58 protein-coding genes are annotated in these 56,839 nt (G+C 46.9%); 26 read left to right on the top strand and 32 right to left on the bottom strand.

Annotated elements, in window-relative coordinates; genetic code table 11:
* The first annotated feature begins 419 nt into the window (after positions 1-419).
* The 3 genes from BLS44_RS08700 to BLS44_RS08690 are packed head-to-tail and all read left to right on the top strand — an operon-like array spanning position 420 to position 1,478.
* Positions 420-692 (top strand): RNA recognition motif domain-containing protein, encoded by a 273-nt coding sequence (locus tag BLS44_RS08700; protein ID WP_090389689.1) that lies wholly within the window; start codon positions 420-422, stop codon positions 690-692.
* Between the two features lie 45 nt (positions 693-737).
* The gene (locus BLS44_RS08695) at positions 738-995 is read left to right on the top strand and encodes a short-chain dehydrogenase (protein WP_090389688.1); all 258 of its coding nucleotides are present in this window, start codon (positions 738-740) and stop codon (positions 993-995) included.
* A 48-nt stretch (positions 996-1,043) separates the two neighbouring features.
* Positions 1,044-1,478, top strand: a complete 435-nt coding sequence (locus BLS44_RS08690; RefSeq protein ID WP_090389687.1) for a cold-shock protein — start codon at positions 1,044-1,046, stop codon at positions 1,476-1,478.
* A 247-nt stretch (positions 1,479-1,725) separates the two neighbouring features.
* Here the strand turns inward: BLS44_RS08690 and BLS44_RS08685 are convergent, their stop codons facing one another.
* The 9 genes from BLS44_RS08685 to BLS44_RS08645 all read right to left on the bottom strand — a co-directional run bounded on the left by BLS44_RS08685 (position 1,726) and on the right by BLS44_RS08645 (position 10,827).
* A complete protein-coding gene (locus BLS44_RS08685; protein ID WP_090389686.1) occupies positions 1,726-2,232 on the bottom strand; it encodes a hypothetical protein in 507 nt (168 codons plus the stop codon).
* Between the two features lies 1 nt (position 2,233).
* Positions 2,234-3,898, bottom strand: coding sequence for an ABC transporter permease (locus tag BLS44_RS08680; protein ID WP_143019705.1), 1,665 nt, complete (start codon positions 3,896-3,898; stop codon positions 2,234-2,236).
* A gap of 6 nt (positions 3,899-3,904) precedes the next feature.
* On the bottom strand, positions 3,905-4,984 hold the full coding sequence (locus BLS44_RS08675; protein WP_090389684.1) for a DUF4407 domain-containing protein: 1,080 nt from the start codon (positions 4,982-4,984) through the stop codon (positions 3,905-3,907).
* Positions 4,965-6,215, bottom strand: coding sequence for a DUF4407 domain-containing protein (locus tag BLS44_RS08670; protein WP_218127717.1), 1,251 nt, complete (start codon positions 6,213-6,215; stop codon positions 4,965-4,967). Before BLS44_RS08670 ends, BLS44_RS08675 begins: the two co-directional genes overlap by 20 nt.
* Entirely contained in the window at positions 6,212-6,748 is a 537-nt protein-coding gene (locus BLS44_RS08665; RefSeq protein WP_143019704.1) for a hypothetical protein, read from the bottom strand. Before BLS44_RS08665 ends, BLS44_RS08670 begins: the two co-directional genes overlap by 4 nt.
* Positions 6,749-7,121: 373 nt before the next feature.
* On the bottom strand, positions 7,122-8,234 hold the full coding sequence (locus BLS44_RS08660; protein ID WP_090389682.1) for a type I restriction endonuclease: 1,113 nt from the start codon (positions 8,232-8,234) through the stop codon (positions 7,122-7,124).
* 221 nt (positions 8,235-8,455) lie between these two features.
* Complete coding sequence (locus BLS44_RS08655; protein ID WP_090389681.1) at positions 8,456-8,953, bottom strand: thermonuclease family protein; 498 nt, start codon at positions 8,951-8,953, stop codon at positions 8,456-8,458.
* Positions 8,954-9,044: 91 nt separating this feature from the next.
* Entirely contained in the window at positions 9,045-9,995 is a 951-nt protein-coding gene (locus tag BLS44_RS08650; protein ID WP_090389680.1) for a hypothetical protein, read from the bottom strand.
* 163 nt (positions 9,996-10,158) lie between these two features.
* A complete protein-coding gene (locus BLS44_RS08645; protein ID WP_090389679.1) occupies positions 10,159-10,827 on the bottom strand; it encodes an NAD-dependent epimerase/dehydratase family protein in 669 nt (222 codons plus the stop codon).
* A 309-nt stretch (positions 10,828-11,136) separates the two neighbouring features.
* On the opposite strand from BLS44_RS08645, the gene BLS44_RS27130 reads away from it, so the two are divergent.
* On the top strand, positions 11,137-11,415 hold the full coding sequence (locus BLS44_RS27130; protein ID WP_394332467.1) for a ferritin family protein: 279 nt from the start codon (positions 11,137-11,139) through the stop codon (positions 11,413-11,415).
* 106 nt (positions 11,416-11,521) lie between these two features.
* Here BLS44_RS27130 and lptC read toward each other — a convergent pair whose 3' ends face one another.
* From lptC to BLS44_RS08620, 4 genes are all read right to left on the bottom strand, one after another.
* On the bottom strand, positions 11,522-12,175 hold the full coding sequence (gene lptC, locus BLS44_RS08635) for an LPS export ABC transporter periplasmic protein LptC (RefSeq protein ID WP_245729152.1): 654 nt from the start codon (positions 12,173-12,175) through the stop codon (positions 11,522-11,524).
* Positions 12,176-12,334: 159 nt separating this feature from the next.
* Positions 12,335-13,693, bottom strand: a complete 1,359-nt coding sequence (locus tag BLS44_RS08630) for a hypothetical protein (protein ID WP_245729151.1) — start codon at positions 13,691-13,693, stop codon at positions 12,335-12,337.
* A gap of 19 nt (positions 13,694-13,712) precedes the next feature.
* Entirely contained in the window at positions 13,713-14,441 is a 729-nt protein-coding gene (locus BLS44_RS08625; protein WP_090389676.1) for a type III pantothenate kinase, read from the bottom strand.
* Between the two features lie 102 nt (positions 14,442-14,543).
* On the bottom strand, positions 14,544-15,182 hold the full coding sequence (locus BLS44_RS08620) for an LON peptidase substrate-binding domain-containing protein (protein ID WP_090389675.1): 639 nt from the start codon (positions 15,180-15,182) through the stop codon (positions 14,544-14,546).
* Positions 15,183-15,282: 100 nt separating this feature from the next.
* On the opposite strand from BLS44_RS08620, the gene meaB reads away from it, so the two are divergent.
* Genes meaB through BLS44_RS08605 form a run of 3 tightly spaced genes read left to right on the top strand, consistent with a single transcriptional unit; the run spans position 15,283 to position 18,320 of the window.
* Positions 15,283-16,200, top strand: coding sequence for a methylmalonyl Co-A mutase-associated GTPase MeaB (gene meaB / locus BLS44_RS08615; RefSeq protein WP_090389674.1), 918 nt, complete (start codon positions 15,283-15,285; stop codon positions 16,198-16,200).
* 22 nt (positions 16,201-16,222) lie between these two features.
* Positions 16,223-17,245, top strand: coding sequence for a glycosyltransferase family 4 protein (locus BLS44_RS08610; protein ID WP_176954355.1), 1,023 nt, complete (start codon positions 16,223-16,225; stop codon positions 17,243-17,245).
* A gap of 7 nt (positions 17,246-17,252) precedes the next feature.
* The gene (locus BLS44_RS08605) at positions 17,253-18,320 is read left to right on the top strand and encodes a glycosyltransferase family protein (protein ID WP_090389672.1); all 1,068 of its coding nucleotides are present in this window, start codon (positions 17,253-17,255) and stop codon (positions 18,318-18,320) included.
* On the opposite strand, the gene BLS44_RS08600 is transcribed toward BLS44_RS08605, so the two are convergent.
* The 8 genes from BLS44_RS08600 to BLS44_RS08560 form a co-directional block, all read right to left on the bottom strand.
* Positions 18,321-19,040, bottom strand: a complete 720-nt coding sequence (locus BLS44_RS08600) for an RluA family pseudouridine synthase (RefSeq protein ID WP_090389671.1) — start codon at positions 19,038-19,040, stop codon at positions 18,321-18,323.
* 18 nt (positions 19,041-19,058) lie between these two features.
* Positions 19,059-19,982, bottom strand: coding sequence for a pseudouridine synthase (locus BLS44_RS08595; RefSeq protein ID WP_090389986.1), 924 nt, complete (start codon positions 19,980-19,982; stop codon positions 19,059-19,061).
* Between the two features lie 86 nt (positions 19,983-20,068).
* Positions 20,069-20,506, bottom strand: a complete 438-nt coding sequence (locus tag BLS44_RS08590) for a DUF6520 family protein (RefSeq protein ID WP_090389670.1) — start codon at positions 20,504-20,506, stop codon at positions 20,069-20,071.
* Positions 20,507-20,892: 386 nt separating this feature from the next.
* Complete coding sequence (locus BLS44_RS08585) at positions 20,893-21,876, bottom strand: helix-turn-helix domain-containing protein (protein ID WP_090389669.1); 984 nt, start codon at positions 21,874-21,876, stop codon at positions 20,893-20,895.
* 50 nt (positions 21,877-21,926) lie between these two features.
* A complete protein-coding gene (locus BLS44_RS08580) occupies positions 21,927-22,598 on the bottom strand; it encodes a response regulator transcription factor (protein ID WP_090389668.1) in 672 nt (223 codons plus the stop codon).
* Positions 22,585-23,343 (bottom strand): sensor histidine kinase, encoded by a 759-nt coding sequence (locus tag BLS44_RS08575; RefSeq protein ID WP_090389667.1) that lies wholly within the window; start codon positions 23,341-23,343, stop codon positions 22,585-22,587. Before BLS44_RS08575 ends, BLS44_RS08580 begins: the two co-directional genes overlap by 14 nt.
* Before the next feature lie 659 nt (positions 23,344-24,002).
* Positions 24,003-24,359 (bottom strand): hypothetical protein, encoded by a 357-nt coding sequence (locus BLS44_RS08565; protein ID WP_090389665.1) that lies wholly within the window; start codon positions 24,357-24,359, stop codon positions 24,003-24,005.
* A 153-nt stretch (positions 24,360-24,512) separates the two neighbouring features.
* Positions 24,513-25,670 carry a peptidase associated/transthyretin-like domain-containing protein gene (locus BLS44_RS08560; RefSeq protein ID WP_090389664.1) on the bottom strand — a complete coding sequence of 386 codons (1,158 nt, stop codon included), beginning with the start codon at positions 25,668-25,670 and terminating at the stop codon, positions 24,513-24,515.
* A 189-nt stretch (positions 25,671-25,859) separates the two neighbouring features.
* Between BLS44_RS08560 and metF the strand changes: the two genes are divergently transcribed.
* The 6 genes from metF (at position 25,860) to BLS44_RS08530 (ending at position 31,501) form a co-directional block, all read left to right on the top strand.
* Positions 25,860-26,810 (top strand): methylenetetrahydrofolate reductase [NAD(P)H], encoded by a 951-nt coding sequence (gene metF, locus BLS44_RS08555; protein ID WP_090389663.1) that lies wholly within the window; start codon positions 25,860-25,862, stop codon positions 26,808-26,810.
* A 57-nt stretch (positions 26,811-26,867) separates the two neighbouring features.
* A complete protein-coding gene (locus BLS44_RS08550) occupies positions 26,868-27,170 on the top strand; it encodes a DUF1330 domain-containing protein (protein WP_090389662.1) in 303 nt (100 codons plus the stop codon).
* Position 27,171: 1 nt separating this feature from the next.
* Positions 27,172-28,605 (top strand): 23S rRNA (uracil(1939)-C(5))-methyltransferase RlmD, encoded by a 1,434-nt coding sequence (gene rlmD, locus BLS44_RS08545; RefSeq protein WP_090389661.1) that lies wholly within the window; start codon positions 27,172-27,174, stop codon positions 28,603-28,605.
* Between the two features lie 21 nt (positions 28,606-28,626).
* Positions 28,627-29,310 carry a rhomboid family intramembrane serine protease gene (locus BLS44_RS08540; protein ID WP_090389660.1) on the top strand — a complete coding sequence of 228 codons (684 nt, stop codon included), beginning with the start codon at positions 28,627-28,629 and terminating at the stop codon, positions 29,308-29,310.
* A gap of 56 nt (positions 29,311-29,366) precedes the next feature.
* Positions 29,367-30,305, top strand: a complete 939-nt coding sequence (locus tag BLS44_RS08535; RefSeq protein WP_090389659.1) for a rhomboid family intramembrane serine protease — start codon at positions 29,367-29,369, stop codon at positions 30,303-30,305.
* A 71-nt stretch (positions 30,306-30,376) separates the two neighbouring features.
* A complete protein-coding gene (locus tag BLS44_RS08530) occupies positions 30,377-31,501 on the top strand; it encodes an endonuclease/exonuclease/phosphatase family protein (RefSeq protein ID WP_090389658.1) in 1,125 nt (374 codons plus the stop codon).
* A 6-nt stretch (positions 31,502-31,507) separates the two neighbouring features.
* On the opposite strand, the gene BLS44_RS08525 is transcribed toward BLS44_RS08530, so the two are convergent.
* The gene (locus BLS44_RS08525) at positions 31,508-32,068 is read right to left on the bottom strand and encodes a hypothetical protein (protein ID WP_090389657.1); all 561 of its coding nucleotides are present in this window, start codon (positions 32,066-32,068) and stop codon (positions 31,508-31,510) included.
* Positions 32,069-32,245: 177 nt separating this feature from the next.
* Between BLS44_RS08525 and cysS the strand changes: the two genes are divergently transcribed.
* Positions 32,246-33,748: a cysteine--tRNA ligase gene (cysS, locus tag BLS44_RS08520; protein ID WP_090389656.1), complete on the top strand. Its 1,503-nt coding sequence runs from the start codon at positions 32,246-32,248 to the stop codon at positions 33,746-33,748.
* 9 nt (positions 33,749-33,757) lie between these two features.
* On the opposite strand, the gene BLS44_RS08515 is transcribed toward cysS, so the two are convergent.
* Complete coding sequence (locus BLS44_RS08515; RefSeq protein ID WP_218127716.1) at positions 33,758-34,195, bottom strand: aspartyl protease family protein; 438 nt, start codon at positions 34,193-34,195, stop codon at positions 33,758-33,760.
* A gap of 62 nt (positions 34,196-34,257) precedes the next feature.
* On the opposite strand from BLS44_RS08515, the gene BLS44_RS08510 reads away from it, so the two are divergent.
* The 8 genes from BLS44_RS08510 (at position 34,258) to BLS44_RS08475 (ending at position 42,105) form a co-directional block, all read left to right on the top strand.
* Positions 34,258-35,544 carry an ABC transporter permease gene (locus tag BLS44_RS08510; RefSeq protein WP_090389655.1) on the top strand — a complete coding sequence of 429 codons (1,287 nt, stop codon included), beginning with the start codon at positions 34,258-34,260 and terminating at the stop codon, positions 35,542-35,544.
* A gap of 60 nt (positions 35,545-35,604) precedes the next feature.
* Positions 35,605-37,692, top strand: a complete 2,088-nt coding sequence (locus BLS44_RS08505; protein ID WP_090389654.1) for a RagB/SusD family nutrient uptake outer membrane protein — start codon at positions 35,605-35,607, stop codon at positions 37,690-37,692.
* A 91-nt stretch (positions 37,693-37,783) separates the two neighbouring features.
* On the top strand, positions 37,784-38,320 hold the full coding sequence (locus tag BLS44_RS08500; protein ID WP_143019703.1) for a hypothetical protein: 537 nt from the start codon (positions 37,784-37,786) through the stop codon (positions 38,318-38,320).
* A 19-nt stretch (positions 38,321-38,339) separates the two neighbouring features.
* Entirely contained in the window at positions 38,340-38,861 is a 522-nt protein-coding gene (locus BLS44_RS08495; RefSeq protein WP_176954354.1) for a DUF2975 domain-containing protein, read from the top strand.
* 22 nt (positions 38,862-38,883) lie between these two features.
* Positions 38,884-39,417, top strand: a complete 534-nt coding sequence (locus tag BLS44_RS08490) for a hypothetical protein (RefSeq protein ID WP_090389651.1) — start codon at positions 38,884-38,886, stop codon at positions 39,415-39,417.
* Positions 39,418-39,419: 2 nt separating this feature from the next.
* Positions 39,420-39,629: a helix-turn-helix domain-containing protein gene (locus tag BLS44_RS08485; protein WP_090389650.1), complete on the top strand. Its 210-nt coding sequence runs from the start codon at positions 39,420-39,422 to the stop codon at positions 39,627-39,629.
* Position 39,630: 1 nt separating this feature from the next.
* Positions 39,631-41,073 (top strand): S41 family peptidase, encoded by a 1,443-nt coding sequence (locus BLS44_RS08480; RefSeq protein ID WP_090389649.1) that lies wholly within the window; start codon positions 39,631-39,633, stop codon positions 41,071-41,073.
* A 78-nt stretch (positions 41,074-41,151) separates the two neighbouring features.
* Positions 41,152-42,105 (top strand): NAD-dependent epimerase/dehydratase family protein, encoded by a 954-nt coding sequence (locus BLS44_RS08475; protein WP_245729150.1) that lies wholly within the window; start codon positions 41,152-41,154, stop codon positions 42,103-42,105.
* 13 nt (positions 42,106-42,118) lie between these two features.
* Here the strand turns inward: BLS44_RS08475 and BLS44_RS08470 are convergent, their stop codons facing one another.
* Positions 42,119-44,077, bottom strand: coding sequence for a TonB-dependent receptor plug domain-containing protein (locus BLS44_RS08470; protein ID WP_090389647.1), 1,959 nt, complete (start codon positions 44,075-44,077; stop codon positions 42,119-42,121).
* Positions 44,078-44,202: 125 nt separating this feature from the next.
* Here BLS44_RS08470 and BLS44_RS08465 point away from each other — a divergent pair, with 125 nt between their 5' ends.
* The gene (locus tag BLS44_RS08465) at positions 44,203-45,702 is read left to right on the top strand and encodes an aminotransferase-like domain-containing protein (protein WP_090389646.1); all 1,500 of its coding nucleotides are present in this window, start codon (positions 44,203-44,205) and stop codon (positions 45,700-45,702) included.
* A 32-nt stretch (positions 45,703-45,734) separates the two neighbouring features.
* Here the strand turns inward: BLS44_RS08465 and BLS44_RS08460 are convergent, their stop codons facing one another.
* The 7 genes from BLS44_RS08460 to BLS44_RS08425 form a co-directional block, all read right to left on the bottom strand.
* Complete coding sequence (locus BLS44_RS08460) at positions 45,735-46,058, bottom strand: hypothetical protein (protein ID WP_090389645.1); 324 nt, start codon at positions 46,056-46,058, stop codon at positions 45,735-45,737.
* 107 nt (positions 46,059-46,165) lie between these two features.
* Positions 46,166-47,590 carry a Gfo/Idh/MocA family oxidoreductase gene (locus BLS44_RS08455; RefSeq protein WP_090389644.1) on the bottom strand — a complete coding sequence of 475 codons (1,425 nt, stop codon included), beginning with the start codon at positions 47,588-47,590 and terminating at the stop codon, positions 46,166-46,168.
* A 168-nt stretch (positions 47,591-47,758) separates the two neighbouring features.
* Positions 47,759-48,244 carry an aspartyl protease family protein gene (locus BLS44_RS08450; RefSeq protein WP_090389643.1) on the bottom strand — a complete coding sequence of 162 codons (486 nt, stop codon included), beginning with the start codon at positions 48,242-48,244 and terminating at the stop codon, positions 47,759-47,761.
* Between the two features lie 491 nt (positions 48,245-48,735).
* The gene (locus BLS44_RS08440) at positions 48,736-49,125 is read right to left on the bottom strand and encodes an MGMT family protein (RefSeq protein WP_090389642.1); all 390 of its coding nucleotides are present in this window, start codon (positions 49,123-49,125) and stop codon (positions 48,736-48,738) included.
* Entirely contained in the window at positions 49,088-49,240 is a 153-nt protein-coding gene (locus BLS44_RS08435; RefSeq protein ID WP_245729176.1) for a DUF5522 domain-containing protein, read from the bottom strand. The genes BLS44_RS08440 and BLS44_RS08435 overlap by 38 nt, the downstream gene beginning before the upstream one ends.
* A 34-nt stretch (positions 49,241-49,274) precedes the next feature.
* Positions 49,275-49,979: a tRNA (guanosine(46)-N7)-methyltransferase TrmB gene (gene trmB, locus BLS44_RS08430; RefSeq protein WP_090389640.1), complete on the bottom strand. Its 705-nt coding sequence runs from the start codon at positions 49,977-49,979 to the stop codon at positions 49,275-49,277.
* Positions 49,979-50,920: a DUF3078 domain-containing protein gene (locus tag BLS44_RS08425; RefSeq protein ID WP_090389639.1), complete on the bottom strand. Its 942-nt coding sequence runs from the start codon at positions 50,918-50,920 to the stop codon at positions 49,979-49,981. The genes trmB and BLS44_RS08425 overlap by 1 nt, the downstream gene beginning before the upstream one ends.
* 148 nt (positions 50,921-51,068) lie before the next feature.
* Between BLS44_RS08425 and BLS44_RS08420 the strand changes: the two genes are divergently transcribed.
* From BLS44_RS08420 to BLS44_RS08410, 3 genes are all read left to right on the top strand, one after another.
* Positions 51,069-52,190, top strand: coding sequence for an arginase family protein (locus tag BLS44_RS08420; RefSeq protein ID WP_245729149.1), 1,122 nt, complete (start codon positions 51,069-51,071; stop codon positions 52,188-52,190).
* A 63-nt stretch (positions 52,191-52,253) separates the two neighbouring features.
* Positions 52,254-53,345 carry a WG repeat-containing protein gene (locus tag BLS44_RS08415; protein ID WP_090389637.1) on the top strand — a complete coding sequence of 364 codons (1,092 nt, stop codon included), beginning with the start codon at positions 52,254-52,256 and terminating at the stop codon, positions 53,343-53,345.
* A 24-nt stretch (positions 53,346-53,369) separates the two neighbouring features.
* Positions 53,370-54,425, top strand: coding sequence for a Gfo/Idh/MocA family oxidoreductase (locus tag BLS44_RS08410; RefSeq protein ID WP_090389636.1), 1,056 nt, complete (start codon positions 53,370-53,372; stop codon positions 54,423-54,425).
* Positions 54,426-54,731: 306 nt separating this feature from the next.
* Here BLS44_RS08410 and BLS44_RS08405 read toward each other — a convergent pair whose 3' ends face one another.
* A complete protein-coding gene (locus tag BLS44_RS08405) occupies positions 54,732-56,309 on the bottom strand; it encodes a hypothetical protein (protein ID WP_090389635.1) in 1,578 nt (525 codons plus the stop codon).
* Between the last annotated feature and the right edge of the window lie 530 nt (positions 56,310-56,839).

The raw sequence follows: 56,839 nt of genomic DNA, 5'->3' as shown, positions 1-56,839 counted from the left end.
CCCATCCTTTCACCAGCAGGCCTCCCGGGCAAAGCCCTGTCATTTTGTATATATTGATGCGTAAATACGAAGAACAGAAAACATCCTAAAAGGGAAACAGATGGACGTCCCCGCTTCCAGTGAAGATAATTTTTTTATTTCATATTTCCGTAAATTATTTCCAGGTAAGTGCTGCATCGGCCAGGAACCTTTTGCGCACCTGTTGTTACGGCAACAGGGCAGCGCATCCTCCTAACACACTGTTACTAATGGCATTGGGGGGTCTATAGAAAACAAAACCGGCTATATGGGCTATTATACGTACCTTCGCACCGTTAATTTGAGTCACTGCTCTATTGTAAGCACTTGCTTTTTCAGCTTTTCCGCTTTATATATTTGCCTTATCTCGAATCATTCATTACACTTTTAAAATTAAAACAATGAACATTTTTGTGTCCAATCTTGGGTACAGCTTCAGCACGGAAGATCTTACAGAATTATTTGCGGCCTACGGGTCCGTTGATTCTGCACGCGTGATCACCGATAAATTTACTAAGCAAAGCCGGGGGTTTGGTTTTGTTGAAATGCCGGATGAGGCTGCCGCTATCAAAGCTATTAAAGACCTCAATGGTACCATGCAGGAAGGCCGTCCCATTAAGGTAATGGAAGCCCGGCCCAAAGAAGAAAAAAGCAGTTACTCCAGCAGATGGTAGACGAGGTGCCGGTTACGTATTAAATGATATTAAAAAGAAGCAATCATGGATGTACATGCAATAGAAAAATTCCTGGCCTCTACTACTAAAAATACCGGGGCGGTTAATATCCACTTCAAGGACCGTTCTACTGTAACCGGCATTTTTATCAGCTCACGCGATTACGAGGAACTAAAGGCAAAGAACTTCTGGCGGGTGGTCAGCTCCAAAAACCTGCAACAGTGGGAACGTACCGGAGATGTAAACCTATCCCGTTTATTCAGCGGGTCTGGTTTTACCCGCCTTAGCGCTGCAAGAAAATAGTGCATCAGCACCACATTAAAACAATTTTATTCAATTTAAAACAATCGAATGGGAGAAACCTGGAACAAACGGGAACGAGAACAAAGAAAAAGAAACGCAAAAAAGCAAAAGGAAGAAAAAAAACAGGAGCGGAAGGAAAACTCCGGCAAAGTTAAAAGCCTGGATGATATGCTGGCTTACGTGGACGAATACGGCAACCTTTCGGAAACACCGCCCGATCGCCGGTCCACCGCTTCCGATTACATACCCCCGGTAGTAGCCAACACCCGGGAACTGAATGCTGGTGACCCCACCCGAACCGGTGTGATCACGTTTTATGACAGCAATAAAGGCTACGGGTTCATCAAGGACAGTGTTTCCGGAGAAAGTGTTTTTGTACACATCAACTCCGCGTCGGTACAACTAAAAGAACAACTAAAAGTAGCTTTTGAACTCCAAAAGGGACCTAAGGGAATGGTGGCGGTAAATGTAACGGCCGCGTAAGGATACATCCAATACATCCAGCGCCCGTGCCATATACCTGTCAGGCGAATTCGAAGGTTTTACAACATAAACGTCCGCTCAACATTTTCAAATGAAGATAATGCCCCTAAACCAGGGCATATGGGCGTTTTTTGCCTGGTAACACCCCCAGGTCAAACTTTTACCAGTTTAATTCACCTTAAAATTTCACGACACTCATTTCCAAAAATATGCCGGAGTATCAACACGTCAAGCCGGCTTGCAATTGTTAGTGATAAAACAGAACCTGAACTCCCGGAAGAAATGCCCTCAGAATAATTTCGAAAACCGGCAAAAGGCAAATTGAGAGCCCTATTAATACCATTCCTCTTATAAGAAAGAACACATAGTTATCGGCCGCAACCTCATTTGCTTCATTCCTTTTTCCTGTATTTAATACGGATAGTATATTTGCAATAAAGTACCAAAGCAGCAGCCATACAATGCTTAATCCCGTAAATAATGCCCCTGTTTTAAAACTTTCAAGTACAGCCCCGGATGGATTTATTTTGTAGATATTGTCCACCGCTTCGGAAAATACAGCAACCATCTTTGCAATTATGAACGTGCCGGATAAGAGCAAGGTTACAAACCAGATGCAGAAGGACCGTTGTATTTTTCCATCTTCATCAATTTTGCTTTTTGCCTTGCGTAAAATTAATTGTATGATCATTAAAACAATTGCAAAGGCCACTACTATTGCCGTGCTCAGGGTGATTGTTTTTACTGTTTCCATATTATTCTGATTTAAGTGCTATGCTCCAATAATTTAAGTTGGTTATTTTGTTGGGGATTATTCCCGGCTCTATACCTGGTGCTGTTGTTTCCCACAATACATACCGCCGGCTATTGTAGGTATATGCAATGCCGCTGTACGGCAGGTTTATGCCGATCAGCGAATGATTGTAATAATTGCTGTTGATTATTGCTACGTCATAGCCATAATGCGAAAGCATGGTATAGAGCAATAAAGTCCGTGTATCGCAATCGCCATTTAACGTAGCCATAAATTCTACCGGTGTATTAATACCAAACCGTTCGTATCCATCGCACCGGGCATTATTACCGGATAAATAACTTTTGATAAAATGATCCGCGTACAAAGAGCCATCGCAGGCATCCGGCAATACAACGGTATAGGGGATGTCCTGAACAAAAGAAACAATGAGTTCAGCAAACTGATCCGCAGGCAAACACTTTGCCGCTTTAATGCTGTCAAACAATTGATAAACGCCGGGTAAATTATTTTTATCGTTCTCCTTTAAATGATACACCATTTCCCTGTAGCTATCTTCTGTATTACCAATGTTCTTTAAGTTGTTTTTAAATGAAGAAGCATTTATGAAAGCAGACTTTTTGACCCAGAATTTCCCCGCATATTCGTTACCCTTATAATCCTTCCAGCTCCGGTAATGTGTAATCAATGTATCCGTTACCGGTTTTTGGTTAACGGTATCCGTTACCGGGTAGTATTGTGGCTTTCTCTCCTTTGGTTCATCCCGAACAATGGGCCTGGGAATAGAACTGCGCACGAAACGTTGACTTTTATTAACGATTGAAATAACCATGCCGGCCAGTAGTATTAGAGCAATCAGTCGGAAGATCCATCTCCAAAATGGCTCAGGGAGCAGATGGAAAATAACTGGTAATAGCAGAAACGGCAGCATGATGGCAATCTTTGGCAGCAATAAAATCAGAAATACGACGCCAATAACTCCGCTTAAAATACTCACCATGGAAGAAAGGCAGCCTTCACCAACTGGCGTTGTTCCTGATCTTTTGTATCTCCAATCACTCCAGTATTTTGTTTTATAATCGGAATAATAATATTCTGCTCTTTGATAGTCTTTTTTAAACTCAACATTGCCTGTTGGCGTAGCTGTTTTTGCAAGTGTCGTAGTATTTTTTGAGGGTTGGGCAGTTGCATTTTCCGCATCCTGTAAATATTCCCTTTCCTGGCAATCTTCTGTGCAAAAGTCAAGCAAATAACCGGTTATCTGAGCTACAATTGTTCCAAAAACTTCTTTGCCCTCCGTTTGGTGCAACGCCGCTATAAATTGAACATTGGCTATTTGGGGTTCATGGATATTCAGTTCATATTCATTCCCATCCTTTTTTGAAATAACGGGCAGCAGTTTTGGTAATCTTTCTCTTGGAAATTGAGCATCGGGTGTAAAGGCAAATGGCATCCTGCTGATCTCAGCATTGTGTACTTCTGCTTCGTAAATATGGAAATCATAAAATTGAACCTGTTTATATTCTGATTCTTTCCTGCCATCCATTTCGCCCCAATACTTTCCGTACAGTGTACCCAACAGGTACGTGTTCCTGGGCACTTCTTTTGTTTTGTTTACCAGCCTGTATTTCCGGCCCTCTTCATCAAGAAATAGTTGCTCTTCCATCATTGCTTATTTTTCCTGATAAAAAGTCTGCAACAGCTCAGCTTCAGCAGTCAGCTTCCTTGCCGCCATCTTATATTTTGTCCGAAACGGATGATCGGCCCAGTATTCATATTTTTCAAAGGCACATTCCTGCAAATCATTTTCTAATTGAGCATACAGCAACCGGTATTCTTCCGGATTTACGTTCTCCAGTCTGTTGAGGTAGGGCATTAAATTTTCCCAACAGGTTCGATTATAGTGCCGGTTCCTTTCAACCAGCCGAATCGTATAGTCTTTTTTAAATTGTTCATATTCTTCAAGAATGATCCGGTGCTCAATCAGCGATTTTTGAAAATAAAAATCAGCGGTCCGGATGGAATTGATGTTAACAGAAAGGATCTGTTTTGATAAATGCTCAAAGTCCGTAATATTGCCCAACTGTTCCCTCAAATGCCGCAGGCCCTTTTCTGTATCCTTACTTTCAAAATCTTCTTTAAAACTTTTCTCTGAAATTTTCCTAACAGCGTACTTAAGATAAACAGGAAGCAACATAATACTGCAAATAAAAACGGTGAGCACCCATGATAGCGGATGGCTGTTAAGAATGGCTTTTAGCGTTTCCGCAAACCGGTCGCCTTCTTCGTAATTATGGGCGAACACCCACACATTAATGGGCTGTGCCACCACCACGGCTAAAAAAATGATTAACCCAACCCGGAACAAAAAGGAAAATCCCAGCAATGCTTTTTTCCCGTTTTTCTTTTCTTCTATAATAACCGTCTTCTTTTTCCCGTTATAAATGGTTGTTTTCTTTTGCGCCACCGGCAACAACGCCGGTGAAATGGTATATAATAACAACAGGTAAAGAAGGGTAACTAAACATGCCCATATAATGCCCACCGGAATGCTTACCCACCGGGCATTGTCAAAAATATGCGATACAAAAAGAGCCGCGCTTAACCAGCATAATACAAACACAACTTGCACAAGCAGTCCAATCAAGGCAAAGAATAGCTGGATACGGGTATTACATTTCCTTATGATAAAATCATCTTCCCCCGAAAAAAAGCAGAAAAATAATCTCAATTTATGAATTGCCTGGTTCATCCGGGTTAATGCTTTTTATATAATCATCCAGGTTTTCATCTATTCGCCTCTTTTCCCTGTTTTTATACTGTTCCACTGCATATCCTGTAAGCTCCTTTTGTATATCGGTCAGTTTTATTTTTTCATACACCATTTTATCCGCTTCATGGTTAATGATCAGATGTCGCTCCTGCCCTACTTTGTCTTTATAGTAATCATACCGCACCTCAATACCATTTTCCGCTTTTATCAGCTCATCCCGGTTTTCTGCTAAATAATCATAAGGCGTTTTTATAAGCATCAGCTTAAAGAAAACCGGCGTTAATTCTATTGCCATAAAAAGCAGCGTAATAAAAAGAGAAATGACCCAGCCTGCTATTTCATGGGCTAATTTTATTCTTTCTAATAAGCCGTCTAGTCCGTTCGCAACTTTTACATTTTTAGATAATGCGACTTCTTTTTCTGCTAATATTTGTTTCCGCTTATTTTGAGCTTCATTTAGTTTATCGGCATTAATTTGGTCAAATCTGCCAAGTTCATCTTTTAGGGCATCTATTTGAGATTGTATTGCTTTTGTCAGGTTTCCATTACCTGGAGGAATCCCTTCAACCTTTCCCATTAAATTGTCCTGCATATTATGTTCTGCAGATTTTATACGTTCAATTAAATCCTGTCTTTGTTTGCCAAGTTCACCCAAATCATCCTCAACAATTTTCAATCTTTCTTCGAAATTTGCAGTTGTTCGTTTTTCATATTCTTTTTGTAGTTCTAATTGTTTCTCATAAAGCTTTGCGTCTATCTCGGTTTTGAACATCCTAATTTCAATAGGTTTTGAAATCGTTAATGCAATGATCGCTCCCATCAGGATGCGGGGGATGGCTCCTTTAAATTCACCCCATGTTATGGCTTCTGTACCATCACCCTTACCTGTACTGGTTACTATAAACCGGTCAATATTGAAAATGATTAATCCCCAAACTATTCCAAAAAAGATAGAGAGGATGGTTATAAGGTAGCTATGCATATCATCCAATGCCGAACCTCGTGGAGAAAAAATGGTGTAAAAGGCGTACCCACCTGCAAGGCCGGCCATTGCCCCGGTTGCAAATACAATGCCCCCCAGGCACATATATTTTACCTGGTCGCTATAGGTTGCCCGTTCTAACAGGTATCGGTCACCGCCCGCGGCTTTCCATAAAAACCGCATTACCCCATTTGAGCGTGGGGTTACATAATAGTCTCTTACTTTCATATAAAATCAGTTTGGCTAAATGAGGAATGATTGAATTGTACGTTCGGATGATTGAGTTTTACCCGGGAATGTTTCAATTTAATGTCTGAAATCGTAACCGTTAATTTTGAATAGTTGGATAGTTGCGCCTTAATACCTTTTTCTGTAATATTCAATTCTCTCAATTCTATGCTAAACGATTTGCTTCCTATCGTTTTCTCAGCAATTGCAGAAATAAGAATTTTTCTCTTCCTAAAAAAGCCCTGTACCACCAGTTCAACCGGTATTGCAGGCACATTCTTCAGGTTCAGAATCAGGATCTCTTTTTCCGTTGTTCTCTTAATATTTTTAAAGTTGTACCAAAGCGCATTCCTGAACCGGTAACGGATAACCAGGTAGCTGTTGTCAAACAGGTACTTTTCTGCATAAAAAAGTTGTAAAAGCTCAATATCTTTTCGCCGCCTGAAAACGATCCTGAAAAACCGCCCGATAATGATGAACAGGAATCTTATCTTCTTTCCTACAGGCTTAATATAGTTGGAGAAATAAAGCACCTGCGCACATTTACTCAATTACACAAACTCCTGTCCACATACACTTTGCTGCCACCGGCAGTATAATAATAACATCCACCCCTGGGGCCTCGCTGGTAAGTTCTGCCCGAACCGGTCTTCCTGGTAGTGCCCTTTTTAGAAGAACTGCTTTTCCTGCTGCTACCCATATCAGCATTAGAAGAATATAAACCGGTAGAACCCGTACGGTTCTTATTTAGGCCTGAAGATGTGGACGAACGGGAATATGCCCAGGTGTAATCATCATATAGATGTACAATGGTTCCATCCGGGGTTTTTACAATATGCTTTACTGCTTTTTGAGCGCAGGAACTCTGTGTAATTAGAGATAATAGTATGAATAGAATTATCCGACTCATGAAGCAGTATTTAGTTGTTCCTTCTCACCGTTTTTCTGATAATTATCTACCGTATCCAAAAGCGCTTTCCGGTATTGATAAATATCATCCAGCGAATCCAGCAGCTTTTTCTCCCCGTTATCTTTCCCGTTATGAAAAAGCTCCAGGTATTTTTTAGAAAAGTTAAAATGCAGCCGCGCCAGCGGCTTCCGGTTATTGTCGTCCAGTAAAATACCAAAATAAGACTGGGTATCCCTGAATGCGATCCTGCCGGCAGGAATCACTTCCCTTAAAATGGCTTTAATGATCTGTGATCCTTCCACTTCTTCTGCAGTAGTAATATATTTAGGGCCCTCTGTATTGTTATCAACCGGCGTTACCTCCGGTTGGTCCGATTTTGAGGGATTTTTTTCATTGATATTTAATGCACTCTTCAACCGGAGATTGATGGACTCATTGATCGAATTAGACAGGGCCCTCCGGGTATATTCCTTGAAACTGGTGAGCCGGGCTGCGGTTAACGATTTTTCAAAAAAGCGGCCTACCAGCAACTTCACTAATTCATCAGACGGGTCTTTAAGCTCCTTCTCAAATTCGTTGCGGATGGCCTTGATATATTTAAGATCCTCCGCCGAATCCAGGATACCGGTGAGATTATAGCCCTGCTTGGTGAACTTTTCAAGGATCTTTATACTGGCATCCTTCAGGTTGGCAAGCTCCAGGGTAAAAAAGGGCTTGTCATCCATAATGTTCGGACGCTCCAGGTCTGCATAAAAATTATAGACCAGCCCATTCGTCAACACCCCAAAGCGGGATTTGGAAACATGGTAGTACCGGTGCAGCTGGGAGTTATGCGCATCTGCATTTTCCTTCCAGTGCTTACACTCGATGATCAGCACCGGCTCCCCGTCTTTCTTGATCACATAGTCAATCTTTTCTCCTTTCTTTGTTCCTATGTCGCAAATGTATTCCGGGATCACTTCGGTTGGATTAAAAATGTCGTAACCGATGGCCTGGATAAAGGGCATCACAAAAGCATTTTTTGTTGCTTCTTCGGTATTGATCTGGTCTTTTAATGCATCCACTCTCTGATGTAGCTGCTCCAGCTTCAATTTTAAATCGTTCTCCATTTCAGAACAGTTGTTTTATGAGTAAAAAGTAACCCTATAAAGACGCGTCTGTACTACTGCGTGTTTATACGGCTGCTAAGGTAGCGTGAGCGTACCCTCTTAAATTATGGGAAACCGTAAACAGCAGGATTTTTAAAAAAGAAAAACAATGCGGAGCAGTAGCAGCAGATAAATTCTGGTTAGACCACCTGGCAGGTTGGATACTGCTTCAACAGCCGTCTTTACCGGCGACGCCAGTTCCAGGGTGCCCCGGGGTGTTCATCCGCCCAAAGCCCTTTGCGCTGTTGCCGGGCTATTGCTTCCAGCGCCGCATATTCCTCATCATTGGAGTATCTTTTAAAGTGCCAGGCCAGGCCATTTTGTACCAGCTCTTTATTAAGATTACATCCATCTTCCAAAATCACCTCCGCAATCAGGCGTCTGTTCCGGTCGTATTGGTAATGATGCACGAGGCTGACACGCTTCCCCCAACACCGGTCCGAAACAAATTGTTGGGCCTGGTTCCCAAAGGGCTGTTTCTTTTCCGGGCAGTCGATATGCGCCAACCGCACCACCTGTTCCCTGTTATTCATCAGCAATACAAAAGTATCACCGTCTTTTACGCTGATTACCTTATAAGTTGCCGCAGCAGCGGATGGTACGGCTTTGTATCGCAGATCTGCCGAGCCATTGCAGCCGGCTAAAAACAGTAATAAAAGGGTTAAATACTGATACACCATAAGTTAAGGATACAACCCAAGGCAGGAACGGACCGGAGTGCTGCACAAAGCACTGTTAAAGAAGGCAAAGCTTTTTTTCCCGGAAAGCCGGCTACTGTTTCAGCGGGAGAATATGTGCCTGGTACATATGCTCCGTTAGTGGCTTAAGCGTTCGCTCTGTATGAACAGGATGATCTCCCTTTCTTGTATAATACTCAATATTGCCATTGAGCCGTATATAAGAGATCCGGTTAATATCGGCTTCGGTAATGGTATCCGGCCGGGTTATTTTTTTAAAATGAACCAGCTTCTCCGTATCCAGCGGAATAACCAACGATCCATATACTTTTTGATCACAGGAAATGGATTGGTAGTGATCACCGGTCCAGTACATACATTCTCCCTCATTTGGGAAATACTCTTTCACATATTTATAAACAGGTAGGCTGGCTGATGCCAGTACCACGGTAGCTATCGGTATGGTTATGGCGTTAAAATGGAACTTTGTTGTAGTGAGGGCCTGCAGTATCCTTAAAAATCTATTCGGCTTATCCGTCTCAACTACAGGGCCTGCGATGGTTACTCCCTGTCCTTCCCCTTCCGGTTCCTGCCTGCCGGTATTTTCCGGCAACACCGGGTTTGCAGCTACTGTTTCACCCGGATCTTTGGGATCCTCTCTGCCCTCACCAACCGGAGCGTGAGGGCCGTTTTTCTTCCATTGATCAAAAGGCCGGGGCTCAAAACCGATCAGCCAGGCCAGGAGTTCAATATTTTTTTGTTTGGTATCAATCATTGAGTTATTTAGTACCTTAATCAGCTGCTTGTACTTATTGATGTCGAAGTTCTCAATAATATGCCGGTATGTTTTTTGATCAACCGTCTTTCCATAAAACATCCGCAGGGTTTGCTCATCTTTCCGTTCCCATCTTTCCGTACATACGATCAGACATTCATCTCTCAGCTGGGCGGGGGAAGGGCCATTCAGGTTCGGCTGTAGTTCGCCGGAAGTCTTTTTCCGGTTGTATTCCTGTAATACCTGGTCAATGTAGTCCTTATAACACATGTTACAAAGATGATAAAGAAGGGGCCGGTATCTTTACGGGAACCCGTATTGTGGACCCCGGGCGGGGGTCATTGCCAAAGCCGGAATACTTGCAGATGCAACCGATTTTAACTGCCCGGACAGGGGATCCCAAAAGCATTGGCCCGGGAAGACAGGGAATGCATTAACAGTTCAATTCAGAAAGCCGGGCAATATCTTTTACCTCTACAGCAGGGGTGGGGTTGCCATGAATAACAATGCTGATCATGGCCTTGCCTACTTCTTCCAGGGTTAAAAAATAGGTGCGGTTAAAGACCCTGAATAATGGAAACAGCAGGAGGATGACCCTGTAAATGCCTTTTACATTCCGTGCCCCTTTTGTGGGCTTCATAACCGCGGGCCGGAAGTTATACACTGCCTTGAAAGGCAGCTTCAACAGGTCGTTTTCGGTTTTCCCTTTAACCCTCGCCCACATCAACCGGCCCTGTTCCGTGCTGTCGGTACCTGCACCAGACACATAGCAAAAAGTCATCAGCGGATTTTGTCCGGCCAGAACCTTTGCAAAATTGAGGGTGAGGGTATAGGTGACCGCATAATAATCCGGTTCCTTCATACCTACTGATGAAACGCCCAGGCAAAAATAACAGGCATCATACCCTTGCACCCGGTCGGCGATCGGGCTGATATCATTGAAATCGCTGTGCAGGAGCTCTTCGATCTTCGGATGGGAATACCCGGTTGCCTTCCGGTTGATGAGCAGGATCTTTTCTACCGCCGCGTTCTTTATACATTCCTGCAGTACCCCCTCGCCTACCATACCGGTGGCCCCTGTTATGATAACCTTTAATTTCATTTTTGTAAAATGCTAACCCCGTGCTCCCGTCCGTTGGCCCAACCGGAATTATTTCTGTAAAAGTAACACATCTTTGCGGCTGTTTTCACGTTTTCGGATTTATGGAATCTTACCCGATAAAACCCGTTTAATCACAAAATTAGTAGATTGTAAAGGAGCTGTTTGAAACAAATAACAGGAAGATGAGCCTTTTTACAGATCGGCCGGCTTCCGCTGCGCAAATCCTCCTTGATAGTCGTTGAAGGCTAGATGCATGCGGTATTTCCTTTTAGTTTTGCACTATATATCCTTATTCACCAATGAAAGACCATCGGATGTCATTTCAGGCATATATCGATACTATTAAAAAGAAGCCCGGAAGAAGCCATCGGCTGGTATGAACAGCGGATCTATGTTGAGAAGGACCGCGATGCTAAAAAGATCATGAAGCATGCCCAGCAGGAGGAGTTCATCCATTTTGCTATGGACCTGGAGTTCTTACTGCGCAAGAAAAAGGACTGGCGCCTTGTTGTAAAGAATATATTATTCAAAGAAGGCGATATCATTGAGAATGCAGAAAAAGCAGAAGATAAAGCAGAGGTTGAATGACGGAGTTCCTGCCGGTCCTTTTCCGGCCCCGGCGGCTCTTTGATTTGCCTGGCGTCCATGATCTTTTTTAAAATAAGGGGCCTTAAAATGTTTCCGCGGCTACCGGTTATTTAGCGGGTGGCGGGGCAGCCGGCGCCGGAGCACGGCCTGTAGTATCTGCCGGAGCAGCAGTGCCTGCTGCAGCCGGGGCTACAGCTCCTGCCTTACCTGGCAGGCCCGTCTCGCCGGGAGAAAACTGTCCGTGTGAATTGATGAACGTCTTTTCTTTCAAATCCTGGGTGGCAATTAACCCTCCATCTCCCTGCAGGGGCTCACCCGTAGAAGATACAAATCGTGCAGGCTTATGCGTGTAAAAGATCTGTTTATTCTGATCCCACCAAAGGTCCTGGCAATAAAGTGTGTCGCCTTTTACTGTGGTAACCCGCACACTGTCCCGGAGATAGATCATGTTAACGGACTCCATGTACTTACCATACTTACTGTCCAGCCGGCTCTCTACCCGGGCACTATCGTTATAAAAGTCCACATGTAATGTTTTGGGAAACTCTGTATAAACCGTATCGGCCTGTACCCGGAGCATTACGGGGGCTGTCAGCTTTGCCTTTACCTTGCCGCCCTGCGATAAATAGCTTTCCACTTTGATCGCCTGGTCCGACATCGAAACCCTTTTATTAAGTGCGTTGATCTCTTCCTCTGTATTTTCACAGGCCGCCAGCAGCAGTACTGCGGCAAATAAAACATATCGTGTACGCAACTTCAAAAAATCGGTTTATTGCAAAAGTAATGTAAATGAGCAGATAACATCCTGGTCGCTGTTAGCGGTATACAATATATTGCGGCTCCTGTACCTTTAACGGGTTGCGCTGAAAAGCCTGGCAATGCGGATTATGAGTATATCCGCGGAACACAGGCCCCACTGTTAGCGGTCTCCGTTTCTGCGCTTGCCAAACCACATATCAGTTAAAGAAAACCCTACCGTTATCCGGTACATATTTTCCTGCAGGGGGCTGTCATTGTTGCCCCGTTTCATGTATTCCAGTCCAAGATTGATGATGGTTGCCTGGCCTCTTGCCTGCTGGTTATAATTAGCCAGGGGTAATCCAACACCGGCAGTAATCCCGTAAAGAGGCAGTTGCTTTCCACGGAGTTTAATATAATCCGGCCCGGTAAAAAAGCCCACCCGGTAGTACATCTGGCTGAGGTAATTTTTTTTATTTACAGGACTGAACTCTGCGCCTACTTTCAATTTCCAGTTACTGGCCACAGCCGTATCAGGCAGGTTATTTTCCCGGTAGTTTTGCCAGTTCGTAGTGGTAAAATCCGCTCCAAAAAGCCAGCCGGCCTCTGTTTGCGACTGCGCCTTCTGCAGGATAAAGCCGGCCGTAAGATTAGTGGGATAAATGATATTGCCGGTCTGCTCGCCACTGGTATAGGCAGTATCCGGAACTCCTGTCGAATTGTCGATAGAGCTTGAGGTTAATGTCGTATGTGTATTGATCTTTTGCTGCCAGTTACCAAATACACCAATGCCCAGGTAAAGCTTATCGCTCATCTTTCCCTGGTATTGCAGGCCTGCATCTGCATACAGCCCTCCCATAGACGTTTTGGTATCCCAGGTTCCGGTGCGGTAAAGGGTGGTATCATTAAAAAAGCTCCGGTGCCGGGCATAATCTTTAGAACCAAACAGGTAGCCGCCGTTAACACCCAGGCTAAGGTAATGGCTTTTAGCCAGGGCAAATTTCACCCCGGTTCCCAGGGATGCAAGGTATGCCCCCCCGGATCCCTCAAACACCGTAATGGCAGAATCGATATCCACTCCGGTATTTTCATCCTTAAGACGGCCACTCTGCTGCATCTTATAGCTGATCCGGTTCAGCGGTCTCAGTCCAAAAGCCATTCCCCAGTTGCGCCGCAGCGGAACACCTAAGGAGATCCTGTTAAAAATAAGGTTGCTGGAGGTAAAACGCGACTGTTTGCTCTGATCGATCAAAGTGTGTCCGGTCCCTTCGATCCCGATATCCAGGATGGCGCGCCCCTGAAGCTGTTTGCGGGTGCCGGGCTCGGGAATAGATAAAAAGAAAGAATAAGAAGCGGGGTTGGCATAGTTAACAGACGAATAGCTGTTATATGCTGCGGAAACACCGCCCATTCCCCTGCTGGTAGCGCTGGAAGAAGAGATCTCATCTCCCAGGCCATATCTTGAATAAGGCGAATTATCCTGGGCATTTGTAATGAAACAGGCACCGGTTAAACATATTGCAGCGGCAATACGTTTCATCACAGACGCGTCTAATTTTCTAAGCGTTGTTAACTTCACTAATAGCATATAGGCCTTTAAATATTAATTCAGGGTCGGCAAATATCCTGCTTTTCAGGTGTGATGCCAAATGTTGCATATCTCCGCCGGTTAATACCACGTTAAAGTTGTCGAATTTCTCCTCGTAAGCAGCAATAAAACCATCCAGCTCATAGGCCATTCCCAGGATCACCCCGGAAAGAATATTGGTTTCCGTATCATAACCCAACAGGGGCACGTCCGATTTGGGTGCAATAAGGGGCAATTTGGCCGTGTAATATTGCATCGATTTAAGGCGCATTTCCAGTCCCGGGGAAATGGATCCGCCCACCAGCTCGCTGTATTTATTTACAAAATTGAGCGTAATGCAGGTACCCAAACCTATCAAAAGCAGGTTTTTACCGGGGTAAAAATGCACGCCGCCGGAAGCAATGGCCAGCCGGTCGGATCCGATCGTTTCGGGCTTGCCAACGGGAGTAGTGATCGGCAGCCGCGACAGGTGATTTAATAAGTGAAAGCGGGTGGTATCCTTTAAAACCGTCTCTATTTCGGCATTGTGACTGATAACAGATGATAAGATCGACTTTGCCGGTTTGTAAGCTTCAACCAGGGACCGGATGGTTGCCGTGGTGTCGTCCTGTAATACAAGCGTTTTGACGATCTCTTTTTCCTGAAATACAGCAACTTTTTTCCTGGTATTCCCAAAATCGAAACAAAGTGTGGTAGACATATGATGCAAGTAAATAAAAAATCGGCAACTTTTTCCCGCTTTCTTGTAAATCCAGGTTTCCGGGCCCGCTATTCGCCGGGGCCGCTTTCCACCTTACGATCATTATTTTATATCAAATCCGTCGAGGGCCCTGAAATGGCCATTCATCCTTATCCGCTGCTTTAAATGGTCCATTTTTTCGAAAACCGGCAACGTTTTTTCAAAATGCCGTTTTAAATACTCCTGGCGCTGCCGCTCCCGGGTCAGCTGCAGGAATTCGTACTCTTCATAAATTGTCAGGCCGGAGTGATGGGCAATATCGTAGGCGGTTAACAGGTGGTCATCCTTCCGGAATGCTTTTTTCACCTCAAGATAGTCGTGCAGGGTGCGCATCTGTTGTACAAGTTGCCGCATTATTCCGGGGTCTCCGTTCCGGTCGTTCTCCGGATAATTGACAATAGCCCCAGAGTACAGTTTTTCCGGAATATCGCGGATCACTTCCAGGATGCGGAACAGGTCACCACCCCGGGTCCGGATATCCATTGCCCCCTTTTCATCAACCCGCACAATTTCCTCCAGGTATACCAGGGCGCCCCACTCCTGCAGCCGGTTATCTACCACTACCGGGATCCCGAATGGTTTTTGGCTAGCAGCAGTTTCCCGGATCAATTGCATATACCGAGGCTCAAAAATATGCAGGTTCAGCTGCTCCTCCGGGAACACAACAACCGATAACGGGAATATGGGAATGAAATTGGTCATACCCAAAGGTAAAAAAGTTTGACGTTTGAGGCCGGGAACCAGGTATTTTGATCAGCACAGCGGCAGATCAGCTGCTATTTCTTCCGTATTTTAGCATCCTATGTGGAATTCGCTATCAGCCGGGGTAACACAGGGTGCTGTAAAAGCGCTGGCACGCGCGATCAGCCTTGTGGAGAATGAGCAGGAAGGCTATATGGCTTTCCTGGAGCAACTGCCCCGGCATATGCTTCCGGTGGTGGGTATCACCGGTCCTCCCGGTGCCGGGAAAAGCACTTTAACCGATGCATTGGTGAGCCTGGCGGTGCAGCAGGGAAAAAAGGTAGCCGTTATTTGCGTTGACCCTTCATCTCCTTTTCATTTTGGAGCACTCCTGGGCGACCGCATCCGTTTGAGCCGGTGGTACCTCAGCAACCAGGTCTTTATCCGGTCCCTTGCCAGCCGGGGCGCAATGGGAGGGCTCAATCCTAAGATCATCGAAATCACCGACCTGCTTAAAGCCGCGCCGTTTGACCTCATTATCGTGGAAACGGTTGGCGTAGGGCAAAGCGAGATTGAAATTGCCGGGCTGGCAGATGTGACCGTAGTGGTGCTGGTGCCGGAGGCGGGAGACGAAGTGCAGACCATGAAAACCGGGTTAATGGAAATAGCGGATATTTTTGTGGTTAATAAAAGTGACCGGCCTGGTGCGGATCTTTTTATAAAGAACCTGCGGCAAATGCTGGCTCCCGTATTTGCCCGCACAAAAGAACTGATCCCCGTATTGCCAACAGTGGCAACGGAAGGAACGGGTATAGATCGCCTATATGAAGCCATTCAAAAAAAGGAACTATCCGCCGCACAAAAAGAACAGAGAAGCTGGCTTTTGGCAGAAAAAGCGTACCACCTGATCCAAAAAGAACGAATGAAAGGGATTGATAAATCAAAACTAAAGCTGGAGATAACTGAAAATTTAAAATCAGGACCATTTAATTTGTATAAGTTTGTAATGGAGCAATACACCAAAAACTTGAATGGATAATATTATTTTAGATTGTGAGCGAATGAAATATCCGTACACCGGGTTGTATCATTTCTGCAAGGAACTGGGCGGGGGATTGATATCCCAGGGAGTGCCGGGTGACATGCTTACTTTTTATACTCCTGAAAAATACAGGGGGTTCTTCGGGCCCGAATACAAATACCTGGTCCATAAAATTTCCGATAAGTTTTTAAGGAGTCGTCTTTCTCATTGCCGGCTATGGCATTGTACCTACCAGGGCAGCAGCTATCTCCCGTTGAAGAAAAACGGTTTGAAACTGCTGGCTACCATACACGATCTCAATTTCCTTCACGAACGTAAAACCAATGCCAAAAAAAGGAAATACATGGCGCGCACCCAGCAGCTGGTTGATAAGGCAGACGGATTAGTGGCCATTTCCCATTTTGTAAAAACGGAAATGGAGCAACACCTGAGGCTGGGCGGAAAACCGGTGCACGTTATCTATAACGGAGGCGCCAATATTCCCAAAGAGCTCAAAAAACCGGCGGGTGATTTCAGCACACCTTTTTTCTTTAGTGTGGGAACCATTGCTTCCAAAAAGAACTTTCATGTACTGACGGCATTGCTTAAAAACAATGATTGCCACCTGGTAATTGCTGGTGTAAACCAGGACGAACAGTACCGGCGGGAAATCCTTTCCAATGCGGCAAAACAGGGTGTTGCCGACCGGGTACGGCTGATAGGCCCGGTACCCGAAACCGAAAAATACTGGCTTATTAAGAACTCGGTCCTGTTTTGCTTTCCTTCTGTTGCCGAAGGGTACGGCCTGCCGGTAGTAGAAGCCATGCAAATGGGAAAACAGGTCCTGTTGTCAAAACACACTTCATTGCCTGAAATAGGAGGGCCTCACGCCCTGTACCTGGATAATTTTGACCCGGACTATATCAGCACCGTGGCAGCGGGATACCTGCAGCAATTAAACGAGATCAATGGAAAAAGCCAGGAACTGATCAACTGGGCCAGGCAGTTTAACTGGGCAGATACGGCCCGGCAGTACAAAGAACTATACAAAGAAATCCTGTAACACATTTATGAAGGTTTTAATTATTGAACTGGGAGGGTCTCATCTGGAGAATATATATACGCTGGTTCATTTTTTAAAACAAAAAAATGCGGAAGTGTTTTTCTTATGCAACGAGGGGTTAAAGCCTTTGGTAAAAGACACCCATTGCTATAGCCATTGCTTTTTTGCCCCTGATGATCTAAAAGGCACCGGAAACTGGTTTGCAATGGCGCGCCGGATCAGAAGCATTGTAAAACAATATCAAATAGAACTGATCATTTTTGGCACGGTAGAAAGCAAAGCTGTAAGAAAGATGCTTCTATTGCTTCCCAAAATGAACATTACCGGCATCATTCACGATGCGCAAAAGCTTGGCAGGAGTCTTACGTTTAAATACGTGTATCCCTTCCGGATAAAAAAGTATATTGTATTCGGCAACTTTATTCTGAACGCGGTAGAACGCTTCCCTCACGACCGGCTTTTCCCTTTTTTTCCCGTCTATTTTCCGCAACCCGAACCTATAGCCATCCGCGGGAAACTGCCGGGCGAACGATGGATTGTTGTACCGGGCGTCGTAAGTTCCAAAAGAAAGGATTTTATTCCCCTGCTGCAACAGATCCACGAAAAAGGGTTGCCTGTAAATATAAAACTGATCTTCCTGGGCAATCTTCAAAGCACAGAAACAGCAATTGAAACACTGGTACACCAGATCAATGAAAAAGAGCCCCGGATCATCTGTTTTAAAGAATATGTTGGCTATGATACCTTTCACCGTTATATTGCCGCGGCAGACTATATCCTGCCCCTGGTAAAAGGAAAGGAAGATACGGTTTATGGCAAAACCCGTGTATCCGGCGCCTATCACCTGGCTTATGGTTACCGCAAACCCCTGTTGCTGCCTGCCGCTTATAAGATCAATACGGACCTGGTTACGGTTTCCCTTTATTACGAAAACCAGGAAGACCTGATGGCCATTTTGAACAACATAAGCAGGAATACCTCATTACCAGGTTCTTTCGGGGAGGCGTTTAATAAACTCCCGTTCTTTGACTATCCGTCAGAGGCAGACAAACTATATCATTTTTTGCTGAAATAGTTATTTTTTCATCTTTTCCAGTTGCTGCAGGGTCGCCTTCAGGTCCTTATGCAGCGGCGCCTCCAGCTCCAGCCAATGCCCTTCCGGCGCCTCGATCTTTAACCGGGATGCATGCAGGGCCAGCCGGTTCAGCAGCGGGCGCTCCTCCAGATGTTCTTTCGACAGGTTGAATTTTGGCTTGAACGAGGACAGGTACAGGGGCTTTCCATCGCCATAGATCGTATCTACAGCCAGCGGGTGGCCTATCTCTTTGGCATGGATCCGGATCTGGTGCGTTCTGCCCGTGTGGATCCGGAATTCCATCCAGCTATATATCTTAAAATCCTTCAGCACGTTAAAATCGGTGAGCGCCTGCTTCCCCCGGCGGTGAATGAGCATCGTACCGCGTTTGACCATATTTTCTGCAATAGGCGCATCAATGCTCCCGGATAGCTCCGGAACCGACCCCATCACCAGCCCGTTATAGATCTTTACAGTTTTCCGGCCCTCAAACTGCTGACTGAAATGTTTATGCGCCTCCGCGTTCTTTGCAAAAAGGATCAGTCCGCTGGTTTCACGATCCAGCCGGTGTATGGTAAAGACAGCGGGATATACCTGCTGCAGCAACTCTTTAAGCGAGGGATCCTTCCCGGCCCTGTCGGGGATCGAAAGCAGCCCCGATGGTTTATTAAGGGCCACCAGGTCATCATCTTCAAAAACTATTAAATCCTGCGGCTTCATTTTTATTCCTAAGTGGGGCTATTTTTTCCCCTTGCCAAAAAATTTAAGATTCCGAACCTCTTTTTCTGTCAGAAAACGGAACTTCCCGCGTTCAACGTTCTTTTTAGTAAGCCCGCCAAACATGACCCGGTCCAGGTGCTTTACCTCGTATCCTACCGATTCAAAAATACGGCGCACAATACGGTTCCGGCCATTGTGTATTTCAATACCCACCTGGGTTTTATCCTTTAGGTCGGAATACGCCAGTACATCCACGGGAGCCGGCCCGTCTTCCAGTACCACCCCCTTCAATATTTTATCAAAATCTTTCTTTTCAAGAGGCCTGTTTAATGTAGCGGCATAGATCTTTTTCACTTCATTACTGGGGTGCGTCAGTTGCTGCGCCAGTTCCCCGTCGTTTGTAATGAGCAGTACACCGGAGGTATTCCTGTCTAACCGGCCCACGGGGTAAACACGTTCGGTGGTGGCCGTTCTTATAAGATCCAGCACCGTTTTCCTCTTTTGCGGATCATCGGTAGTGGTAATATAATCCTTGGGCTTGTTCAGCAGGATGTAGACCAGGTTTTTAGCCGGCGTTATCTTTTTATTGTTCAGTGTAATTACATCAGCCGGCTGTACTTTATAACCCGGTTCTATGACTACGGTAGTGTTCACCTTCACTTTTCCCTCTTTGATAAAAGCTACTGCATCCCGGCGGGAGCAAACGCCGCTGTGGGCCAGGTATTTATTCAATGGCATCTGCTCTGCAGGAGCCACTTTCCGCTCAATTTTGGGCGCTGCCGCAGCCTGGGTAGCTTTTGCTGCAGCCTCGGCTTTTTTCTGTTCAAAAAAAGCGGCACGTTCCTTTTTATATTTTCTTTTTTCCTGTTTAAAGGCCTCTTTTATGGCGGCGTTGCTTTTTTTGTTTGCAAACTTTTCAAAGCGGGGATCTACTTTCTTCATGGTATAAATTGCTATTTTTACAACAGTAAGCTGCAAATATCGTAAAAAAAAGGGCCATCTTAAAAATTAAGATGGCCGCTGGTAATTTAAGGCTGGAGTTTATTGCTGATCGTTGAGGTCAGGTCCAGCGGGGTACTCAAAGTACTATCCACAATATTTGTGACATACGCATCAGTTGAGGTGCCAGATGTCTGAATGGATGCCTTTAAACTTGGATTACTGCCGCTTAAATAGGAGTTTTTATCTGCGTCCGGCACTGTTATTGAAAAAGAACAAGCATCGTTGTCAAAATTGGTTTCGCAATTCGGTGCGGTAGTGACCGTCCAATTTGCTCTTGTTCTAACTGCGGCGGGTGAATAGTCCCCTCCCGGCGCCGTATAGTTGAAATGCAGTGTTGCATCCAGCAGTTTGGTCTTAACCGGGGTTTGTGTACCTGTAAAGGCAAATGCGATACCAACAGCGAACGCCAAAGCCAATATTGGCAGTATGAATTTTATAGTCTTATGACTTCTTTTCGTATTCATTTCTTGTAATTTTATAATGAAAAATAAGTATTGATAAAACAATAAGAGTCTTTACAGGGTATGCCGTTAGCGCAATAACAGCATACCCTTTCTTCGTAAGTGCCCCGGGTTGCATTGATTGCAGCTCTTCGGGGAAGGAACATAATATGTGAGGGAATCGGTCATGCTTTTTCATTTCAGAAACAATGCTGTTTTGGGTGGCGTTGCGGCACCCTTATAATCCTTTTACGAGCTGAGCATATATAGGATCCCAACGTGTTGGTTATAATGGCAGCATGTTCAGTACAAAGATGGAGTTTGAAAAAGGCGGATCCCATAGGGCGGGTCGTCATTTTTTTTGCCAAAAAGGCCTTTTATGTTGATTCGTGCATGGATATAATTGTTTTTTAAAAGCGAACATGACGCAGCGCTTCTGCCGGCGGAAAGCCGAGCTGCCTTTTAAACTGCCGGCTAAAATCTGATGGGTTCAGATAACCTAAACGGGTAGCAACTTTGCTGACATTGTAGCCTTCCACTACCAGCAGGTACAGCGCAAACAACATACGTATCCTGCTTACAGTGCCACGAAAACTTGTTTGGTAACGCCGACGCCAATAGCGTTCCAGCGTGGCAGGGGAAATAAAAAAGAGCTCTTTCAGACGGCTGAAAAATTGCGGTTCCGGTAGTTGAAGGCTATTCGTGATAAATACGTTCAGTAATTCCGGTGTGGCAAAGCCGGCTGCCGGGTACTTTACCTGCCGGTGATAGCAGTGGGTAAGCTCGTTGATAAAACCGGCGGCCAGTAGTGCCGTATGTCCGTTGGCATCAGGCAGTTTCTCAAAATTGCGGATCAGCCGACGTACAGTTTCAGTGGCTGGCAGCCGGGTGATGAACCGGCCGGAGGGGGCCTGGGCATTCTTCAGTAATACTATTTTTTGCACCGGCGGATGATCGGGTGCCAGGTTGGCCAGCAGTTTTCCTGGGTCCATGTAAAAGAAGCGGTACACTCCCCTGGGCAAAAACAACCGGTGCCACTCCTCCGGCACATATTGCAATGTATAGGTATCCTTAAAAAGGCACAGGTGACCGTAACCTGCCAGCCAGGCAAAAGCATAGCCATCCAACGTGTACTGCAGCCCATTAAAGGCCTTGGTACATTGCAGCTCCAGAACGGTATGCTCTGTTACATTAATATCAATGGTTGCTATGGCAAAATCACTTCCGGCGTAAAATTGCTGGAATACAAAATTATCCGTTGCCCATTGCAGCAGCTCCTGCCGGGCATAAGGCAGACAAAACGTGCCAATGGGTGCAGGCCCGGGTCTGCGGATAGCCGTAGCTGTATTGTTGCCAGGTGGCTGAAAGCGGATTAGAAAATCTGTTGTCTCCATTACACAAAATTTAAAGGGCAGCTGCCATAGCAAGAGTACCTGATTTTTGATCAGGAATCAGGATTAAACAGGTTGTGTTGTACAGCGAACAAAACAAGCATAGCATCGTTGGGCCTTCCGGTCTTTTCACGCAGGTTGGCCCGGTATTTATTTACAGTATTTTCAGTAAGGCCCAACCTGGCAGCTATTTGCTTACCGCCCAACCCTTCGCACAAGAGTAGCAGCACATCTTTTTCCTTACCAACAAAAAAACCAGGAGGTATTGGTTTGGGCGATAAGCGAAAAATGCCTTGTTGTAAGACCTGTGCCAGTTTTTTCAGTGTACGGGTGCAAAAAAAATTGCCATCATTCACAACCATCCGTACAGCCGTGGCAATAGTGTAACTGTCGGTGCCTTTATAAAGATAACCATCGGCCCCGGCATGCATCATTTCAATCAACAGCCTTTCGTCTGTGTATTGGGTAAATCCCAGTATTTTAATAGAGGGATACTGCTCTCTGAGGAGCCGGGTTGCAGTGATACCATCTGTAGCGCTCATATTAATATCTGTAATGACCACCTGCGGAAGATTGTTGGCCACCAATGCCAAAAGCTGTTCCCCGCTTTGGGCAACGCCGGCAATATGAATATCAGGGGCATCCTCCAGGGCCAATCGCAGCGACTCCAGGCAATGATTCTGGTCATCTGCGATGTACAGCTGTATTTTTTCAGCAAGATCCATCTTTATGCGGTTTTAAGGGTATATGAAACTGAAAGCCATTGCCAGGCTGTGTGTTAGCTTCCGGGGTCCCACCCAGCAGCTCAATACGTTGTTGCAGACTTTTAAGTCCGGTACCGTCGGGGTTGCCGGAGAAACAGGTGCCGCTACCATTGTCCTTATAGTTAAAAAAAAGAAAACTACGCCACTGCCATATTTGTACTTCAATAGCCGATGCATGTGCATGCTTAAGGGTATTTTGGATCAGCTCCAACAGAATAAGGTAAAGGCCGATCGTTGCTGCCCTTGAAAGCGGGCTTTTTACCTTATAATAAAAAGTAGACTGCAATTGTTGCAGATGCCGGTACTGCTCCAGTATAGTTAATATGGATTGCTGTAAACCATTTTTTATAATCCGTTCATCTTCCAGGTTTTTGATAATTTCGGCTACCCGCTCAATCAAATGGCTGAGAATATCTTTTGGCGGCAAAAGAAAATCGGATACAGCCGGTCCATATCTGTTACTGCAGACGTCAACATACATGAAAACCCGGCTTAACATAGGGCTTAACTCATCATGCAGATCGCGCGCAATGCGGGTGCGTTCCGTTTCAAGTATCTCCAGGCGAGATAAAACAGTCTTGCTGCTATTAGCATAAAATTGCCGCTGGGCCCGGATAATAAAGGTAAGTACCACGGCAAATAATAGCAGCATAATGAAAAGAACTACAGCAGCCGTGATTATAAGGGGGTCTTTGGTGGTATCCATATTACTGCAATTAAATGAATTAAAAGCACAAGAAAGTTAACAATGGAATAAAAGGGTTGTAGGTATGGTAGGGAGGGGTTTTCCAACCACTGGCCCCAGAGGAACAGTAACTGCATAATACCATCGTATACAAAAAGGAATAGCCAACCACAGCAAATAAGCACCACCGCATCTTTATAAATACTAAACGTACAGGCCGGTATACGTTGGTACAATAACAAAAAACAAAATGCTGCAATGCTGCTATCCCTAAAAAGGAGAAATAAAGTGAAATTCGCAGCCAGGCCACCTGCAAAGAGACATGTAAACAGCCATAAGAGACATAATAAAAGGCCGGAAAAGCGCAGCATAACAGAAACACTTCTGGCCGGTGACCATTTATAAAGCTGGAGAAGGATCAGCAATAGATATATTAAGGCATAACAATTATACCAACCGGTATTATCGCGGCCTGTTTTAACAAGTATAAAGCTCAGCAGTTCTGCACAGTAGTTCGCAGTTAGTACTACAATAAAGGGGTAAAAAACGGGACGGATCTTTTGTAACCGCCACCAGCCCGCAACGGCAGGTACCAGGCAGGACAACCCGCTGATCACTGTTATATTATACCAAATCTCCAAAACAGCCGTTTGACTGATTAAAAACCAGGGATACCTTTATCAAACATTCAAAGGACTTTCCGGAGGACAGGTAGGCGGGCACCGAATGGATTGTTCCATAATATATCCGTCTTCCTCTGTTTTTACGATACTATTGGGCGGAAGTATATCAGTATTGGAAGCGTCTGATCCTACCAGTATCGCATGTACTTTGAGCTCGGTATCCATACCGTAGTAGATCCTTAAACCTGTGCAACCCGGTTGCGCAAGCAGCGCGTCAATTGCGGCCCTGTCAAAGGTTTCACACAGGGGTAGAATATTATGGTTTTGAAACCCGGCAGCCAGGATGGCTTCACTGTTTTGGCGGTAGCGGCGCGTCATAGCGGCAGCATTGGTTAGTGAGATGTTGTGTGGCATAGTGTCTTTAATTTTGATATTAAAGACAAAATAACAAAATAGTTGAATTATTTTATATACAAGATTTTGTACATAGGAATGCCGGACTGAAGAGTTCCTGGTATTGAGCCGGGAGACAAGACCGTTCCTGCTAATCCGGCGAAATACCCCCCTTTAATTCTCCAGCACTATTTCACCGGAAGCAGCCCGCTCCACATCTTTCCATGGGATAACTTCTGCGGGCTTTGAAATTTCACTGAAGGTCAGCGTTTCCCCAAGCAGGGCATGTACATCAAAAGGACCTTTCTTTTTTATACGAAGGGTTGTATACGCCTGTTTTAGCCGGGCCGCCTGCACAATACCCGGAAAACGGCTCAGCCCCTGTTGGGTACGGGTATTTTCGCTAAAAAAGGACTGCAGGTAATATTTACGGTTGGCCGCTTTTTTATAATGAACAATAATACTGGCATACTCCTTTTCTATAGCATACTCCCTGGTGCGCCTTGGCTGCCGGACCAGGTTTACATAAAAAGCGGCATAGGCCAGGGTGGTTTTGTCGATATAGACCGTTCCCTCCATAAAAAGATCGGATTTTGCCCGGGTTTGAAAAGCCACCACGTACAGCTGCTGGTTTGCGGCAATGGAATCCGGCTTGCGGACAAAACGGTACTGGTCCATATGCTCACCGGAAAATACCTGCCGGTACACATAGTCGGCCCCCTTTACAAAATAATAGCCGCCGGACATTGCAAGGGTACGGGCAAAGCTGCTGTCACGCACCGTAATGCCGGCTTTGTTCTGTACCAGGTTCAGCATTACCTGCCCCGGCCTGCAGTAGGATGGGATAAGGGCTTTTACAAGGGCGGTATCCTCATATACAAACCGGTCGTTATTAAAAGACTCCCGGGCAATATGATAGCCCTCCGCCAGGATCTGCCTTTTGGAGTAGTTGGCACAAATGGCCGCATTTGCCTTGCGGATGAGCTCCTCCCCGGTGTGGCCGGACAGTACGATCACTTCGCCCATTGTTCTTATGCTCCTTGTAAGCTTAACCAGCTGGAATACCTCCGGAACCCCGGACAGCAGGATCGTATCCCTGAAGCTTATATGCGAAATGCGGATGGTATTGGGCGTTTTGCCCGGCGCCGTTACTTCAAAATACCCATCCTTTCCGGCCTGCGCCGTTACCCCGTTGATGGTAACCGTGGCATTCTCCACCGGGAGCTCCGAGTAATTGTCCAGTACCCTTCCTTTAAACAAATGCTGCGCCATTGAGGCAAAAGGCTGCAAACAAAAAAGCACCATGGTTAAAACAGTTATCTGGAACTTCATCCGGCCGGCTTATTTTTTACTAAAATAACGAATTCCTGCTGAGTGATAAGCGGGCGGTCCCCGGCTTTCTGTCGTTTGACCCGCTTAGCCGCATTACAGCTGCCGGGTGCCAGGGATAAAAACGGCTCCCACATCAAACGCGAAACCTGGAACTTCAATACTGGTATCTTTCCATTAGTTTTGCAGCCTATGAAGGTGATCGATCATATTAAGAATGCAAAGAATACATTAATTTCTTTTGAGATACTCCCCCCCCTGAAAGGGAAGGGTATTGAGGCGCTTTACGACCATCTGGACCCGTTGATGGAATACAAACCGGCCTTTATTAATGTTACCTACCACCGGAGCGAGCATATTTTTAAAAAGAACCCCGACGGGAGTTTCAAAAAAGTGATCGTACGCAAACGGCCGGGTACGGAGAGCATCTGCGCCGCCATTATGAATAAATACAACGTGGATACGGTTCCCCACCTGATCTGCGGGGGCTTCAGCATTAATGAAACGGAAGATGCGCTGATTAATCTGAACTACCTGGGCATTGACAATGTGCTGGTGCTGCGCGGGGATGCGGCTAAAAATGAAACGGCCTTTATTCCGCAGCCCGACGGGCATCCTTATGCCATTGACCTGCTGAAACAGGTGGTGGACCTGAACAACGGGGTTTACCTGGAAGAGGACCTGAGAAATTCGCGCAAAACCGACTTCTGCATTGGCGTAGCCGCGTACCCCGAAAAGCATTTTGAAGCGCCCAATATGGAAACCGATATGGCCTACCTGAAGGCGAAGGTAGAAGCGGGAGCCGATTATATTGTAACCCAGATGTTTTTTGACAATGCCAAATATTACGCATTTGTAAACGCCTGCCGTAAAGCGGGGATCACGGTTCCCATTATTCCCGGTCTGAAGCCCGTATACACGCTCAAGCAGCTGAACGTGCTTCCCAAAACCTTCCATATTGACCTGCCAACAGATCTTTCAAAAGAAATGATGAAGTGCCGGACCAACGAGGATGTGGAAAAAGTAGGTACGGAATGGTTACTGATGCAGTCAAAGGACCTTAAAAAGAACGGGGTGCCCGTGCTCCATTACTATACCCTGGGCCGGCCCCAGATCATCAGCGCCGTGGTAAAAGAACTGTAACAGGCCGGCTGAAGCGCAGCCGGGAGCGTTAAAACCAGCGATTATTGTATTGTACGAATGATATTTGTTACACAACTCATTTACATTAAGGAAGGGAGCGAGGCCGTTTTTCATGAGTTTGAGCAGCGGGCCCTTCCCCTGATAAAAAAATACAATGGCCGGCTCCTGTTGCGGCTGCGCCCGCAAAAAGCGGACTTTATCGAAGTCAATACAGAGCCGCCGTATGAACTGCACCTGGTTTCATTTGAAACGGAAGCGGATTTCAGGCGGTTCCTGGAAGATGAAGAACGGAAACAATTTTTACATTTAAAGGAACAATCCATCCGGTCGGCTGTTCTCATTCAGGGAAAACAACTATAACATGGCTCGGAAAAAGAAAAAAAATATTATTCTTGAAAATATCCTGATCGAAGACTATGCTGCCGAAGGCCGGTCTATTGCCCGGGTAGAGGGCAAAGTGATCTTTGTGGAGCAGGTGGTTCCCGGCGATGTGGTGGACATTCGCCTGGGTAAGAACAAAAAGGACTGGGCCGAAGGGCACCCCATCGCCTTCCGGTCCTACTCCGATGAGCGGGTAACCCCGTTTTGCTCCCACTTTGGGGTTTGCGGCGGCTGCCAGTGGCAGATGCTTCCTTACCACAAACAGCTGCAATACAAACAGCAGCAGGTAAAGGACAACCTGCAGCGCATCGGCAAAATTCCGCTGCCGGATATGCAGCCCATCCTGGGCGCCGCCAAAACACAGCAATACCGCAACAAGATCGAATATACGTTTGGCACCGAACTTTTTATGCCCAAAGAGCAGTTCAATGCGCTGAAGGAGCAGGGCATTAACCCCCACGAGTACGGGAAACAGGGTGTGGCCGGCTTTCACGGGAAGGGCTTCTGGGATAAGATCGTGGACATCCGGACCTGTTATTTACAGGAAGAGCCCACCAATGCCATCCGCCTGGCGGTAAAAGCCTTTGCAAAGGAACATGGCTATAGTTTTTACGACCTCCGGCAGCATACCGGTTTTTTGCGCACCATGCAGGTACGCCTTTGCGAAACGGGGGAGCTGATGGTAAACCTGGTCATGGGCGAAGATGATCCTGAAAAAAGGGAAAAGGTGCTGGAGCATCTCCGCACACAGTTTCCCCGGATCACCACCCTGCTTTATACCATTAATACAAAGAGGAACGACAGCCTTTATGACCTGGAGCCGGTGGCCTGGTACGGGCCCGGGTATGTAACCGAGCAGCTGGAGCAGTACCGGTTTAAGATTGGTCCCAGGTCTTTTTTCCAGACCAATACGACGCAGGCGGTGGAGCTTTACCGGGTAACCCGCGATTTTGCAGAGCTCTCCGGTAAAGAAACCCTGTACGACCTGTATTGCGGTACCGGCAGCATCGGTATCTTTTGCAGCGAAAAAGCCGCAAAAGTGATTGGCGTAGAGGTGATCGATGCGGCCATTGAAGACGCCAAAGAAAACGCGGCATTAAACGACCTCGATAAGACCCGTTTTTATGCCGGGGATGTTATCGACATCTGTTCCGACGCTTTTTTTGAACAACACGGGCGTCCGGATGTTATAATAACCGATCCGCCAAGGGCAGGCATGCATGAGAAGCTGGTGCAGAAGATCAATGAAATGGCAGCGCCCATTGTGGTGTATGTGAGCTGCAACCCGGCTACCCAGGCAAGAGACCTGGCTTTATTGAACGAAAAATACGAAGTAACCAAAATTCAGCCGGTGGATATGTTTCCGCACACGCTGCATATTGAGAACGTGGTGCAGCTCAAACTCCGGTCCTGAGCCCAACTTAAATAATGATTCATGAGTTCCTATTTTACAAGACCCGCCGAAAAGTTTCCGCCCGCCGTTAAATACCTTATTGCCATTAACGTAGTAGTTTGGGTGGCACAGCTCCTGTTCGACAACCGGTATGGCGCATCTGTAGTGGCAATCGGAGATGTATATGACAGTGTTGGGTTCCTGACCGGCAAACTGGCGCTCTGGCCCATTGGCGAAGGATTTAAGCCCTACCAGCTTATTACGCATATGTTTGCCCATGCCGCCTCCGGCTCGCAAATGTTCTTCCACATCCTTTTTAATATGTTTACGCTTTGGATGTTTGGGCGCATCCTGGAAAATGTTTGGGGGGCCAAACGCTTCCTGGTCTTTTATTTTATTTGCGGGCTGGGATCGGCAGCGCTGCACCTGGCCGTTCAATATTACACCCACAGCGGCAGTATTGCCGTAGGTGCTTCCGGCGCCGTAATGGGTGTGCTGGTGGCTTTTGCCATGACCTTTCCCAATACAGAGCTCTACATTATGTTTATACCGGTGCCCGTAAAGGCCAAATGGGCCATCACCGGCCTGATCGTCATTGACCTGGTTTTTGGGCTGTACAGCGCCTCCGGCGATACCATTGCGCACTATGCGCACCTTGGGGGAGCGCTGACGGGTTTTTTGCTCCTGAAAGTCTGGAATAAAACAAACCGGCGTAATTTTTACTAAATTTATCTTAAATAAGGAATCAACTTTTAACCCTTTAATTTTGTTGGGTATTTGATATGGGTATTTCTGACAGAAACTATGACAGCCGGCTGTCTTTTGGAACACGGGTAAATCCACTGGTCATACTCATTGCGATCAGCATGATCCTGTTTGTTGTTCTTGCTTTTTTTAAGGCGCTCACCTACCTGCGTTTTGACGAAGGAGCGGATGTAACCGGGTATTTTAACGAAAATATCCTGAGTACCATTGCCTTATCGCCAAAGCTGGGCACGGCCCTTGCCAAGATATGGACCTTCCTGACCTATTCTTTTGTGCAGGTCAATGTTTGGGAGCTCATCGCCAATATGTTATGGCTATGGTGTTTTGGTTTTATCTTTATTGACATAACCGGCAACAGGAAACTGATTCCCCTGTTTGTTTATTCCACCATATTTTCGGGTCTGGTATACGTTTTTGTTTGCAGGGCCATGCACCCGGAAACCCATGCATTTCCCTATTGCAGCGGATCAGGCGCCTGCATCCTGGCCATTGCCGTTGCAGCAACCACCATTTCGCCCAATTATAAGTTATTGCCAATGCTCAACGGGGGCATCTCGCTCTGGATCATTACACTTATTTATACCGTTATTGATTTTGCCACCATACCGCCCGGCGTACCGGCGCTTTATTTTTCGCAGCTTACCGGGGCGTTGACCGGCTTTCTTTTTATTTACCTTTTAAGGAAGGGCTATGATGGAAGCGAATGGATGAACCGGGTATATGATTGGTTCATCAACCTTTTTAACCCGGAAAAACAGGCAAACCGGAAAAAAATAAAAGATACCTACTTTTATAAAACTTCAGGAGAGCCCTTTACCAGGACCTCCCGGCTTACACAGCAGCGCCTGGATGCTATTTTAGACAAAATGAACCAGGCCGGTGGTTATGAAATGCTTACGCAGGAAGAGAAAGACTTTTTAACCCGTGCCAGCCAGGAAGATTTTAAAGGCAAATAGCGAAAATCGATTCCCCCGTTTTGCCGATTGCAGATTAACTTAATTATCTTTCGGGTCGAAAGGGTTTGGCGATGAGTGTTTTTGCAAAAATCAGCAATAAGGTTTTGTTGGGCATCAATGTTTTGGTGGTCTTCTTTTTTTTATTGGCATGCCTGGCTGCTTACATCAGCCCGATGGACTGGCCCATCCTTTATATTTTTGGCCTGGCGTTCCCTTTTTTGCTGTTACTGGTTTTTGCCTTTTTATGCTGGTGGATCTTTATCAGGAAGCAATGGGCATTGATATCGGCAATAGCAGTGATCCTGGGGGGAGGGGCGATTACCAATTTTTTTGCCTTCAACTTTAAAAAGCCGTTTCAACAGGAAAAAAAAGCAGGACAGATCCGTATTGTTACCTGGAATGTAGCCCGCTTTGTAGAAATGGTGGTCAATAACAATAAAGGAAGCCAGACCCGGTACAAAATGCTGCAGCAGATCAAGGCCACCAATGCAGACATCCTCTGCTTCCAGGAATTCAGCTCTTCCATCAACCCGGACTGGTACAACAATATTGTAGCGGTAAGCAAGGGACTGGGCTATCCGTATTTTTATTATTCGCACGACTGGGATGGCGACCGGCTGTTTAACGGGAGTGTTATCTTTAGCCGTTTCCCCATTGTAGATACCGGCATCGTACGCTACCCGAGGCCCACCCTGCCGGAAGCCCTGCTCTTTGTGGATATTAAAAAAGAGAAACAGCTCTTCCGTGTTTACACCACCCACCTGCAGTCGAACCAGTTCCGTAAGGAAGATATTTCAAAAATTGAAGCGCTGAAAAAAGCAAAAGGAAATATCATCAGCAATGCGTTTTATATTTTTACCAAGCTGAGAACGGCCATCCAGCACCGGAGCATCCAGGCCGACATGATGCCCGAAATATTAAAGAACAGCCCCAACCCCACTATTTTTTGCGGAGACCTGAATGATGTGCCCAATTCCTACACCTACCATACGGTTAAGGGGGCCATGCAGGATGCCTTTCTGAAAAAAGGGCTCGGGATCGGCAGGACCTATAACTCCCTGTCGCCCACGCTCAGGATCGACTACATCTTTACAGATCATCATTTTGAGATAGACCAGATAAAGCGCGTTACCACCAACTATTCGGACCACTATATGATGGTTTGCGACCTGCGGCTGGCGCCGGCAGCTGATTAAGGAAGCCTACCACGCTTCTGCAGCGCTTACAGCCAGCAGGGGCTCCAGGATCCTTTTATTCATAAAAGCCTCCAGCGTTTCCTTCAGCTGCCGGTTTTTTAATTTATCCTTTTTATCATATACAAAAGAACGCCACTCCCGGAAGATCAGGGGCTCCTGGCTTTTTACCGTTAACAGGGAGGCCACAGAATCAACCAGCGGGTTAAAGCTGCGGATACTTTTGATCACCGGTGCATTCACTTTTATTTTGCCCTTCTTAAATTCAAAGCTGGCCAGGAAGGTAACATCATAATCTCTTCCATAATAGGTAAGCCCCCCTCGGTCCGTTGCCTGGAACAGGAGCTCCCTGCCCTCATCTGCCGATACCCGGCTGCGGAAAGCGCCAAAGCTGGTTTGTACCCGGCGTTCAAGGGCTTCAAACAATTGCTGCTGCGAGGCCCCGGGCACTTCCACTACATAGAATCCTTTTCCCCCATCCGCAACAAATCCCCCGGGTTGCAGCAAAAACTGCGCATGGCTTTCCGATAGCATCAAAAACAGCGAAGCCAGTAATAAACGGTATTTCATAAAAACGGTTTTGATTGTTTTACCAGGTAGTAATGTTACTATTTAAACAGCATATAAAATGGAGTTTAGCACCGGTTTAACAAACCCGGTTGCCGGGTATATTCATTTTTCTTTTTATCCATCCCCGGTCAAATACCAGCCGCCTCCTTTATATTTGTACTCTTACAAAAAGATGGTATGAGTACACTTAAGATACATAATTCCTATTCGCGCCGGAAAGAACTGTTTGAACCGATTACACCGGGCTATGTGGGAATGTATGTTTGCGGGCCTACGGTAAGCGGCGAGAGTCACCTGGGGCATGCCCGCCCTTATATTACCTTTGATGTGGTATTCCGTTACCTGCAGCACCTGGGTTATAAAGTCCGCTACGTGCGCAATATTACGGATGCCGGGCATTTTGAGGAGGAGGGCCGTGAGGCAGAGGACAAAATTTCCAGCAAGGCTGTGCTGGAAAAGCTGGAACCCATGGAGCTGGTACAAAAATATACCAACCTGTTTCACTGGGCCATGAACCTGTTCAACACCATTCCGCCGTCCATTGAGCCCACGGCCACCGGGCATATTGTGGAGCAGATTGAGATGATCAAAAAGATCATGGCAGACGGGTATGCGTACGAAAACAGTGGATCCGTATACTTTGATGTAAAAAAATACGCGGCCGGCCACGATTACGGGAAGCTTAGCGGCCGGAAAATAGACGACCTGCTGGAAGCCACGCGGGAGCTGGAAGGGCAGGAAGAAAAACGGGATGCCGCAGATTTTGCGCTATGGAAAGCGGCGCCTCCCAAACATATTATGCGCTGGAACAGCCCCTGGGGCGAAGGGTTTCCGGGCTGGCATATTGAGTGCTCTGCCATGGCCACCAAATATCTGGGCGACCATTTTGATATCCATGGCGGGGGTATGGACCTCCAGTTCCCACACCATGAAAGCGAAATTGCGCAAAGCACGATCTGCAATGGCCATGCGCCGGTTAAGTACTGGATGCACAATAATATGATCACCATCAACGGCCGGAAGATGGGCAAGAGCTATAACAACGTGATCAAGCTTACGGAATTGTTCAGCGGCGATCATCCCCTGCTGACGCAGGCCTACCACCCGATGGTGGTACGGTTTTTCATCCTCCAGAGTCATTACCGCAGTACGCTCGACTTTAGTAACGAGGCCCTGCAGGCCTCCGAAAAAGGACTGAAACGCCTTTGGGAAGCCTATGAAAATTTAAAACGGCTGCAGGACCGGGGCGCTGAACTGAAGGAAACGGCGGCAGATCCGGAGCTGGATGCCCATCTTCAGAAACTGGTAGCGGAGTTTGATGAATTTATGAGCGACGATTTCAATACCGCCAAGGTGCTGGCCAATATGTTTGAGCTGGCTCCGGTGATCAATAGCTTCAAAGACAGAACCATCGCGCTTACCAGCATTTCAAAAGCCACTTTTGAGTTGTTACAGCAACAGTTTCATACCTATCTTGAAACCATTTTAGGATTAACCTCGGTTTCCGCTGCCGATAACGAAAAGCTGCAGGATGTAATGCAGCTGCTGATCGAGATCCGCAAGGAAGCGCGCAGCCGGAAAGATTTTGTAACATCGGATAAGATCCGCAACCAGCTGGCAGGGATCGGTATTCTTTTAAAAGACGAAAAAGACGGGAATATCAGCTGGAGTGTTGAGTAAAAGCAAGACCTACTTCAACTTCATTTGGGCAAAATAAGGGTGCTCGGGGTTTACAATCAATTCCTGGCGGTACGGATGTATCAGTACGTCCATATCTTCCAGGGGTATCGATCCAAGCAGCATCTCACTATCGCCGGGGAGCACCATGGCATCCACCACGCAGCGCCTGTTTTTAAACCGTACTTCGATCGGTCCGGCCACATCATATTCCACAATGCTGCCATTGGCCAACTGTCCTTTTCTTTTTTCAACAATATTGAGCTGCAATTGCTCCTGTACGTTTTCATTGATGCACATATATACACTGCCGGTGTCTACCAGCATATTCACTTTGATCCGTTTGATCGCTTCTTCACCGATAATATGGCGACGTGCCAGCGCAAGATCGTCGCCATTGATCAATTCTATTTCTGCATAGATGATTCCCATAGTTTCTTTATTTTTCATACAAACTTACCAATTTAAAGAGCAACCGGCAAGCTGAAAAAACCACTACTTTTGCCACCACGATGTACAAACTTTGGGCAAGCATAAAAAAAGATGGCCGCATCCTGTTGCGGGATAAGGTGGGGCTGGCCCTGATGTTCCTGATGCCCATCATCCTGGCCATCATTATTGCTTCGGTACAGAACAGCACTTTTGAGCTGGTGAACGACAAAAAAGTGCCGCTGCTGGTTATGAGCCGCGATACCGGCGAAGCCGCCCGGGAACTGATCGCCTCCCTTGAAAAAGGGGGTATGTTCACCTTAAAAAAATTGCCGGCCGCCGCAACCGAAGCGGATATCAAAAAAAAGATGGAAGATAAAGAGGCCCTGCTGGCCATCGTTATTCCGCCTCAATATACGCAGGATGTGCTTGCCAAAGCAGAACGGGTATCCGGAGAAGCACTGAAGACCATCGCCATAGCAGACAGCACCGCTGCCGATTCTACAAAAATAAAAGCAAGCCCTTTAACCCTTTATTACCACCCGGTACTGCAAAAATCCTTCCGGCAGGGGATCGACGGTGCGCTCAGCAGCGTATTGCAGATCGTGCAGAGCAAATATATTGTACGGGCATTATATAGCAGCATCAACAACGAGCCCAATATTCCCCAGTCGCTGGAGCAGCAGATCCTCTCCAATGAAACCCCGGTAAACCAGCAGGCGGTTTCCAGGGACAATAGCCTCCCCGTGCCCAATGCCACCCAGCACAATATACCGGCCTGGACCCTTTTTGCCATGTTCTTTATCGTGATCTCATTGGGGAGCAGCCTCGTCAGGGAAAAAACAAGCGGCAGTTTCCTCCGGTTAAAAACCATGCCTACATCGCTATCGGTTTCCATAATGTCCAAACAGATCACCTATATCATCATTACGATGCTGCAGGCAGCTGTTATCTTCAGCATTGGCCGCTGGCTGTTCCCGGTGATCGGGCTCCCCGCCTTAAATATTCCGGCCGATAAGGGCGGGCTCCTGCTGGTGACCTTTCTTTGCGGATGGTGCGCCACCAGTTTCGCCATTTGCATTGGTACCTTTGCCAATACCCAGGAACAGAGCAACGGCGTTGGTGCCATCAGCATTGTACTGTTTGCCGCCATCGGCGGGCTGCTGGTTCCGGCCTTTGCCATGCCGGCTTCTTTCCAGGGCGTGATGCGGGTCTCTCCTCTTTATTGGTGCCTGGAGGCTTTCTATGGCCTGTTCCTGGAAGGTGGCCGTTTGGGCGATATTTCCAAAAATCTTGTTCCCGTACTTATTATTATTGCAGTATTGCAGCTGGCTACCTGGCTGGGCATGAAACGGAAGGGGCTCGCCTGAGGTTTTGTTTCATAAAACACCTAATTTTATCGGTATATATTCGATAAAATATTAATTGCTATGAGAATCCGCACTTACCTGCTTGCTTCAGGAATCATCGTTGCCCTTTTTTCCTGTAAGAAAGATAAAGACGTCAACCCGGAAAAGGAAGCGATCCGGAATGCTGCCGACCTTGCCGGCCTGCTAAAAACAGATGCCTCTGTATCCATATTTACCGATGTATTAAAACAGACCGCTCTTTCGAAGGAAGACCTGGATGCCGGTATCACCCTGTTTACGGTCTCTAATACGGCCTTTGAGAACAGTGGTTCTTCAAAAACGATGGCAAGAGCTGTTACCGCATCCGCCTCTCACCCAAACAGTTATTCAGATACGGTTGCTTCTCCGTCTCTGAATACCAGCAATATCCGGGACCATATCATAAAAGGATTGATCAGTTTTTCGCAACTCCAGAACGGGCAGCGCCTGAAAACCGAAAGCGGAAAGACCATCCAGGTAATAAAATCCGGTGACAGCACCTGGGTAAACGGACTGCTGGTTGAAAAAAATACCCTGCTTCATTCCGACAAGGTGGTTGCCTATAAACTTTCCAGGGCATTGACCAATACGCATCCCAAAGGATCCATTGCTGTTACGGTATACGATGCCACCAAATGGTTTATCAGTCCCCCCAGGGGCCTGCCGCTTGTCAATTATCCTGTGTACCTCTTCCATACCCGTGAGGATTTTGCCGCCACCATCACCGGCACCATTCCCAAATATGCTTACAGGACCCTCACCGGCAATGATGGTATCGCTTTGTTTACCGATGTGATCCCCGGAAAATATTATTTATCTGCCGGAAACCTGAACGAAACAGATACCCTTTTTGCCGAGTTCAACATAACCCCCGGTGCCAATGGTGTGCTGACCGGACTTTCATCCGATTCATTGATCCGGTACGCCACGCCCCCCCCCACACAGCCTGGTGCCATGCCCGGCAACTTTTACTGGACAGACCTCAACGGGGATGGGATCATTACCGGGCAGGACTATATGCCACTTCCGTATCGTTCGGTGCAAACAGCCGATGAGGGAACCGTACCGGCCATTATTTTAGTGGGAAAGGACACACTGAATTTGGAAGCCGCTTTGCAACCGCTGATAAACAGCATTTATATGGCGGCAGCAGATTTTGACAGGATCCGGGTAGTAGCCGATGGTTACATGAGCCAGGATGCCACAGGCAGCGGGCAATGGCTGGCATTTAATAATTTTTCTTTTAATGCCGGCACCCAGCTTATTGCCGATATATGGGCGCTTCCCTGGAAAACGATCCGGTATGCAAATACAATGATCCGTATTTGTAATAATATAAACAGCGCAGATACGGACCCCTACGAAGCACAGGCCCGGCTGCTGCGCGCTTACAGTTATATAAACCTCGTTACCAGCTTTGGAGATGTGCCCCTGATGACGGAGGTCAACATGGATACGGAACGCTATCCGGGCAGGAGCCCTAAGGCCACCGTGCTGGACTTCATTCAGCAAGACCTTGAATTTGCTGCCGCTCATTTGCCGGTAAATACTGTCAGCAAAAATTTTGTAACAAAATGGGTAGCCACCACATTGCTTGCCAAAACGGCCTTGCTGAAAAATACATCAGCAAAAGCCATCGAATACTCAAATGCAGTTATCAGTAGCGGTAAATATGCGTTAGAAGCAGATGCCGGGTCCGTTTTCGGGAATGCAGGCAGCAAGGAGATCCTCTGGACCGGCATGGATCCGTTGTCCGGCGAATTCAAAACCTATTTTTACAACCGGGCCATTTTCCCAACCATCCGGTATGCGGAAGTATTGCTGATGAATGCAGAAGCCAACATCCGCATGGGAAATTTAACGGCAGCACAAAATATGCTGAACCAGCTCCAGGCCCGCAGCAGAAGGCCCCCCGTTACCTTAGATAACAATAATAAATTTGATCAATTGAACCTTATAGTAAAAGCAGAGGCATCCCGGGAAGGGTATCATTTTGCCACACTCGTTCGTATTGGACTTGCAGATGCGCAATTATCCTCCCTGGGCTTCCGGGCCCGTCATGTGCTGCTCCCCATTCCGGAAAGGGAGCTTATACTGGATACTAAAATGGTGCAGAATCCCGGATATTAAGTAAAACATTATTTATTTAAAATAAGACGATAAATATTTTTTGTTTTATTTTAAATACTTGATAACTTTGAAAACTAAAACGTTCATGGTTATGAAGTACAAAACGACTCTTTCAATAATTACATCCGGTTTATGGTGTATCCTGTTATTTTCGGCGCAGGCCCTCATATGGCATATACGGTGGTTCATCCCCTTTATTAAAACCGGCTTCACAAATGTGGTTCCGCCCAACCAGCAACCCCTTGTATGGTTTATAACGCAGATCCTTACCAATATTATTTTTATTTATACCGGCGGCATGCTCCTGAAGCTGTTTGGTCAATATAAAAAGGCAGGCTTTTTCAATTCAGGAGGTCTTCGTGCCCTGCATACGGTTATTTATGCATGCATCGGGCTTGGAGTATTGGGCACTGTAAGAGTAGTAGCCGGCAATATACAGGACCTGCATCTCGAAGAGTGGCATTCCTTATGGGCTATCAGCAACCTGGCATTTCGCAGTTTCCATAACCTGCTCCTTTTTAGAGAGCCCCAATCCATGTACTTTTTACTGGCCGTTTTGCTGTGGACGTTAAAACAATTTCTAAAAACAGCCGCCACTTTGAAAAAAGAAAATGAATCCTTTATCTGATTATTCAACAACCAACATTATGCCTCCGAAATTTAAAATTACCGGCAGCAGCCTGATGGCGCTGAGCTTTCTTTGCATCGCTTTTATTGCAAACCTGGTGGTGGCGATCACCAATTCGCTTTCCTCCGGCATCGCATCTGTTGAAGCGTACCGCAACCAGACATTACCCTTAAGTATCCTGGAATTTATTAAATCAGGGATCATACTGATCATGGGGTATTTGCTGTTCCGCATCATCCGGAACGTTATGAGCCGTGTAAAATGGAATATGGGCTATTATAAAATGATCAAATGGATCGGCTGGCTGAATGTGCTGGTGCTGCTCATCGATGCAGCGGTATCCACCTGGCAGGAATCCGTTTTTTCAAAACAGGATTCCATCATGAATCACCTGGCAGACCACAATTTATATCAAAATGCCCTGCTTACTGCGCTTTTTAACGCGCCGGTATCCTGGTTTCTGACCCTGTGCATCTTTTTAATTGCAGACATATTGCAATATGCCGCTCATGTAAAGATGGAACAGGATACCATTATTTAAAAACCCTTTTCAACAGCAGATCATGAGTTCAACATTAAAAAAAGGCACATACGTCCTTTACCTGGTTTGTGTTATTGGTATTGTGCTGTTTATAAAAGCGACCTTTATTCTCTATGACCTGGCCGTTTCAAAAACGCCGCTGTTTTATGTTACAACACCATGTGCCGGGCTCCGGAAAGCCGTACTGACTATGGCAGCCATCTCCTCGGTGATTACAGGACTGGCCTGCATCCTGCTTTACCGGGCACTGTATACCATTGTTAAATCAGCGCAATGGTCCGGGAGCTCTTCCAGGGCCATCCGGGGCATCGCCCTTTTGCTCATTGCCGGAACCTATGGCACTTCGTTAGCCGCATATATAGGGGATACTTACCTGCTGCACACAACGGTGGGGTGCCCCTTATTTACCGATATCCTGTTTGCCTCACGCGCTAACGGGTATGCACTTGGGAAAACGCTTTTTGTCCAGGGGCCGTTGCTCGGTTGCCTGTTCTTTATATCCCTGTTCCTGGAGTATGTGTACAGTATTAAACAGGAAAACGAATCTTTTATTTAATTATGCCTATAGTGATCAACCTCGATGTAATGCTGGCCAGGCGCAAGATGAGTCTCACAGAGCTATCGGAAAAAGTGGGTGTTACCATTGTTAACCTCTCCATTTTGAAAACAGGTAAGGCCAAGGGGGTACGCTTTGACACGCTGGAAGCCATTTGCAAGGCGCTGGATTGTAAGCCGGGCGATATTATTGATATAGAGCAAAACCAATAACATGATGAAACACATAATCATTACACTGCTTGGTACTATTTGTACCATCGCGGTCTTTTCCCAGGTCCGGAACGGTGGGTTCGAAGACCTTCAGAAAAATCAGCCATCCGCCTGGTTCATACAACCTCAAAGCGGTTATACCAGCTCCGTTGATTCGATGGTCCGGTATTCCGGAGCACGGTCGTTCAGCATTTCAAATGCGACAGAAAAAAGTGCGTTCCAGTCCTTTTCCCAAACCGTACCGCTCAATATTGCCGGTACAAAAAAAATAGTCATCCGTGCGGTGCTTAAAACAAGCGGGGTAGCAGCCAATGCCTCTATCTGGTGCCAGGTCTGGAATGATACTAAACAGATCGATTTCTCAAATCTCGCCATGCAGGGGCAGGTGCTGAACGGCACCAATGACTGGAAGGAGTATTCCGTCAGTTTTATAGTGCAGCCAGACGCAAAAAGACTGGTTTTGGGCGGACTCCTGTCCGGTACCGGTACTGTTTGGTTTGACGATTTTTCAGTAACCCAGGTCAACTTTCCCTCAACACCCGCCGAAGAACCTGCGGCAGGCTTCATAGAAGAGGTAAAAAAAGTCATCCGGAAGAATGCACTCTATTCCGACTCACTGAACTGGAAACAGATCGATGAAACCATTGGTGTGATCTCCGGCGGAATGAAAACCTCCAGCGATGCAAAGCCGGTGATCAGTTACCTGGTGGGGCAGCTGCGGAAAGCCGGCGATAACCACTCCTTTCATATGTCGGTAACCGCATCCAAAAATTATACGCAGCCTGCCAAAAAACTGGAAGACGCAACCAGTAGCCTCCTGCCGGGCAATATTGGTTATATTTCAGTTCCGGGATTTGGCTCTACCAATGATTCTGCCATGACCGTGTTTGCTCAAAAGATCCAGGATCTTGTACGGGAGCTGGACTCAAAAAATAAGATCAGCGGCTGGATCGTCGATCTGCGAAAAAATACCGGTGGGAATATGTACCCGATGATCGCAGGGCTGGGGCCCTTTTTAAATAAAGGATACCTGGGTTATTTTGTAAGAGGGCGGCACAAAAACCCCTGGTCAATTTCAGGAAAGGGCAATAAAGCATGGAGTGGAAGTGCCGTTGTTCCCGCTGCTTACAGGCTAAGAAACACATCCGGAAAAACCGCCGTACTGGTAGGCCCCTCAACGGCAAGCAGCGGGGAGTTTACTACGATTTCTTTTATTGGACAATCCAATACCAGACTATTTGGTCAGCCAACAGCCGGCTATACTACCGCAAACAGCATGTTCCCGCTTTCTGATGGCTCTACCCTGTTACTGGCAACCACCTATGCGGCAGACCGTAAGAAACACAACCACATCGGCCCCATCATTCCTGATATACTGGTGGAACAATTGAAAGATAAGGATGCGGATGTAGAAGCGGCCACAAATTGGATTCTTGAAAAATAAATAACTATTTTCGCCCAAAACGTCAAGGACATCAAACAACAAACGGCAAATATACTGGTTACCGGAGGTACGGGATTTTTGGGCGCCTATATTCTGAAAGAGCTGGTACAGCGGGGATTTGCCGTAAAAGCCATAAAAAGAGATACCTCTAAAATGCCGGCATTCATTGCACCGGAGATCCTGAATAGAGTAGAGTGGGTAACCGGCGATATCCTGGATCTGCTGTCCCTGGAAGAGGCCATGGAAGGCATTGATACCATTATACACAGCGCCGCTATCGTTTCCTTTTCCAAAAAAGAGCGCCGGAACATGTATCACGTAAACGTGGAAGGTACCGCCAATATGGTCAACATGGCGCTGCAGGCAGGTGTACGGCGTTTTATACATATCAGTTCCGTAGCAGCCCTGGGACGCAAAAAGGAAAGCAGTACGGTAGATGAGACTGCGAAATGGGAGGATAATAAAAACAACACCCATTACGCCATCAGTAAATTCAGGGCGGAGCTGGAAGTCTGGCGCGGGTTTGCGGAGGGACTTGAAGGCGTGGTGCTGAACCCCGCCACCATCCTGGGCTATGGCAACTGGAATGATGGCAGCTGCGCCATTTTTAAGAATGTTTACAAAGAATTTGGCTGGTATACTAACGGCATCAACGGCTTTACAGATGTAGAAGACGTGGCCAAAGCCGTTGCCCTGCTTACCGGCTCGTCTGTTACAGAGGAACGTTTTGTGGTGTGCAACGACAACTGGCGTTTCCGGAAACTGCTCAATACGATGGCAGATGCCTTTGGTAAAAAGCAACCGGGAAGAGAAGCCTCCCCCCTGATATCGGGCATTGCCTGGCGCCTGGAACGCCTGCGGTCTTTTTTTACCGGTGCCAAACCCCTCATTACAAAAGAAAGTGCCAAAGTGGCTAACAGCGCAACACTTTTTGATGGGTCCAGGTTGGTAAAGGAATTGCCTGGCTTTGAGTACCGGCCCCTGGAGGAAACCATCCAAAGCGCCTGCAAAGCCTACCTGCGCCACCTGTGAGGTTTCTGAAACCTCACAGGTTGACACGCACACCGCCCTGCAGCCACCGGCCGGGCATAGGAGCTCCCAGCAGATCGCTGTACCGGCGGTCCAAAATATTATCCACCTGCACAAAAAACGCCAGCCTGTTTTTTAAGATCCCGTAAGAGGCTTTTCCATTCAGCAAAAAATAATCCTTTGTGATTGCGGCATTGATCCCCGGGGCTGTTTGCGGCTTGCGTGCTTTATAGATACCTGTGAGGCTCACCGAAACAGGACCGGCACTATAGGTCAGCAGGCCATTTGCCAGGAACCGGGCATGCGACAAAATATAAAAGGAAGGATTAGGCTCGCTGCTTTTACTGTACAGCCATACAAAACCACCATTGAACAGCAATGACTGCCTGTTGGTAAAACGCCGGGTATAGGTAGCATCTGCCTCCCAGCCACTGGTAGTTACTGCTGCAACGTTTTTGGCCAGCGCATAATTACTTCCCTCCACCAGGTTATCTTTCCGGGGCATATCGGCATACGGCGTATTTACCCAATCGATCAGCTGGCTGTGAAAGCGCTGGAAGAAGCTGGTGGAAAACTTCAGGTCCGACCGGCAAAACCAATCCATCCCGGCTTCATAGGTCCAGGATCGCTCAGCCACCAGACCCGCATTTCCCACCCGTCCGCTTCTTACGCTATCCTTTCTGTAATTATTATACAGTTCCGTAAAATCGGCATTCCGGATAGTTTTGCCGCCGCTGGCGCGCAACTGGATACTGCGCATTTTATAGGAGGCCGTCAGCTGGGGTACCCATTCCGCAGGAAGGGAACCGTAAAATTCCATCCTTAAAGAAGGATTCACCATAAAATGCGCTCCAAATTTCCGGATCAGCGAAACAAAGGGAGCCGCCGTATTCAAATGATGATTGCCCCGGTCGTTGGAGCGGATATCCCGGTTCTGGAAATGGAACCCGGCCACAAGATGGGTTTGCTCCGAAAAGCGCTGTTGCAGCGTAACCTGGGTCTGCAGCAGGTGTGATTGATTGTCGTTGGCTATGGATGAGGGGTTAAATAAATACTGGTCCTCCATTGTTTTATATCCTGCATCTATACGCACCTGTGTGCTTCCCTTCTGGTACTGCAGCCGCGCCTGGTTCCACCAGGAACTGATTTTTTCTGATGCTGTGTCCGATGCATAGGTGGTGTAAAAATTCTGTGCAGCAAAATCCCGGTTGTCATAAGCGGTTCGCAATGCGAGGTTCCAGTAAGGATTGAATTTTACCAGCAGCCCGGCAGAAGCCGCGGTATTATGAAAATAGCCCCGGATGCCCCGCTGCGGTACCCCGTTGGCGTTATTGGTCAGGAAACCCGCCCCCACATTTATTTTTTCGTTCTGATAAAACCCGCCGGCACCGGCATTCAGCAAACCATACTCACCGGTACTGATCATGGCTGTAGCCTGTTTTGACCGGTTCTGCCGGTTTTTGTTAAACGCTTTGGTGATAATATTGATCACGCCACCCACGGCATCGGAACCATAGACCGCCGAGGAAGCCCCCTTCAGCACTTCGATCCGGTCGATCTCTACCGGGCTGATGGGGATATAGCCCGTAAAATGCCCGGTATTGGGGTCGTTCAGCCGCAGCCCGTCCAGGATCACCAGTACCTGCTGAAAGGTGCCGCCCCGGATCGAAATGTCTGTTTGGGCTCCCTGTGGCCCCCGCATTTGTGCCTCTACCCCCGGGATGTATTTTAATAGCTCGTCAACCGAGTGTACCGGCAGCCCGGCAAAGGTTTCCCCGCTAATGATGTTGATATTCCTGCCGGTTTCCGAACTTCTTTTTTCTATAACGGATGAGGTTACCGTAACGGGGTCCAGCAAAGTATCCTGTGCCCTGGGGGCCGTTGCCGGTAAAACCGCGGTAAGCATAAGCGTGGCTGACACTAAAAATCTTTTTCTGCGTTGTACCCGTTTTGGCGGCTGATTTGTTCTGCTCATTTTTTAAAAACTATGCGTTCTTTAACCTGATGCCTTTGATCCGTTGCGGCCAAAGGCTTTTCTTTCCTGATCTGCGCCAAAACTATTACCTTGCCGGATGATCGGGGTAGTCCGGTTTTTATATAATGAGTAGTCCGGTTCAGTTACCATATAAAACCATTTTGCCCGTCGACCGGCAAAGTACCACAGCGGTTTACCTGCAGATCGCGCATCAGGTGATCAATGCCATCCAGCGGGGATTTCTTTCGGGCGGTCAGCAGCTGCCCGGTACCCGTGCCATGAGCCTTTTATTACAGGTGCACCGTAAAACGGTGGTGGCCGCCTATGAGGAACTGGATGCGCAGGGCTGGATCACCTCCCTTCCCAATAAAGGCAGTTTTGTAAAACCCGCGTTGCGTAAAACCGCGGGCAAAAAAAAACTGGACGTACTTGGGTTAACCGGGTATCCCGCCAAAACCGGTTTTCCTTTCAGGAACAGTAATATCCTTGATGTGCCGGATGAAACACCCGGGCTCCCGCTTATGCTCACAGATGGCCAGCCGGACTACCGGTTGTCTCCCACAGACCAGCTGGCCCGCTATTATACGGCCGCCTTACGCCGTAAAGTAAACCGGAAGCACCTCGGTTACAGCACCGCCCCCGGCGACTCTTTTTTTAAGAGGCAGCTTTCCAATTTTCTGAACAGTACCCGCGGGCTGCATATTGCTCCTCAGAACATCCTGGTGACCCGCGGTATGGAAATGGGCATGTACCTGGCAGCCCGCACGTTAATTGATGCCGGCGACATCATATTGGTAGGCTCACCGGGTTATTATGCGGCCAACATGACCTTTCAGCAATCCGGCGCGCAGTTAAAGACCGTGCTCGTGGACGAAGAAGGTATCGATGTAGAAGCGGTGGAGCGGGTCTGCAAAAAACACCGGGTGCGGCTGCTATACATTACCCCCCACCATCATTACCCAACAACGGCTACGCTTAGCGCACAGCGACGTATCGCATTGCTAAAGCTCTCTGTAGCCTATGGCTTTATTATACTGGAAGACGATTACGAGTATGACTTTCATTATCAAAGCAGCCCCATTCTTCCCCTGGCCAGTGCCGATACCGACGGAATGGTGGTATACCTGGGTTCCTTTGGTAAAACGCTTGCCCCTGGTTTTCGCGCCGGCTTCCTCATTGCACCGGACAACCTGATCGCAGCAATGCAGAAAGTACAGGCCATTATAGACCGCCAGGGCGATACCATTATGGAGCAGGTATTGGGCGAACTGATCGCCGAAGGTGAAATTCACCGCCATTTAAAAAAAGTGCAGAAGATCTACTATGAACGGCGCAATCATTTTTGCGAAACCCTGGCCATGCAGCTGGGCAACAGCGTTTCTTTTTCCATTCCGCCCGGGGGGCTGGCGGTGTGGACAAAATGGGAGCAGGGTCAGAATTTATTAAGGATCAGTAAAGCCTGTGCCACACAGGGTTTGCAGCTTCCGCAGTTCCTGCTGTATCAAACACGGGAACTAAGCGCGATGCGCCTGGGCTTTGGGAATTTTACTCCTGCAGAAGCCACCATTGTGTTAGATATGCTGAAGCAGGCGGCAGCACAGGCATCCGGTTATCGTTTTGAGTAAATACGCATTTGTTAACAGGGGTTGCATCCCTCTTAACGCAGGGTAACCGGCTTCCCTTTTCCCTCCATCCGGTCTGTATATTCCACACTGCCCAGCCGGAAGCGAAACGATGTTTTGGTAGCTTTTTCCAGTTTCAGCTCCTGCCGGCACATAAAGCCCAGATGATTGTAGTAAACGGTGTTAAGGGCCACAGGTTTTATGCTAAAGGGGCTGGCTCCTGCTTTTAAAAGCACTGGTACCTTGTTTCTTTTTAAGGTATCTGTTGTACTCTTTACCTGTGCGGCAGCCGGAAGGCTGCAGACGGTTAATATCAGTACCCATAACGGGTTCCCTTTTATAGCCGGAGATCTTTGCACTTTTAAAAGTACAAATTGTTTTTATTAAATGCCCCCCAATAAAGAAGGGGCGCCTTTTTCAGACAACCCCCTCTTTGTTGGAATGTTATTTCAGCCGTGATCTGTATCTATATTTTATAATAGTCTTCCCATCCTTTGCGTGGAGGAGCCCCTGTTAAAAAGGCATCTGCAAATGCATTGTTGGTGATCCTTTTGGTAGCCCGGTCAAATTTGATCGGCTGGTTTAACCGCTGGGCCATAACCCCCAGGCAAAACACCTGGCTCAGCGGGCCTGCAATTTCAAAAGGTGAACGGGTTTTTTCCTTGCCCTGGCAGGCCAGCAAAAAGTTGGCAAAGTGATTGGAGGGGCTCTTGGGCACTTCCGGCAGTTTATGCTCCATTTCCTTTGCTTTTTCCGCAGGAATAATGCTGAGGGTGCTGGCGTGAGAGCCTCCTTTAAACGTAAGCGTTTTGCTGTAGATCTCTTTACCCGGGTTCAGCTTTACTGCCTGGGCCTTTTGACCATTTACGGTAGGAATGCTGGAGTCCAGCTCAGATGCTCCAAATCCTTCGGGAAGCTTGGGCTGGTTATTGATACCGTCGTACCAGGTGATCACCACCGGCGGCATTTTTTTCCGTTTGGGGAACTTAAACTCAATCGTGCTGGACATCGGATAGAAATAGTCATTATGCCCTTCCAGTTTCAGCGGCGTCACTTCTTCCGGCAGGCCAAGATCCAGGAACTGGTGCGCCGTATCCAGTATGTGTGCACCCCAATCGCCCAGGGCGCCCATACCAAAGTCGTACCAGCAGCGCCACTGTCCGTAGTGGAAATCCTTGTTAAAATCGTGGTACATCTGTGCCGACAGCCAGGTATCCCAGTCCAGGGTTTCCGGAACCGGCTCAGCTGCGGGGAACTTTTTTATATTGGTGTCCCACCCATGCCAGCGCCGGGGGCTGTTCATGTGAGCGGTTATCGCTGTTACATCTTTAATGATGCCGGCTTCTACCCAGGCTTTAAACTGGAAATAATTTGCCTCGGAATGGCCCTGGTTTCCCATTTGGGTAGCCACATTCGGGTACTTTTTTGCAGCCTTCATCATTAGCTCCACTTCATGGAAAGTACGCGCCATGGGTTTTTCCACATACACATGTTTGCCCAGTGCCATTGAATGTACGGTAATGGGAAAATGCGCAAAATCCGGTACCGCAATGGTTACGGCATCGATGTCTTTTGCCATTTTATCATACATCTTCCGGAAATCCTGGAACCGGGTTGCATTGGGAAATTTAGCCATGGTGCCCTGCGTGTGTTTGGCCCCCATATCCACATCGCACAGTGCCACCACATTTGCGAGGTTGGTTTTTGCAAAATCACCAATGATCTCTGCGCCACGGTTACCGATGCCGATATGCGCCAGGTTCACTTTACCATTAGCACCCATTATGCGGTTGTAGCTGGATGCACTTACTTTTGTGAACATACCGGACAATGCCACGCCGGTGGTAGCCAAGGCTGTGTTTTGTATAAAAGCCCTTCTTGTTGTAGCCATTCCTGAAAAGTTATTTTGTCAAACAATCTTAAAAATAAGCAGCAGTGATCGTTGTTGAACGACAGCTGTCCTTTTTATCCTCAATTTTAGGATAAAGCGAATTTATGTATTTTAGCTTTCCCGGATCCGGAAGATATCGAAATCGTTTTAGTTGGACTTATAAGCTGATTAGCGGCGGATTCCTTTTAGTTTTAGTTGAGCATAATAAGGATGCTCCGGGTTTACTACCAATTCACGGCGTTGAGGATGAATAAGCACATCCATATCTTCCATAGGAATGGCCCCCAATAACATTTCATTCTCCCCGGGAATAACCATGGCTGTAGTAACACACATCCTGTTTTTAAATCGTATTTCAATGGGCCCCACCACATCATATTCCACCACATCCCCATTTGCCAACTGTCCTTTTCTCTTTTCGCGGAAAGGCAAATCCAGTTGTTCCCGAACCGTATCATTAATGCACATATATTCGCTTCCTGTGTCAACCAGCATGCTAACCGGCATACGTTTTACTTCATCTTCTCCAATAATATGCCGGCGCGCCATTTCAAGATCTCCGGCATTTATCAATTCGATATCTGCATATATTACTCCCATAAAAGTGTTTACACAAATATACAAATTTGGCAGGTATCGTTTCTTTGCCGGCATTTATCAAAAAATCGGACTATTCCGGCTTTATCTTTATTACCTTATTCCCGCGCATGATCACCAGGTCTGTTTTTTTTCTTTTTTAAATTCGATCAGTCTTTCGTAAACCTTTTCTGTTCACTCAACAACTCGTTTATCCTGTAAAGCATAATGCTTCCCGCTTCTAAAGAAACCGTATCCGGTTGAAATGGAGAAAGCCCTTTTGCTATTTCATCGGCGTTTACAAACTCTTTACAATTCAGGATTTCCGGCAAAATTGTATAAGATGCGGTCGTTTTACCCGCACCATTGGTGCCCGGCTACAATATAGAGTTTCTTTTCCAACATAGTCAAAGGTAGAAATTTGGTGTGGGAAAGACTCCGACACAGAGCTCTAACATAAAGTTTTTCAGCTGACCTCTTGTTGGCTTATACTTTCGCATTGAGAGCCGGACCTATTCGACACTCGAAAAGGGCCCTCTTTTACCTTTACTCAAAAAACGAGATACTTTTTAACCCAGTTCCAACACCGGGTCCCAGAACCGGGTCTTAAAATCCACCACCTTATCGTTCTTTATTTTGATACCTTCTTTTTCCAGCAGCTCCTGCATGTAGGTTGGTGTTTTGAAGGCATGTTTCCCGGAAAGCAGCCCGGCGCTGTTCACCACCCGATGCGCCGGCACTTTGGGTTTTACCCTGCCGGCTCCACTCATGGCCCAGCCTACCAGCCTTGCCGATTTACCGGAACCGATTGCCTTTGCAATGGCTCCATAGGAAGTCACCCTCCCCCTGGGGATCTGCCGGGCTATATCGTAGATGAGATCAAAGATGCTGTCGTCCGTTTTGCCCGAAGGCCGCAGGGCTTTAAGTTTTTCCGGATTGCTGTTGCTTTTTACGCTCATTGAGTAATTGCGTTCTTTTAGGTTCAGGAACATTTTCATATGCATAGGGACAATGCCGGCAGCCGTTGCTGCAACAATATCCCCGCTGTAAATGGTACTTTTCTGTGAGTACCATTTTACCCTCTTCATTTACATAATAGTCTTCCCCCTCAATCAAGCTCATACCGGATCGCCTCTTTTAACTCCAGGTCCTTTGCTTCACCGGCAAGCACGGACGGCAACTGGAAGGACACATAGTGGATCCTGTTGCTTTCGGCAATGTCCAGGCTCTCGTAATAGGTTTTTATTTTCAGTTCTTCCGGAAGGGTTGCTTCCTTATAAAGATCATCCGTATCTTTTAAGACCGGGCATTGATACATTTCCAGTACTTCTTTGGTGAACCGGTGCAGGTTAGGACTGTCTGTTTTCAGATGAATAATCCCTCCCGGCTTTAACACCTGCTGGTAGATCCTTAAAAACCGGGGATGCGTCAGCCGCTTTTTTGCCTTTGAAAACCGCAGCTGCGGATCAGGGAAGGTGATCCAGATCCCGCTGACCTCGCCCGGTGCAAAGTACTGATGCAACTGTTCGATCTGGGCCCTTAAAAAAGCCACATGATCCAGCTTTTCATGGAGCGCCTTTTTTGCACCGGCCCATAACCGGTTGCCCTTGATATCGACCCCAATAAAGTTATGCTCCGGGTATAAGCGGCCCAATCCCAGGGCATACTCCCCTTTTCCGCAGGCCAGCTCCAGGGTAATGGGCTGTTCATTTTTAAAATAATCCCTCCATTTCCCCTTTACATCCTGGGGAAACTGTAACACATTATTAAATGTATTCAATTCTGCAAAACGTACCAGTTTCTTTTGTGCCATTATCTGTTGCTAAAGCGATATGAAAGTCCGATTCCCAGCATCGATCGTATCTGTGGCCGCGCCGACTTTCCTTCAGGACCAAAAAGGCGGACGTCATCGTCATAAATAAGATCCACGGCATAATTGATCGCAAAGAGCTTACCCAGCTTCATGCTCAGCAGGTTGGTCCAGTATACGTCAATATTCTGCGGGTTATGCAGGTAGTTGGAGTAAAAGTCTGCCCGGCTCTTAAACGAGATGGACTTGTTGAACTCTTTGAAAAAATTTACGGTGGCAAAGGCGCCAAACTCCGTTTTTACATGCCTTCCGGTATCTACCCCGTATGCGCCCCGGGCAGAAAGCGAATCATTCATAACAACCGTCCAGCGGGCGGTTACCGGCGAAACAAAGATGGAGAAGGTTTTTGATGGCTTATAGGTAACCCCCGGGCTTAGCAGCAAATAGGCGGGTGAAAGAAACTGGGAGGTAAGTATTTTTGACGTATCCGTATTATAGTCGTACCCCTTCAGGATCTGCGAACGGAAATTAAATAAAGCACCTACATCCCATTTTTTACCTACATCATAGGCGTATTTCGATACCAGGTCGATCCGGTCATCGTTCTTCCTGGTGCCGAGCGATGTGGTATTCATATACCCCAGGTTCAGGTCCAGTGTATTGTCCCAGTGATTTCTTCCGTTCTGATAAAAAGCATAAGTGCTCAGGAGCGAGTTTAGCGCCAGAGAAAACTTATCACCACCGGCCGACCAGTTGCTCAGCGATCCCTGCGCAATATTCAGGTTAAAGACGCCACCGGTTTTCCAGGTCATCTTCGTGGTATCATTGGCATCCTTTGCAATATTACGATCCGAGTCTGCCTGTAACTTCTTCACCGTTTCATCCTGCGCATGTACACCATAACCTGCACTTAAAAGCAGGGCCATCCATAAAAATTTCCTCATAGTGATTGATTTTGGCCCCAAAAATAAGCGTTCCTTTTTTAAAGCAGGTCAACTCCCCGCGGCTTCTTCCGCAAATCCTCCAAAAACTTTATAAGCGGTTCTTCAAATCTTTCCCTGTTTATACTATCTTGCAAACATGTCAGACCACATGAGTATCGAAGCGTTCTTATCACCCGTTAACCTCCGGGAAATAGCGGGTGACGAAAGTTATAAACCCAATCAAATCGGCAGTAGTATCGATCTTCATGAAGAGTTTTTCCCGGACCTGGAGCTTACCGATGTAGTGCTGGTTGGTTGTGGAGAGCAGCGGGGCAACGGCATCCTGGGCGCCCCCAGCACCGCACCGGACAGCATCCGCCGTCATTTTTATTCCCTGTTCTTCTGGCATGAAGGCATCCGGATCGCCGATATCGGGGACATCCGGCAGGGTGCTTCCTATACTGACACGGTAGCTGCCCTGAGAACGGTGACCGCCGCACTCATTGAAGAGGGGAAAACGGTGATTATCCTGGGCGGCTCACATGATCTTACCATGGCTCAATATGGTGCTTATGCCGCACAAAAAACCGTTATAGAGGCATCCATTGTGGACGCAGTGATCGACCTCGACATGGAATCGCCCTTTGCCAACGACCATTTCCTGATGGAAATGCTTACCGGGGAGCCCAACTATATCCGGCATTACAATCACATCGGCTTTCAAAGCTACCTGGTACACCCGGGAATGCTCCAAACGCTGGACAAACTGAAGTTCGATTTTTACCGGGTAGGACATGTAAAAGAAGATATGGAACAGATTGAGCCTGCGATCCGTAGCAGCCAGTTGTTCTCCTTTGATATCAATGCGATTGCCCATGCCTATGCCCCCGCCAACCAGCTTACGCCCAATGGCTTTAACGGGGAGGAAGCCTGCATCCTGATGCAATACGCGGGTATGAGCACAGCAGTGAATACCATCGGCATTTACGGGTATGATGTAAAGAAAGATCGTGATGAATTAACGGCCAAACAAATTGGCCATATGCTGTGGTATGCCCTGGATGGCATTCATCGCCGCAAAAGAGAGGCGGCGCTTACCGACAAAGATTCCTTCAACGAATACCAGATGATCTTTTCGGAAATAACCACTACTTTTTACCAAAGCAAAAAAACAGGGCGCTGGTGGATGCAGCTGCCGGGCAATGAGCTTGTACCCTGCAGCTATAAGGATTACCTGCTGGCTTCTCAGGATGAAATCCCCGACCGCTGGTTCCGGGCACAGCAGCGGTAACCCTGGCTCCGGATGCGCATTTATAACGGGTTTATTGCAGGCCCGGCTTATATATAACAAATTATGTTATCAAAACTTCGTTGTACACTGTTGCTTGGGTTCTTTTTTCCTTGCGGGCTTTTGGCGCAAAACAGCGGGCAGTATACGGCGCTTTTTGGTGAACCCACATTGGAGACGGCCTATCCGTTTCATGAACAAAGAGCACTTGTGGTTATCGGTGACCACTACCAGTACCTTACCGATAAAGGCATGCGGCTCCCCTTTCTGTTTAAGCGCGCATCTGAACATCCCGGTTTTTTTGAAAACGGAAGAGCGCTGATTTATACGCCCGGGGGAAAATACGGATACATCAATCCGGAGGGGCTACTGGTGATTGATACGATGTATACCTATGCCCGGCCCTTTTCCGATTCGCTGGCGGTGATACGGCGGAATGGTTTTTGGGGGTATATAGATATTCATGGAAAAGAAGTATTATCGTTTACTAATAAATATGATATTCTTACCCCCTTCAAAAACGATGTTGCGGTGGTATATAATACAGGTAATACTCTTTCAGATGATCTGCAATTTGGGGTTATTAACAAAAAGGGCGAAGTGATCATTCCTCTCCAATTCAACCGCATTGCCGGATTTAATGAAGGTTATGCCATTGCCGGCCGGGAAAAAGACGGAGGAGTTGGTATTATCGATAAAACCGGGAAATTTGTAGTACCGGAGCGGTATGAGGTGCTCAGCGACGTACACGAGGGTGCCTGCGCTTTTCAAACGGCCAAAAGTAATAAATGGGGATTCATCAACCTGGAGGGTAAAGAAATAGTGCCGGCGATTTATGAATATGTGGGCGATTTTCATGATGGACTGGCCTACGTGGTGAACGAGGGGCAAAAAACAGGGTTCATTAATAAAAAGGGAGTGGTGGTGATCGGGTTCCGGTTTAAAGATGCGGGCGATTTTTCTGAAGGCCTGGCAGCCGCAGCAGTTGACACCATAAAAAACAATAAAAGGGCAACGCTGTACGGTTATATAAACAGGCAGGACCATTGGGTCATTGAGCCTTCATTTGAATCGGCAATGCCCTGCACCGATGGCAAAATGCTTGTATCTTATTGGGTAAATAACCAGCTGAAACAGGCGTACATACAAAAAAAATAGTATAGCAACAAAATCAAATAAACAATGAGTCATCCAATTATTACCGGTATTGCATCTTTTGGCATGAGCGGAAAGATCTTTCATGCACCATTTATCAATGCCCATCCGAACTACGAGCTCAGAGCCATCGTTGAACGGCATAAAGAAGATTCCCGGGAACGTTATCCCGATTCCAAACTATATCGTTCTTTTGAAGAACTGATCGCGGATCCGGAAATTGAGCTGGTGATCGTAAACACACCCGTTCAAACCCATTTTGAATATGCGGTTAAAGCATTGGAAGCCGGTAAACATATCGTAGTGGAAAAGCCGTTCATGATTAATGCCGCTGAGGCGGAAGAAGTGGACCGGCTGGCTAAAGAAAAGGGCCTTTTCCTGAGCGTTTACCAGAACCGCAGGTACGATGGCGACTTCCGTGCTATAAAGGACGTGGTAGCGGAAAATATGCTGGGTGAGTTAAAAGAAGTAGAACTGCGGTACGACCGTTACAGGACCGGTCATAGCGGTAAGGACCATAAAGAAGGCAACAAACCCGGGGCCGGCAACCTGCACGACCTGGGCGCGCACCTGATTGATCAGGCCATCCAGCTATTCGGGTTCCCGGAGGCTGTTTTTGCCGACGTGTTTACCATGCGGAAAAATATGGAAGCCAACGATTATTTTGAAGTACTGCTGTATTATCCCCGCCCGTTCCGCGTGCGGATCAAGGGCACTGTTTTTGCCAAAGAATCGCCCTACCCCTTCATACTACAGGGCGAGAATGGCACTTTCCTGCAGCAACGGTCCGACCTCCAGGAAACCCGGTTACAGGAAGGCGCCGTGCCATCGGTTGAAACCTGGATCCCCACGCCGGAAGGGTTCGATGGCGTATTGCATACAACTATTAATGGTGCGGATGTAAGAAAACAGACCCGCTCAGAAATGGGTAATTATATGGACTATTACGAAGATGTTTACAATGCGCTCCGTAATAGCCGGCCCAACCCGGTACCGGCTGCCGATGCCATCCTTACGATGAAGGTGATCGATGCTGCCCTGCAAAGCAGCCGCGAACGGAAAGTGATCCCGCTGGCCTCATGAGCGATGTGTTTGCTCCAGGTTAGAACCGTGTTTCACTGCTCACGGATCATCGACGGGGGCCTGGTTTAAAGTTCAATGTTCAAAGTTTCACGTTAGTGCCGTGTTTTACCCCTCAAAGATCACAGGAGGGTTTTGGGTTTAACGTGGTTGAACATTGTTGAATGTGGTTTCATATTATTTAAAGGGGGCTGATAGCTCCTATGTTTATTTAAAGTTTCAGGTTCAACGTTAGATCGTTGTGCGTGCCTAAATGTTCTATTGATGATGATTATGTTCTTTCCGATGATCAAAACTGAAGACTGAAAGCTACTTATCTGCCAGCACCGGCACTACATGTTTGCTCCGTTTGCTCTGCTGGAACTTCTCTTCAATGATGGTCCGCATAGGCTTGCGCTCCACCTTGCTTTCCAGCCAGGAAATAATATCGAGGTAGGCAAAAGAGCGGGTCTCAAACCGGTTCTTCTCCAGGTGTTTTACTTTATCCAGGAAGCGCTCAAACTCCGGTATCAGCTCCCGGCTGGTAAACCGGAACGATCCCCTGAAAAAGCGGAAGATCTCCTGCTCTATCACGGTAAGGTTCTTCATCTTGGACATATACCGGAAAACCGATCGGGTCAGTGAATCCATCAGCTCCAGGTTGCCCATTTCATAGTGCGCCAGCAGGTGTACCAGCCTCGCATAACATTGCAGGTCCGTTCTTAAGCCCGAAGAGTCATTAATGATCTTCTGAAGATAATCGATGCAGGTGCTGTAATCTCCCGAAAGGAAGTACAGCATGGCTATCTTATAGGTGATCACCATCACCCGGTGCCGGTCAAGGAACAATGCATACTCCGCCAGTTTGTCCTCGATAAAAGGAACCTCTTTAAGCCCTGCATTGGTTTGCCCGGTAATGGTAAAATAATTGATCTTGGCGCTGGCAATGTATACAAACGACTGTACCCGGAAATTCTCATTGCTCTGCACCCGTTTTGAATGGCTGAACTCCTCGAACTGCTGCAGGTCGATGCTGAATTTTTCGTAATTCCTCAGGTCAAAATGCGCATTCAGCAGGTTGTGGTATCCTTTAATAAAGTGCCCCGTTTCCGTGCGCTGCATATTGGGTTTTTCATAAAACAGGTCCACCCATTTTTGAACATAGCGGTAGTATAACAGAAAATCCTGCCGGATAAACGCGTACCAGGTATAGGCCTGGTAATAATAAAGCCGCTCGTAAAATCCCTCCTGCTGGGCCGATCCCGAAGGCAGGTTCTGTTTAAAGAATTTTTTCACCTTATCTTCTTCCGCCTCATTGCGGGCATGCCCGTTGGCAATATAAAAGCCATATACCTGCAATGAAAGATTCGACAACCGGGTGATCATGTTCAGTTTGGTATTGACCTCGTTGGATTCTTCTGCCAATTCGTCCATCCGGCTCACAAAACTGTCCGTCACGTTCAGGGCCTCGATCCGCTTTTCAAGCGATAGTAATTGCGGCAGAAAAAAGAACTTCTGGTTCAGCTTGGCCATTTCTTTGGCTTTATCGATCACCCGCAGGCTTTGATAAAACAAGCCCTTCTTATACAGGATATGTGCCGAGTCGAACAATTCATTTAATTGAAGATCAAGGCTTTCACTGCTTTTTAGCAAGCGGAGCCCGGCCAGTATCTCCTTATAAAGATGGGATTTAAGGTTAGAGAGCTGCGGTTTTGTTACCTCCTTCAGTTTTTTCAGCACCAGCTTTTCATCATATTGCTGCAATTTGTCCATTGCATCAAACAATTTGATCACTTTCAGATCTTCATTACCGGAACTCCGGGTAATATAAAGCTTAAAGTGTCGCTTTTCCGACTTTTCCAACGATTTTATTAACTGAAACAGGATATCTCCCGGCTTATTCGGCATAGCTACAAAGTTAAATGCAAACCTTTCAAAAACATAAAAACGCCCAAAATACCCTTGGACATCTCCGCGAAATTAAGCTGTAATCCAGTAACGACGGGCATTTTAATGTTTTTATAACAGCTTAGACATACCGTATTTCCTCAATAATTGGTTTGGAGTGCCCTTCCGGAAAGTATTATCTTTGTGTAACAAATGAGGGGATAGGAAAAGTGAGACAAAAGCTGCAGGCAGCAACAAAAAGAGTTTTTTAAGTTTTTTCATATGGCAAGCAATCGTTAGAGGTCAGTCCGTTTCTACGGAAGGACCTTTTTTGTTTTCAGCACCATTATAAATTCAAAATGGCAAGCCGGCCAGATCCACACAATCTATAAAAACGGGTTATTTAAGGTGTGTTCATTAAGAAAAAAAAGAAAGCAACCGTCAGAGGCAATCAAACTTAGAGGTCATCTTCGTGTAAACAACCCAGGTTATTTACATCTGTAAACAAACAACCAATTATCGGTTAATAAAAAGTTAATTGATTACAGGCA

Origin of the sequence: Niabella drilacis (assembly GCF_900101395.1) — a bacterium.
Lineage (GTDB): Bacteria > Bacteroidota > Bacteroidia > Chitinophagales > Chitinophagaceae > Niabella > Niabella drilacis.
This window is presented reverse-complemented; position numbering and strand designations above follow the sequence as displayed.

Bases quoted from the DNA above. Each gene is read 5' to 3' on its own strand.
- metF (WP_090389663.1), top strand. From the start codon at position 25,860: ATGAAGGTGATCGATCATATTAAGAATGCAAAGAATACATTAATTTCT.
- BLS44_RS08505 (WP_090389654.1), top strand. From the start codon at position 35,605: ATGAGAATCCGCACTTACCTGCTTGCTTCAGGAATCATCGTTGCCCTT.
- BLS44_RS08530 (WP_090389658.1), top strand. From the start codon at position 30,377: ATGAGTGTTTTTGCAAAAATCAGCAATAAGGTTTTGTTGGGCATCAAT.
- BLS44_RS08580 (WP_090389668.1), bottom strand. From the start codon at position 22,598: ATGGATCTTGCTGAAAAAATACAGCTGTACATCGCAGATGACCAGAAT.
- BLS44_RS08540 (WP_090389660.1), top strand. From the start codon at position 28,627: ATGAGTTCCTATTTTACAAGACCCGCCGAAAAGTTTCCGCCCGCCGTT.
- BLS44_RS08575 (WP_090389667.1), bottom strand. From the start codon at position 23,343: ATGGATACCACCAAAGACCCCCTTATAATCACGGCTGCTGTAGTTCTT.
- BLS44_RS08585 (WP_090389669.1), bottom strand. From the start codon at position 21,876: ATGGAGACAACAGATTTTCTAATCCGCTTTCAGCCACCTGGCAACAAT.
- BLS44_RS08560 (WP_090389664.1), bottom strand. From the start codon at position 25,670: ATGAAGTTCCAGATAACTGTTTTAACCATGGTGCTTTTTTGTTTGCAG.
- BLS44_RS08590 (WP_090389670.1), bottom strand. From the start codon at position 20,506: ATGAATACGAAAAGAAGTCATAAGACTATAAAATTCATACTGCCAATA.
- BLS44_RS08535 (WP_090389659.1), top strand. From the start codon at position 29,367: ATGGGTATTTCTGACAGAAACTATGACAGCCGGCTGTCTTTTGGAACA.
- cysS (WP_090389656.1), top strand. From the start codon at position 32,246: ATGAGTACACTTAAGATACATAATTCCTATTCGCGCCGGAAAGAACTG.
- BLS44_RS08455 (WP_090389644.1), bottom strand. From the start codon at position 47,590: ATGGCTACAACAAGAAGGGCTTTTATACAAAACACAGCCTTGGCTACC.
- BLS44_RS08600 (WP_090389671.1), bottom strand. From the start codon at position 19,040: ATGAAGCCGCAGGATTTAATAGTTTTTGAAGATGATGACCTGGTGGCC.
- BLS44_RS08645 (WP_090389679.1), bottom strand. From the start codon at position 10,827: ATGAAATTAAAGGTTATCATAACAGGGGCCACCGGTATGGTAGGCGAG.
- BLS44_RS08630 (WP_245729151.1), bottom strand. From the start codon at position 13,693: ATGAAACGTATTGCCGCTGCAATATGTTTAACCGGTGCCTGTTTCATT.
- BLS44_RS08610 (WP_176954355.1), top strand. From the start codon at position 16,223: ATGAAATATCCGTACACCGGGTTGTATCATTTCTGCAAGGAACTGGGC.
- BLS44_RS08420 (WP_245729149.1), top strand. From the start codon at position 51,069: ATGAGTATCGAAGCGTTCTTATCACCCGTTAACCTCCGGGAAATAGCG.
- BLS44_RS08565 (WP_090389665.1), bottom strand. From the start codon at position 24,359: ATGCCACACAACATCTCACTAACCAATGCTGCCGCTATGACGCGCCGC.
- BLS44_RS08435 (WP_245729176.1), bottom strand. From the start codon at position 49,240: ATGGTACTCACAGAAAAGTACCATTTACAGCGGGGATATTGTTGCAGC.
- BLS44_RS08620 (WP_090389675.1), bottom strand. From the start codon at position 15,182: ATGACCAATTTCATTCCCATATTCCCGTTATCGGTTGTTGTGTTCCCG.
- BLS44_RS08660 (WP_090389682.1), bottom strand. From the start codon at position 8,234: ATGGAGAACGATTTAAAATTGAAGCTGGAGCAGCTACATCAGAGAGTG.
- BLS44_RS08440 (WP_090389642.1), bottom strand. From the start codon at position 49,125: ATGAGCGTAAAAAGCAACAGCAATCCGGAAAAACTTAAAGCCCTGCGG.
- BLS44_RS08470 (WP_090389647.1), bottom strand. From the start codon at position 44,077: ATGAGCAGAACAAATCAGCCGCCAAAACGGGTACAACGCAGAAAAAGA.
- BLS44_RS08480 (WP_090389649.1), top strand. From the start codon at position 39,631: ATGATGAAACACATAATCATTACACTGCTTGGTACTATTTGTACCATC.
- BLS44_RS08670 (WP_218127717.1), bottom strand. From the start codon at position 6,215: ATGAAAGTAAGAGACTATTATGTAACCCCACGCTCAAATGGGGTAATG.
- BLS44_RS08415 (WP_090389637.1), top strand. From the start codon at position 52,254: ATGTTATCAAAACTTCGTTGTACACTGTTGCTTGGGTTCTTTTTTCCT.
- BLS44_RS08485 (WP_090389650.1), top strand. From the start codon at position 39,420: ATGCCTATAGTGATCAACCTCGATGTAATGCTGGCCAGGCGCAAGATG.
- BLS44_RS08550 (WP_090389662.1), top strand. From the start codon at position 26,868: ATGATATTTGTTACACAACTCATTTACATTAAGGAAGGGAGCGAGGCC.
- BLS44_RS08625 (WP_090389676.1), bottom strand. From the start codon at position 14,441: ATGTCTACCACACTTTGTTTCGATTTTGGGAATACCAGGAAAAAAGTT.
- BLS44_RS08405 (WP_090389635.1), bottom strand. From the start codon at position 56,309: ATGCCGAATAAGCCGGGAGATATCCTGTTTCAGTTAATAAAATCGTTG.
- BLS44_RS08680 (WP_143019705.1), bottom strand. From the start codon at position 3,898: ATGGAAGAGCAACTATTTCTTGATGAAGAGGGCCGGAAATACAGGCTG.
- BLS44_RS08700 (WP_090389689.1), top strand. From the start codon at position 420: ATGAACATTTTTGTGTCCAATCTTGGGTACAGCTTCAGCACGGAAGAT.
- BLS44_RS08605 (WP_090389672.1), top strand. From the start codon at position 17,253: ATGAAGGTTTTAATTATTGAACTGGGAGGGTCTCATCTGGAGAATATA.
- BLS44_RS08495 (WP_176954354.1), top strand. From the start codon at position 38,340: ATGCCTCCGAAATTTAAAATTACCGGCAGCAGCCTGATGGCGCTGAGC.
- BLS44_RS08595 (WP_090389986.1), bottom strand. From the start codon at position 19,982: ATGAAGAAAGTAGATCCCCGCTTTGAAAAGTTTGCAAACAAAAAAAGC.
- BLS44_RS08650 (WP_090389680.1), bottom strand. From the start codon at position 9,995: ATGTGTTATAAGGACTACATTGACCAGGTATTACAGGAATACAACCGG.
- BLS44_RS08450 (WP_090389643.1), bottom strand. From the start codon at position 48,244: ATGCCGGCAAAGAAACGATACCTGCCAAATTTGTATATTTGTGTAAAC.
- rlmD (WP_090389661.1), top strand. From the start codon at position 27,172: ATGGCTCGGAAAAAGAAAAAAAATATTATTCTTGAAAATATCCTGATC.
- BLS44_RS08425 (WP_090389639.1), bottom strand. From the start codon at position 50,920: ATGAGGAAATTTTTATGGATGGCCCTGCTTTTAAGTGCAGGTTATGGT.
- BLS44_RS08510 (WP_090389655.1), top strand. From the start codon at position 34,258: ATGTACAAACTTTGGGCAAGCATAAAAAAAGATGGCCGCATCCTGTTG.
- BLS44_RS08685 (WP_090389686.1), bottom strand. From the start codon at position 2,232: ATGGAAACAGTAAAAACAATCACCCTGAGCACGGCAATAGTAGTGGCC.
- BLS44_RS08675 (WP_090389684.1), bottom strand. From the start codon at position 4,984: ATGAACCAGGCAATTCATAAATTGAGATTATTTTTCTGCTTTTTTTCG.
- BLS44_RS08410 (WP_090389636.1), top strand. From the start codon at position 53,370: ATGAGTCATCCAATTATTACCGGTATTGCATCTTTTGGCATGAGCGGA.
- BLS44_RS08500 (WP_143019703.1), top strand. From the start codon at position 37,784: ATGAAGTACAAAACGACTCTTTCAATAATTACATCCGGTTTATGGTGT.
- meaB (WP_090389674.1), top strand. From the start codon at position 15,283: ATGTGGAATTCGCTATCAGCCGGGGTAACACAGGGTGCTGTAAAAGCG.
- BLS44_RS08690 (WP_090389687.1), top strand. From the start codon at position 1,044: ATGGGAGAAACCTGGAACAAACGGGAACGAGAACAAAGAAAAAGAAAC.
- trmB (WP_090389640.1), bottom strand. From the start codon at position 49,979: ATGGCACAAAAGAAACTGGTACGTTTTGCAGAATTGAATACATTTAAT.
- BLS44_RS08515 (WP_218127716.1), bottom strand. From the start codon at position 34,195: ATGAAAAATAAAGAAACTATGGGAATCATCTATGCAGAAATAGAATTG.
- BLS44_RS08465 (WP_090389646.1), top strand. From the start codon at position 44,203: ATGAGTAGTCCGGTTCAGTTACCATATAAAACCATTTTGCCCGTCGAC.
- BLS44_RS08655 (WP_090389681.1), bottom strand. From the start codon at position 8,953: ATGGTGTATCAGTATTTAACCCTTTTATTACTGTTTTTAGCCGGCTGC.
- BLS44_RS08525 (WP_090389657.1), bottom strand. From the start codon at position 32,068: ATGAAATACCGTTTATTACTGGCTTCGCTGTTTTTGATGCTATCGGAA.
- BLS44_RS08695 (WP_090389688.1), top strand. From the start codon at position 738: ATGGATGTACATGCAATAGAAAAATTCCTGGCCTCTACTACTAAAAAT.
- BLS44_RS08490 (WP_090389651.1), top strand. From the start codon at position 38,884: ATGAGTTCAACATTAAAAAAAGGCACATACGTCCTTTACCTGGTTTGT.